Annotated in this window: 52 protein-coding genes and 1 pseudogene (1 of these 53 cut by a window edge); 24 read left to right on the top strand and 29 right to left on the bottom strand. The window is 69.9% G+C overall.

What is annotated here, in order from left to right; all coding sequences use genetic code 11:
• The first annotated feature begins 335 nt into the window (after positions 1-335).
• Entirely contained in the window at positions 336-1241 is a 906-nt protein-coding gene (locus ACGFSA_RS15855; protein WP_393304475.1) for a TIGR04222 domain-containing membrane protein, read from the top strand.
• Positions 1242-1288: 47 nt separating this feature from the next.
• Here the strand turns inward: ACGFSA_RS15855 and ACGFSA_RS15850 are convergent, their stop codons facing one another.
• From ACGFSA_RS15850 to ACGFSA_RS15820, 7 genes are all read right to left on the bottom strand, one after another.
• Positions 1289-2569, bottom strand: a complete 1281-nt coding sequence (locus ACGFSA_RS15850) for a hypothetical protein (protein WP_393304473.1) — start codon at positions 2567-2569, stop codon at positions 1289-1291.
• Positions 2566-2826, bottom strand: a complete 261-nt coding sequence (locus tag ACGFSA_RS15845; RefSeq protein WP_114246738.1) for a hypothetical protein — start codon at positions 2824-2826, stop codon at positions 2566-2568. The genes ACGFSA_RS15850 and ACGFSA_RS15845 overlap by 4 nt, the downstream gene beginning before the upstream one ends.
• Complete coding sequence (locus ACGFSA_RS15840) at positions 2823-3722, bottom strand: formylglycine-generating enzyme family protein (RefSeq protein WP_393304471.1); 900 nt, start codon at positions 3720-3722, stop codon at positions 2823-2825. Before ACGFSA_RS15840 ends, ACGFSA_RS15845 begins: the two co-directional genes overlap by 4 nt.
• Before the next feature lie 61 nt (positions 3723-3783).
• On the bottom strand, positions 3784-5475 hold the full coding sequence (locus ACGFSA_RS15835) for a hypothetical protein (RefSeq protein WP_393304469.1): 1692 nt from the start codon (positions 5473-5475) through the stop codon (positions 3784-3786).
• Positions 5472-6257, bottom strand: coding sequence for a class I SAM-dependent methyltransferase (locus ACGFSA_RS15830; RefSeq protein WP_393304467.1), 786 nt, complete (start codon positions 6255-6257; stop codon positions 5472-5474). Before ACGFSA_RS15830 ends, ACGFSA_RS15835 begins: the two co-directional genes overlap by 4 nt.
• Before the next feature lie 384 nt (positions 6258-6641).
• Entirely contained in the window at positions 6642-6872 is a 231-nt protein-coding gene (locus tag ACGFSA_RS15825; RefSeq protein WP_393304465.1) for a hypothetical protein, read from the bottom strand.
• 94 nt (positions 6873-6966) lie between these two features.
• Positions 6967-8199, bottom strand: coding sequence for a helix-turn-helix domain-containing protein (locus tag ACGFSA_RS15820; protein ID WP_393304463.1), 1233 nt, complete (start codon positions 8197-8199; stop codon positions 6967-6969).
• Between the two features lie 409 nt (positions 8200-8608).
• Here ACGFSA_RS15820 and ACGFSA_RS15815 point away from each other — a divergent pair, with 409 nt between their 5' ends.
• The gene (locus ACGFSA_RS15815) at positions 8609-9745 is read left to right on the top strand and encodes a MarR family transcriptional regulator (protein ID WP_393304461.1); all 1137 of its coding nucleotides are present in this window, start codon (positions 8609-8611) and stop codon (positions 9743-9745) included.
• A 120-nt stretch (positions 9746-9865) separates the two neighbouring features.
• Here ACGFSA_RS15815 and ACGFSA_RS15810 read toward each other — a convergent pair.
• The 4 genes and pseudogenes from ACGFSA_RS15810 to ACGFSA_RS15795 all read right to left on the bottom strand — a co-directional run.
• Positions 9866-10732 (bottom strand): annotated as a pseudogene (locus ACGFSA_RS15810) (DUF6119 family protein); the annotation flags it as partial.
• 90 nt (positions 10733-10822) lie between these two features.
• On the bottom strand, positions 10823-11167 hold the full coding sequence (gene trxA, locus ACGFSA_RS15805; RefSeq protein WP_393304459.1) for a thioredoxin: 345 nt from the start codon (positions 11165-11167) through the stop codon (positions 10823-10825).
• Between the two features lie 3 nt (positions 11168-11170).
• A complete protein-coding gene (locus tag ACGFSA_RS15800) occupies positions 11171-11575 on the bottom strand; it encodes a MerR family transcriptional regulator (protein ID WP_393304457.1) in 405 nt (134 codons plus the stop codon).
• A 100-nt stretch (positions 11576-11675) separates the two neighbouring features.
• Positions 11676-13046, bottom strand: a complete 1371-nt coding sequence (locus ACGFSA_RS15795) for a cation:dicarboxylate symporter family transporter (protein WP_393304455.1) — start codon at positions 13044-13046, stop codon at positions 11676-11678.
• A gap of 131 nt (positions 13047-13177) precedes the next feature.
• Here ACGFSA_RS15795 and ACGFSA_RS15790 point away from each other — a divergent pair, with 131 nt between their 5' ends.
• Both ACGFSA_RS15790 and ACGFSA_RS15785 read left to right on the top strand, forming a co-directional pair.
• Complete coding sequence (locus ACGFSA_RS15790; protein WP_393304452.1) at positions 13178-14872, top strand: ATP-binding protein; 1695 nt, start codon at positions 13178-13180, stop codon at positions 14870-14872.
• A complete protein-coding gene (locus ACGFSA_RS15785; protein ID WP_393304450.1) occupies positions 14869-15543 on the top strand; it encodes a response regulator in 675 nt (224 codons plus the stop codon). The genes ACGFSA_RS15790 and ACGFSA_RS15785 overlap by 4 nt, the downstream gene beginning before the upstream one ends.
• Positions 15544-15712: 169 nt before the next feature.
• Here the strand turns inward: ACGFSA_RS15785 and ACGFSA_RS15780 are convergent, their stop codons facing one another.
• Complete coding sequence (locus ACGFSA_RS15780; RefSeq protein WP_393304448.1) at positions 15713-16738, bottom strand: ATP-dependent 6-phosphofructokinase; 1026 nt, start codon at positions 16736-16738, stop codon at positions 15713-15715.
• Positions 16739-17010: 272 nt separating this feature from the next.
• Here ACGFSA_RS15780 and pta point away from each other — a divergent pair, with 272 nt between their 5' ends.
• The 3 genes from pta (at position 17011) to pyk (ending at position 21943) form a co-directional block, all read left to right on the top strand.
• Positions 17011-19083 carry a phosphate acetyltransferase gene (gene pta / locus ACGFSA_RS15775; protein ID WP_393304446.1) on the top strand — a complete coding sequence of 691 codons (2073 nt, stop codon included), beginning with the start codon at positions 17011-17013 and terminating at the stop codon, positions 19081-19083.
• Between the two features lie 5 nt (positions 19084-19088).
• Positions 19089-20438 (top strand): acetate kinase, encoded by a 1350-nt coding sequence (locus tag ACGFSA_RS15770; RefSeq protein ID WP_393304444.1) that lies wholly within the window; start codon positions 19089-19091, stop codon positions 20436-20438.
• 74 nt (positions 20439-20512) lie between these two features.
• Positions 20513-21943 (top strand): pyruvate kinase, encoded by a 1431-nt coding sequence (pyk, locus tag ACGFSA_RS15765; protein WP_266981363.1) that lies wholly within the window; start codon positions 20513-20515, stop codon positions 21941-21943.
• Positions 21944-22044: 101 nt separating this feature from the next.
• Here pyk and ACGFSA_RS15760 read toward each other — a convergent pair whose 3' ends face one another.
• The 4 genes from ACGFSA_RS15760 to ACGFSA_RS15745 all read right to left on the bottom strand — a co-directional run bounded on the left by ACGFSA_RS15760 (position 22045) and on the right by ACGFSA_RS15745 (position 26205).
• Positions 22045-23316 carry a hypothetical protein gene (locus ACGFSA_RS15760; protein ID WP_393304441.1) on the bottom strand — a complete coding sequence of 424 codons (1272 nt, stop codon included), beginning with the start codon at positions 23314-23316 and terminating at the stop codon, positions 22045-22047.
• Complete coding sequence (locus ACGFSA_RS15755; protein WP_393304439.1) at positions 23306-23872, bottom strand: DUF6114 domain-containing protein; 567 nt, start codon at positions 23870-23872, stop codon at positions 23306-23308. The genes ACGFSA_RS15760 and ACGFSA_RS15755 overlap by 11 nt, the downstream gene beginning before the upstream one ends.
• Positions 23873-23969: 97 nt before the next feature.
• Positions 23970-24623: a DUF6230 family protein gene (locus ACGFSA_RS15750; protein ID WP_393304437.1), complete on the bottom strand. Its 654-nt coding sequence runs from the start codon at positions 24621-24623 to the stop codon at positions 23970-23972.
• A 601-nt stretch (positions 24624-25224) separates the two neighbouring features.
• The gene (locus tag ACGFSA_RS15745) at positions 25225-26205 is read right to left on the bottom strand and encodes a tetratricopeptide repeat protein (RefSeq protein WP_393304435.1); all 981 of its coding nucleotides are present in this window, start codon (positions 26203-26205) and stop codon (positions 25225-25227) included.
• A gap of 318 nt (positions 26206-26523) precedes the next feature.
• On the opposite strand from ACGFSA_RS15745, the gene ACGFSA_RS15740 reads away from it, so the two are divergent.
• Positions 26524-27153 carry a TetR/AcrR family transcriptional regulator gene (locus ACGFSA_RS15740; protein WP_366689599.1) on the top strand — a complete coding sequence of 210 codons (630 nt, stop codon included), beginning with the start codon at positions 26524-26526 and terminating at the stop codon, positions 27151-27153.
• 50 nt (positions 27154-27203) lie between these two features.
• Here the strand turns inward: ACGFSA_RS15740 and ACGFSA_RS15735 are convergent, their stop codons facing one another.
• From ACGFSA_RS15735 to ACGFSA_RS15720, 4 genes are all read right to left on the bottom strand, one after another.
• The gene (locus ACGFSA_RS15735) at positions 27204-28904 is read right to left on the bottom strand and encodes a methylmalonyl-CoA mutase (RefSeq protein ID WP_376664614.1); all 1701 of its coding nucleotides are present in this window, start codon (positions 28902-28904) and stop codon (positions 27204-27206) included.
• A 75-nt stretch (positions 28905-28979) separates the two neighbouring features.
• A complete protein-coding gene (locus ACGFSA_RS15730) occupies positions 28980-29312 on the bottom strand; it encodes a DUF3817 domain-containing protein (protein WP_393304432.1) in 333 nt (110 codons plus the stop codon).
• Positions 29313-29372: 60 nt separating this feature from the next.
• Positions 29373-29882: a MarR family winged helix-turn-helix transcriptional regulator gene (locus ACGFSA_RS15725; protein ID WP_393304430.1), complete on the bottom strand. Its 510-nt coding sequence runs from the start codon at positions 29880-29882 to the stop codon at positions 29373-29375.
• A gap of 10 nt (positions 29883-29892) precedes the next feature.
• Positions 29893-31374, bottom strand: coding sequence for an MFS transporter (locus ACGFSA_RS15720; protein ID WP_393304428.1), 1482 nt, complete (start codon positions 31372-31374; stop codon positions 29893-29895).
• A 74-nt stretch (positions 31375-31448) separates the two neighbouring features.
• Between ACGFSA_RS15720 and ACGFSA_RS15715 the strand changes: the two genes are divergently transcribed.
• Positions 31449-32447 (top strand): DUF5937 family protein, encoded by a 999-nt coding sequence (locus ACGFSA_RS15715; RefSeq protein ID WP_393304426.1) that lies wholly within the window; start codon positions 31449-31451, stop codon positions 32445-32447.
• 55 nt (positions 32448-32502) lie between these two features.
• Here ACGFSA_RS15715 and ACGFSA_RS15710 read toward each other — a convergent pair whose 3' ends face one another.
• Together ACGFSA_RS15710 and ACGFSA_RS15705 are read right to left on the bottom strand one after the other, a co-directional pair.
• A complete protein-coding gene (locus tag ACGFSA_RS15710; RefSeq protein ID WP_393304424.1) occupies positions 32503-32796 on the bottom strand; it encodes an MTH1187 family thiamine-binding protein in 294 nt (97 codons plus the stop codon).
• Positions 32793-33143 carry a DUF3817 domain-containing protein gene (locus ACGFSA_RS15705; protein ID WP_266981381.1) on the bottom strand — a complete coding sequence of 117 codons (351 nt, stop codon included), beginning with the start codon at positions 33141-33143 and terminating at the stop codon, positions 32793-32795. The genes ACGFSA_RS15710 and ACGFSA_RS15705 overlap by 4 nt, the downstream gene beginning before the upstream one ends.
• Before the next feature lie 211 nt (positions 33144-33354).
• Between ACGFSA_RS15705 and ACGFSA_RS15700 the strand changes: the two genes are divergently transcribed.
• The 4 genes from ACGFSA_RS15700 to ACGFSA_RS15685 all read left to right on the top strand — a co-directional run bounded on the left by ACGFSA_RS15700 (position 33355) and on the right by ACGFSA_RS15685 (position 36028).
• Entirely contained in the window at positions 33355-33987 is a 633-nt protein-coding gene (locus tag ACGFSA_RS15700; RefSeq protein ID WP_393304525.1) for an AIM24 family protein, read from the top strand.
• On the top strand, positions 33987-34637 hold the full coding sequence (locus ACGFSA_RS15695; protein ID WP_359538055.1) for an AIM24 family protein: 651 nt from the start codon (positions 33987-33989) through the stop codon (positions 34635-34637). Before ACGFSA_RS15700 ends, ACGFSA_RS15695 begins: the two co-directional genes overlap by 1 nt.
• Positions 34634-35401: an AIM24 family protein gene (locus ACGFSA_RS15690; RefSeq protein ID WP_327244299.1), complete on the top strand. Its 768-nt coding sequence runs from the start codon at positions 34634-34636 to the stop codon at positions 35399-35401. Before ACGFSA_RS15695 ends, ACGFSA_RS15690 begins: the two co-directional genes overlap by 4 nt.
• A 150-nt stretch (positions 35402-35551) precedes the next feature.
• The gene (locus tag ACGFSA_RS15685; protein WP_037689349.1) at positions 35552-36028 is read left to right on the top strand and encodes a MarR family transcriptional regulator; all 477 of its coding nucleotides are present in this window, start codon (positions 35552-35554) and stop codon (positions 36026-36028) included.
• Here the strand turns inward: ACGFSA_RS15685 and ACGFSA_RS15680 are convergent.
• The 4 genes from ACGFSA_RS15680 to ACGFSA_RS15665 all read right to left on the bottom strand — a co-directional run bounded on the left by ACGFSA_RS15680 (position 35934) and on the right by ACGFSA_RS15665 (position 40351).
• The gene (locus ACGFSA_RS15680; RefSeq protein ID WP_393304523.1) at positions 35934-36809 is read right to left on the bottom strand and encodes a PQQ-binding-like beta-propeller repeat protein; all 876 of its coding nucleotides are present in this window, start codon (positions 36807-36809) and stop codon (positions 35934-35936) included. The genes ACGFSA_RS15685 and ACGFSA_RS15680 overlap by 95 nt on opposite strands.
• A gap of 122 nt (positions 36810-36931) precedes the next feature.
• Complete coding sequence (locus ACGFSA_RS15675) at positions 36932-37714, bottom strand: protein kinase (RefSeq protein WP_393304521.1); 783 nt, start codon at positions 37712-37714, stop codon at positions 36932-36934.
• Positions 37715-38147: 433 nt separating this feature from the next.
• Positions 38148-39107 carry a methylmalonyl Co-A mutase-associated GTPase MeaB gene (meaB, locus tag ACGFSA_RS15670; protein ID WP_393304420.1) on the bottom strand — a complete coding sequence of 320 codons (960 nt, stop codon included), beginning with the start codon at positions 39105-39107 and terminating at the stop codon, positions 38148-38150.
• A 41-nt stretch (positions 39108-39148) separates the two neighbouring features.
• Positions 39149-40351 carry an acetyl-CoA C-acetyltransferase gene (locus tag ACGFSA_RS15665; protein WP_393304418.1) on the bottom strand — a complete coding sequence of 401 codons (1203 nt, stop codon included), beginning with the start codon at positions 40349-40351 and terminating at the stop codon, positions 39149-39151.
• Between the two features lie 136 nt (positions 40352-40487).
• Between ACGFSA_RS15665 and mce the strand changes: the two genes are divergently transcribed.
• From mce to ACGFSA_RS15630, 7 genes are all read left to right on the top strand, one after another.
• Positions 40488-40916, top strand: coding sequence for a methylmalonyl-CoA epimerase (mce, locus tag ACGFSA_RS15660; protein WP_366133419.1), 429 nt, complete (start codon positions 40488-40490; stop codon positions 40914-40916).
• Positions 40917-41081: 165 nt separating this feature from the next.
• Positions 41082-44909: a polarized growth protein Scy gene (gene scy, locus ACGFSA_RS15655; protein ID WP_393304415.1), complete on the top strand. Its 3828-nt coding sequence runs from the start codon at positions 41082-41084 to the stop codon at positions 44907-44909.
• 185 nt (positions 44910-45094) lie between these two features.
• Complete coding sequence (locus ACGFSA_RS15650) at positions 45095-46033, top strand: cellulose-binding protein (RefSeq protein WP_345510284.1); 939 nt, start codon at positions 45095-45097, stop codon at positions 46031-46033.
• An 86-nt stretch (positions 46034-46119) separates the two neighbouring features.
• On the top strand, positions 46120-47133 hold the full coding sequence (locus tag ACGFSA_RS15645) for an ABC transporter ATP-binding protein (protein WP_393304412.1): 1014 nt from the start codon (positions 46120-46122) through the stop codon (positions 47131-47133).
• A 5-nt stretch (positions 47134-47138) separates the two neighbouring features.
• Positions 47139-47918 carry an ABC transporter permease subunit gene (locus tag ACGFSA_RS15640; protein ID WP_393304410.1) on the top strand — a complete coding sequence of 260 codons (780 nt, stop codon included), beginning with the start codon at positions 47139-47141 and terminating at the stop codon, positions 47916-47918.
• Between the two features lie 308 nt (positions 47919-48226).
• On the top strand, positions 48227-49375 hold the full coding sequence (locus ACGFSA_RS15635) for an ABC transporter ATP-binding protein (protein ID WP_393304408.1): 1149 nt from the start codon (positions 48227-48229) through the stop codon (positions 49373-49375).
• Positions 49372-50247, top strand: coding sequence for an ABC transporter permease subunit (locus ACGFSA_RS15630; protein WP_393304406.1), 876 nt, complete (start codon positions 49372-49374; stop codon positions 50245-50247). The genes ACGFSA_RS15635 and ACGFSA_RS15630 overlap by 4 nt, the downstream gene beginning before the upstream one ends.
• Before the next feature lie 15 nt (positions 50248-50262).
• Here the strand turns inward: ACGFSA_RS15630 and ACGFSA_RS15625 are convergent, their stop codons facing one another.
• A complete protein-coding gene (locus ACGFSA_RS15625; protein WP_393304404.1) occupies positions 50263-50592 on the bottom strand; it encodes an ATP/GTP-binding protein in 330 nt (109 codons plus the stop codon).
• A gap of 197 nt (positions 50593-50789) precedes the next feature.
• Between ACGFSA_RS15625 and ACGFSA_RS15620 the strand changes: the two genes are divergently transcribed.
• Positions 50790-51842, top strand: coding sequence for an LLM class flavin-dependent oxidoreductase (locus ACGFSA_RS15620; protein ID WP_393304402.1), 1053 nt, complete (start codon positions 50790-50792; stop codon positions 51840-51842).
• A gap of 77 nt (positions 51843-51919) precedes the next feature.
• Here the strand turns inward: ACGFSA_RS15620 and ACGFSA_RS15615 are convergent, their stop codons facing one another.
• Positions 51920-52312: an SCO5389 family protein gene (locus tag ACGFSA_RS15615; protein WP_358857428.1), complete on the bottom strand. Its 393-nt coding sequence runs from the start codon at positions 52310-52312 to the stop codon at positions 51920-51922.
• Positions 52313-52471: 159 nt separating this feature from the next.
• Here ACGFSA_RS15615 and ACGFSA_RS15610 point away from each other — a divergent pair, with 159 nt between their 5' ends.
• The 3 genes from ACGFSA_RS15610 to nucS all read left to right on the top strand — a co-directional run bounded on the left by ACGFSA_RS15610 (position 52472) and on the right by nucS (position 54324).
• A complete protein-coding gene (locus ACGFSA_RS15610) occupies positions 52472-52783 on the top strand; it encodes a recombinase family protein (protein WP_393304399.1) in 312 nt (103 codons plus the stop codon).
• A 553-nt stretch (positions 52784-53336) separates the two neighbouring features.
• Complete coding sequence (locus ACGFSA_RS15605) at positions 53337-53621, top strand: GntR family transcriptional regulator (protein ID WP_393304397.1); 285 nt, start codon at positions 53337-53339, stop codon at positions 53619-53621.
• A gap of 31 nt (positions 53622-53652) precedes the next feature.
• Entirely contained in the window at positions 53653-54324 is a 672-nt protein-coding gene (nucS, locus tag ACGFSA_RS15600; protein WP_393304395.1) for an endonuclease NucS, read from the top strand.
• A 76-nt stretch (positions 54325-54400) separates the two neighbouring features.
• On the opposite strand, the gene ACGFSA_RS15595 is transcribed toward nucS, so the two are convergent.
• A protein-coding gene (locus tag ACGFSA_RS15595; RefSeq protein WP_393304393.1) for an ATP-binding protein crosses the window boundary here: on the bottom strand, positions 54401-55687 show its 3' portion. Its footprint extends 1188 nt past the window's final position; 1287 of the gene's 2475 nt are visible here — the last part of the coding sequence; its start codon lies beyond the right edge, outside the window; the stop codon is at positions 54401-54403.

Raw genomic sequence — 55687 nt, 5'->3', positions numbered from 1 at the left:
ACCCCGGCCGTCAATTCGGACCGGGGCTTTTGTTTGCGTCCAGGAGACGCTTGGCAGAGGGTCGGCGCGCCCGTCGCATCGAGCACGGCGCGCAGCCGTACGAGGATGCCCCGCCACAAGTCGGCGTCACCGGAGTCGCCTTAGAGCCTGTCGGGTGACCTCTGATCGGTCGGGCGCGCGAGGATGTGATCGACGGCCCGCACCGCGAGCACGGCGTGAGCAAGCAGCTCAGAAAAAGCTCTGAAATCAGGCTTGTTCGGATTGGCCGCGCTTCACACGGAGATACCTCTCGCATACGCACATTCATCCGGAGCACGTCCGGATCGGGGACCGCCATGTGGACCACACTCACGCTCATCGACGCCGCGACCGCACTGGTCGCTGCCACCGCCTGCCTGACCCTCTCCGGTCGGCGACTGCTGCCGTGGCGGCGCCGGAAGTACGCTTCCGAGCTGGGTCCGTACGATGCGGCCTTCCTGGCGGGCGGGCCCGAGCGGGTGGTGGAGGCGGCGCTCCATACTCTGTGGGGCAGTGACAACAACGTGGTGATCGGGTCGGGTGGGCGGCTGCGGTTGCCCGAGCCCTGGACGGAGCCCGAGCATCCGGTGGAGCGGGCCGTGGTCGAAAAGTGGCGGACTGCGGGCTCCACGACGCCGACACTGCTGCGGGTACGGGCGGTGCGGGCCGGGGCCGTACGCGAGATCGGCGACCGGCTCGTCTCGTACGGTCTCCTCATGGCCCCGCCCCGCGCCCGGGCCCGGCTGTTCGCCGCGCGGGTCCTGGTCGCCGTGGTGTGCGGCACGGCGGTCCTGGCCGCCGTCGCCGTCCCGCAGGGGCTTCGGCAGACGGCACCGTTCATCGCGGTGGGAGCCTGCTGTCTGGCCCTGCGGTTGCTGTGCCCGGCGCGGGGTCCGCTGACCCCGGCGGGCCGTCGCCGCCTCGCAGCGATACGCACCGGCGAGCTGTGGGCATCGGCCGCGCTCGGGGCCGTGGTGTTCGACGGGCGCAGCGCGTTGCCGGGTGAGCCCCGGCGCTCTCGGCGGTGGGGCAGGGGCGGGGGCCGTCTGCCGTCGGTGGGCCGGATGCTGATCAAGTACGGAAAGGCACTGGATGCGGACGACGACCGGAGCCCGGACAGCAGCGACCACAGCTCCCACGACTCGTACGGCTCCTCGTACGACGGAGGAGGTCACCACCACAGCTGCAGCGGTGCCAGCAGCTGCGGTGGCGGCAACTACTGAGCGCCGGGGAAGCTGCATCGTTGCGCACAGGGCTGAGGAGCGCCCATCTACAGTTCGCTGCCCCTGCGTAGCGAGGACAGAACCAGTCGCCCGTAAGGCGTCGCGAGCGCAGCTGCCGTTGCGGCGACGGAGAGCCCGAGAGCCACGAGCAGGTGCGAGAGTGACTCGTCGCCGATGACCTGGAGTACGCCGAGCGCGGTGCCGAGCGGCAGGCCCAGAATCGTGAGGATCCCCAGGGCGCCGCTGATCTGCTGGCTCTCCTGAGTCTGCACCAGCCGGCTGTAGTCGGCTGCCTCGGCCAAGATTTCGCCGAAGCGGTCTGGTAGTCGGTGCTGCTGCTGGAAGGCGAGCAGTAGTTCGTTGGCCGGACCGTGGGCGGTCAAGTGCTGACGCCAGTAGGTGCTGCGGAAGACCGCGATGTTCCGCTCCAGCATTGCGACTCTTCGCGCCAGTTGCGTGGTATCGAAAACGTCTGAAAGTTCGTCGGTCAGCTCGTCGATGTGGTCGCGCTGGAGTGACCCGAGCAGCAGGGCGTCAAGGTAGACGGTGCGCGAGTGCAGGGCGCCGAACGCGTAGAAGTCACCGTCCCCCGCATCGGCACGGTGGCCGAGGAATGCGGTGCCCTGCCGGAGTACCAGGGCGCTCCAATCCGCCGAGATACGCACGGCGCCGCCGAGCTCTGCCGCGGCGGTCTCCGGGGCAAGCGGAAAGTCGGCCGGGTTCGAGCGTGACGCCAGCTGCCAAAGCCAGCGGTCGGCAGTGGCCGGCAGTGGTCCTTCGTGGCCTGCGCGCAGCGCTGGAGTGTGCTCGGCCTCGGGGGTCAGAAAGGCAATGGTGTAGGGACGAGCTATGGCGAATGTGCCTGTGCCGCTGGTGACTTCCGCGATACCTGCGAGAAGTTCGCCGGAATCCAGCGGGCCTGTGAGCGTCACGGCGTCGCCGTCGGTGATCACTCGTCCCGCTATCGCGCGCACCACAGGCAACAACGGTCTGTACACCGTGAAGTGGAGGACTGCGAGAGCGTGTTCGGGATTGCGGGCGGTGGCCGTACGGAGAAGCTCCATACCGATGAGATGCAGGCCGTTATGAACGACCGACGCCGACCGGTACCAGCGTCGGGGTCGGCCGGGCGCACCGTAAAGAACTCTCGCGGAGGCCGGAGCGAAATAGGTTGCCCGGGTCGCGGTATCCGTTCGACGGCTGCCCAGCTCGAAGGGAAACGGCCCCTCGGCCCAGTCGGGAGTCCGCAGCAGACGCACCGGGACGACGACTGTCAGCTCCTGACGCACACCGATGATGGTTTCGAGTGAGGGTGGCACGGCGGTCATCCGTAGTACTCGGACGGATCAGGCTGGTCGAGGCGGATGACGAACTCGGCCCGGTCGGGGCTCGCCGAGACATGGAAGCGGACACGCTCACCGGTGCGGATGGTACGGAAGCCTTCAGTCACGATCTGCCGGTAGTCGAATCCGTAATACCGCTGATCCTCGTCGTCTCGAACGATGTACGAACCAAGCGTGCCGTTCACTCCCCCGCCACTCGAACGCCTGTCGACAATCGTGCCGTGACGCGGCTCGCCACTCATACCACTGTCTCCTCGGTGTCGGTGATTTCCTCCACGCAGCGGAAGCCAACCGCGTTGCTTCCCCCGCGTTTCCGGTAGAGACCCTTACTGCTTGCCTGTACAGCACGCATCGGGTTGTCATAGCTGCCGCCGCAAATGACGGCCTCACCCGGATCACCGAGGCTGGTCGACGTCCATTCCCAGCAGTTGCCCACCATGTCACCGATGCCAAACGGAGAGCGGTTTCCGGGCCGTTCGTCCGATGGCGTCACCCAGGCCCGCCGGACTGCGTCGCCTGCGAAGTCCTCGTACCACGCCTGGTAGGTGACGACAGGGCGCCCGACCCATGAGTCCGCACAGTTGATGAGTCCGTCCCGGGGCTCGTCGCCCCAGGGAAACAGGCGGCCGTTCGTACCACGCGCAGCGGCTTCCCACTCCAGGGAGGTAGGCAGCCTCTTGCCCTCGAACCCGGCGAAGGCGTACGCGCTCCACCAGTTGACGCAGACGGCCGGGTACGAGTCGTAGCGCGTGTCGGCGTAGTAGTCGGATTCGCGCAACCTGTCGGTCCACGGATGGTGCGTAACGTTGGCCGGCTGGTCGGGATGGTCCCAGCGCGAGGTGCCATCGCGGTTGAGCGCTTGGAGGAAGCGCCGGTAGCGCTGCACCGTCACAGCGTGTCGGTCGAATCGTACGGATCGCGGGACTCGGCGGAGCAGTAGTCGTTCAGCCGGGCCGACCAGATACGTTCCTGCGGGCAGTACGCAGTCGTCGGTCGCGGGAGTGCTGGGAAGGCCGGCGAGGAAGGCGCGAACCTGCTCGGTGAGAAAGGCGCCGCCCGGCACGTCCACTGCCACGTCCTGGTTTCCGGCCTCGGCCAGATATCGCGCCGCAAGCAGTTCCTGGAACGCAGTGTGCACGAAGGCAACCTGATCGGGCCCTGCCGGGCGTAGCAAGGGTGAGAGCACACAGGCGTCGAGCTCAAGGCGCCCGTCGGTGAACGCGCCTGTCCCCAGCGACCGGTGCAGGTCGAGGAGGGAGAACACCGTCTGGTCGGTGAGGAAGGCGTGCCCGAAGCAGTTGGGCAGACGTTGCTCGATGCCGGCCTGTCCGCGATCGGCCAGGGTCCGGGTGATGTGCGTTCCGAGGATGTCGGCGAGGGAGCACCCCGGAGACAGCCCGAGCGACGCGGTGAGCCTCTTCTTCCAACGGTGTTGCGTCAGGTTCGGCGAGGCGTACGAGGTGGAAGTGCGGGACCCTGGCCGGGTCGACTCCATTGGCATACATCTGCTCGACGAGCTGTTCGGAACGGCCTGCGCCGCTGTCCAGCAGCTGGCGGACCTGCGGCGAGTCGGCAAGGAAGGACACGCGCGAGCTCATGACCACGGCGGACTCCGCCGAGAGCACGGCTGCCAGATCCACGAACAGGCGCAGGAATCCGGCGGGGCTCGCCTCATCGACGCCCTCGTCGACGGCGTCGAGCACGCAGAGTGCAGTGCCTGAGCGGATCAAATAGAGAAAGAGGTCGTAGGCGCGGGAGCGGTCCGAAGCCATGGACGGTGCCAGGAGTCGCGCGGCGTACTCCGAGAAGGGTTCGTCCTTGGGCTTGAGTCCGAGGTCGAAGTAGAAGCGGAAACGGCGGGTGTCCGGGTTGACGGCCAGAGAGCGTAGAAGCGTGCTCTTACCACTCCCGGGGCGACCGGTGACCAGTACGTTCGCGCTGCCCCGGCCAAGACGGGTGAGTAGCTCCGCAGCGTCCGCGGAATCCGTTTTCCGGGGCTCCCCGGTGTGCGGGTCGTTGGACAGCACGGCGGCGTTGATCGCCAGGCGGGGCTCTGCGGGTGCGGCCATGGAGGAGACGGCGCCGAGATGTGTTTCGAGGTTGACGAGAGTGTCGACGAAGCCGTCGTAGCGGACGATCCGAAAGTCCAGTCCAAGCATCTGGTGGAGCGCCCCGGATGCCGCACTGTCGTTGTCGTCCTCCAAGACGACGAACCTGGTGAGCTTGGGCAATCGGGTGCGCAACAACTCGCCGTCGCTGGAGGCGAGGACCGTGCTCAGATCGTCGGCGTCCCGGGAGAGCATGAGCTCCACGTACTCGAGCCGCATGCCCGATTCACGGCAGAACAGCTGGTAGACAGTGTCGGAGCTGAGAACGAAGCGTTTGGCCTGCCGATAGCCGAGGGTGACGTACAGACCTGCGAGGAACTCACAGCGGCGGGCCACCTCGGGAGCCAGGTCCGGCTCTCCGCCGAGGAGCGCGGGGCTCCCCGTGTTCGTGAACCAGACCAGCACATCGACGAGGCGGCGCACGGCCAGCAGCCCGTCCTCGTCGCTGATGTCGTAGCCGTCGTGCGTGGAACGATTACGAAGACGGCGGATGTCGTCCAGAGCGTCCATCACGGTGCTGCTTCGGATGTGTGGACGGCAGCGCTTGACGAGGTCGTTCAGCGCCTTGGTCGATGGATCACCTTCGATGTTGTGGTGGCGCCATAACTCCTTGAGCAGCTTCTCGGTCAGTTTGCCGACAAGTGCGACAGCGTTCTCGGGATAGCCGTCGTCGAGGGAACGCAGAGGGCGCTCGAGATCGAGCCCGAGGCGGTCCGCGATCCGTGCGTGATCGTCCAGTTCACCCCGGAGCCGACGCAGCCGCTCATCGACCACGGTACTCACTCGCCCTCACCTCGTTGATCCGGCAGTTCCCCGAGGACAAAGGCGAACCGGTCGGGAAACACAAGGACGGGCTCGGGGTGGGCGGCACGCATCTCCTCGATCCCCTTCTCGATCTCATGGTCGCCGAAGGTGGAGAGTAAGGACATGTAGCGAGCGCGCACCATGCCGAAGTACCTGTCCCGGTCGATGCGCAACTCGTGCTCGACGTGGGTGAGACCTGCCTCCATCCCAGCCGCTGTCAGGTGCTCCACGATGCCCAATGGGTCGGGTTGCAGCTCCTCGAAGCGCCTGAGAGCAGCGTCGAACAACGGGTACTGGATCGTGGCCGGGAGCATGACCACGAGAAGGCGCCCACCAGGCGCCAGCCGCCCCGTCAGGCCGCGCAACGTCCGCGCCGGATCCGAGAGGTGGTGCACCGATTCCTTCAGCCACATCGCATCGAGCCGGCCAGAGGGCAGGTCGACATTCCCCTCGGCAATGTCTTCGGCCGAGGCGAGAACCGGTGCCAGACCGGGTGGAGGCGGCATCCCGATCTGACGAAGCATCGCCTCTGAGGGATCGGCGCAGAGAACGGGGCGGCTCGGCCGGACGGACTTCGCCACTTCGCGCGCGAACAGCCCTGTACCGCAACCGATGTCGGCGATACGGTCGTTGGCATTGAGCCTCAGTGTTTCGGCGATGCGGGCCGACATCCAAGGGATGTAGTCCGGCCCGTACACCCAGTGCTCGTCGTACTCGGCGGCCAGCTCTTCATAATGCCCTTGTACATCGCGCCGCTCCACGATCCCCCTCGCGCGTCACAAGTCTTGATGTGCTGGACAACGACAGGCTATCGCGCCGTACTGGACCAGCAACACCGTGTAATGCGCCGCTGTTCCATCGCCGGTTCAGCGACGTCCGGCGGCGCAGCAAGCAGGACAGTGATCCTCGTCAGGAGTTTATCCACGTTCGCCAGGGCCTGGTGATCAGCTCTCGGTACGTGTGGTGGGAGGGGTTGCACCCCGAGTGCGAAAGAGCCCACCCCTGCGGGACGTCCCAGTCCTCCGCTGTAGCCGAGATCTCTCCGCAGACGACGCACAGCATTGCGTACGTCTGAGGTTCGGCATCCGGCTCCTGGTTCGGCGCGAGCGTCCACTGGACGTGCCTCACGATGGCCCGGGGCCCGCTCATACTCCGCGCCTGGATTCGGCGTTGAGGGCAGCGAGGCGAACGGTCAGCTCCTGGCGCACGGAGAGCACCTCGATGCCGTCCGGCTCGGCCTCCCACGACAGTCCGCCGCTGATCGGGCGGAGCTGGATGAGCCCGCCGATGGTGCCCATCACGACGCCGAAGCGGTCGGCCTTCGTGTCCCTGACTACCGTCCCGAAACGGGGTCCGGTCTGTTGGTTGTTCGCCATGCCGAAGACGCTATGCGGGCACAGTATGTCGAACCAGGCACGGTGCGTAGCACTCTCCCGGCCATCGAGGAGGAGGCACCACGCTCCGTAGTTACTACCCTGCGATGCCCAGGTGAACTGCCATGTCACGCATGTCCGCGGTGAGGGTACGCTTCCGGCCTGCCAGAATGTCACTCATGATGTAGCGGGCCATTTGCTGATGCCTGAGCCACTCGGGAGAAGCTCTCCTGATGGTGTTCAGCTCGTCCATGGCGTCCTGGTGGGAGCCGAGCATCGCGTGGGCCCTGGCGACGTCGAGACGGTGCCGGTCCCAGTTGTTCGCGCTCGGCCGGCCGAACTTCTTCAGCGCCTTGCGACTCAGAGTTCCCTCGTCGGCCCGGCTGAGCACTCCGCGGGCGTCCCCGACGAGGGAGAGGTCCTCGATCGCCTTCATCTCGGCCGTGACTGGGCCAAAGGTGGACCAGTGCTCCCGGAAGTCGATGTGCTCGGCATCCAGGGCCGAGGCTGCGGTCGCCGTCATGCGCCGGGCGTCCTTGGCAACCTCGGGGCGGTTATTCCGCATGGCCGCTGCGGCTACGCGCTGGCACAGCTCGCCCCAGACTGCGAGCTGGCCCGGCGAGGCGTTGGACATACGCGGCTCCACCTCAGCGGCCGTGACGGTGGCCAGGCGTTCAGCCTCGTCGAATCTGTCCTGCCGCAGAAGCAGCCAGCCCATACCGACGACCCCGGTGGCCGCAAGGAGGGTCCGACCGGTCGCCCTCGCATCACTGATGCCCTGCGAGAGGGCGTGGTAGGCCATGTCGTAGCGCCGGACCTGGGTGAGGTACTTGCCCGTCAGGAGGAAGGCACTGGCCCTGACGATGGCGGCTCTCTGCCGCGGCTCCTCCGTGTCGCTGAGCACGACGGCGGCCTCGGCGGCGCGAAGGATGCCAGGCAGGCGCTTCGCGACGGAGTCGTAACGGTCGGCCTGATAAAAGGCGTGGGAGTCGTCGATGTCCCGCTGGATGGAAGCAAGGCTGACTGCCCCCTCAGGCTCTACGAGGACCTCGGAGAGACCGATCGGCGGCATGAGCGCACGGCGTAGTTCCATGAGGCGGACGCTGTCGCCTTCGTCCCCACGGACAGGCTCGGGAGCTGCGGTCTCGAAGAGGCTGGACGTGGTGGTACCAAGTGCCCTGGCAAGTATGTGAAGTGTCTCGACCCGCACGCTTCCGCCTTGCTCGGCCTTTCGAACGACCCCCAGAGAAAGGCCCGCCTGCTCGGCGAGCTGTTCCTGGCTCAGGCCGGCGCGGCGCCGGAAGTTGCGAATGTTCTCGGACAGCGGCATGGGACCACCTCCCTGTCAGCGTACGCCCGTTGGGATCGAGGAGAGAACTCTGTCCGTCAATATCTGAGTTCCGGGCTTCGAGGGTCGAGGTTCGAGCTCCGGGACCGGCTGATTCACTCTTTCGTGGTTACGAGGAGGGGGCCGGTCCCGACGCTTGAGCTTCGGGATCCGGGCCCCGGGATCCGGGCCCCGGGATCCGAGCGCTCTTGGTCAACCGGTAGTTGAATGAAGTGGGTTGGGGAAACCTCCCCACCCTCCCAGACCCGTCATGGCCAGCAAGTACGACTAATCTTGACCAGCTTGCAGCGCGCCGTCTCTGCTGCTTACGGTGCCCCCAACGAAACGACCCCGACACGGTGTTAGAGCACCGGGCCGGGGTCTCACCCCGAGATCGAACGAGAGCGATCCTGTGGCTACCGAGAACCTTAGCCCCGCCCTGCGCACGCCCGCATCCTCACGCCCGTACGCGAAAGCCAACCGCGGCTACGGCAAGCGATCCGCACCGGCCCAACGCCCGCCGCGTCCCGATGACTTCATGCTGCTGCCCGAGCGTGAGCGCTACATCGCCGGGTACGTCGACCATCTGCCCGACGGTGCGGCCATGGACATCAAGTCGCTGGCCAGGAGCATCCCCCTGTACGGGCAGATGGCCGTCGGGAGCGCCCTCAGGGCACTGGGAGTGGCCGGTCACCTGCGGCACGCTCAGTGCCGGGTCGAAGAGCGCGGCCAGGTCCGCTGGGTCACCCGCACCTTCTGGTCCCGCACCGCCCGCGACAACGAATGGTGGGGCGCCTTCCTGGACGCCGAGAACGACCGGGCCACCCAGCAAGCTGCCGCAACAACCGCTCTCCAGCCGCCGCGCCGGGTACCCACGGAGGCGCCCGCGCCCCAAGCCGACGCAGAATCACCGGCCCCCATGACACCGGCCGAGCCCGCAGCGCAGCCCGCCCCGCCCGCTCCCGTACCCGCCATCCCGCAGCAGCGGACCCCCGAACCGGCCCCGACGCACCCCTCGCCCGCGTACCTCGCCCTGGCCCAACTGGGCCGCTTCGAACCGCGCCTGGCCCTCTCCGCCACCGACTGCACCACCCTGGAGCCACTGGCCGCCCAGTGGTTCGGCCGGGGCGTGTCCGCCGACTACCTCACCCACGCCCTCACCTCCGGCCTCCCCGCCCAGGTCGACTCCCCCATCGGCTTCGTACGCCGCCGCCTCCACGACAAGATCCCACCCCACCTGCCCACCACCCGGACACCGACCACGCCAGGTACTCCCCTCCGCCGCCTGATGATGGAATGCACCGAATGCGGCACACCCGGCCCATCCGAAGCACTCCCCGACGGCCTCTGCCGGCCCTGCCGCACCCCCGCCCCGCACCCCACAAGCGAGCAGGCCACCGGAGCCGGCGCCGAACGCGACGTCCGCGGCCTCGTCGCCGAACTCCGGGGCATGCTCAAGGCCCCCTGGCACTCCCGCGCGCTGGCAAACGGCCATGGCCAGCCTGAAGGGGCCGCCGCGCGGACGCCCCCTGTTGGGCATACGAAATGAGCTCCGCCCGAGGCATCGGGAGGGGGATTCCAGCGAGTCAGCACAGTGCACGGCTTCAGAGGGTGGGGTGTCCTCAGTCAGCCACTCACAACTGACTGACCGGGGACAGAGCCGGGCACATCAGGCGTAGATGGGAACGACCTCGACCTTGGCCCCCATGCCCTGCAGCGCCAATGCGGTCTGCAGGAGGGAGACCTGGGAGAAGGCGAACAACGAGTCCGCCGTGAGCGGGACGCCGCGCTTCAGGCGGATGGCGAGGACGATGGTCGGCGTGGCCAGGATGTCCTCAGGCGGATCGTTCGGGCGCAGCTCGGCGACCCGGGCGAGGAACTTCTCCCGCACCTCGGCGTCGTAGCGCAGCGCTTCGGTGGCCGTCCGCGCCTGGGCGAACAGGTGGCTGAGACCGGAGCTACCCTTGTCGGCCTTCTTGACCATGATGAGCTGGCCCTCGGGTCCGAGGACATCACAGATTTCGAGACCGCCGCCGCGGAAGGTCTCCGTATGGACGTTCTTCTTGTCGAAAAGGTCGTAGCCGGGCTGCTTGGCTGCTGCCTTGTTGAACCAGTCTTCGTCGGTCTTCTTGCCCACCGGCCACCTCGGAAGCACAACCCCGGACGGACGGTTCAGCAGTTCGGTGACGTCGTCACGCAGCGCCTGGACGAATTCAGCGCCGATCTCGTACCAACTTCCCTGCCAGTAGAAGTGGTGCGCCGCCCCGCTCCGCACTTCGGCGGTGATCCAGCGGTGTCCTGGAATCGGCGGGCTGAGGGATTCCGTGCACTCCTCGTCGGCGAACAGCTGGACGCGAACGTCCTTGAGCGTGGACAGCCGACATCCGTCAGGGCGGTCGCGGAGGAACTGCCGGATGTCATCGATGTCGAGGTCACCGACGTCGATCACGCGCGACCCACGCATGATGCGAATGGCGCGCGTCTCCGTCGCATGCGACGCGCACTCGCCCGGGAAGTTGAGGGCGAGGCCCGGGGCATCCGGATCGCCGAGGCGTAGCGGCCACCCGAAGGCGGCCGCTACAGTTGCACACTACTTGTCCCGGTTCGGACGTGCGTCGCCCCCGCCTCACACCGTCTCGAACACGTCCTCCAGCTCCTGGAGCAGCCTGCGCTTGGGGCGGGCGCCCACCATCGACTTCACCGGTTCGCCGGAGCGGAACACCATGAGGGTCGGCGTCGACAGCACCGCGTACCGGCTCGCGATCCCCGGGCTGGTGTCGACGTCGAGCTGGACGATCTTGATGCGCTCGGCCTCCTCGGCGGCGACGGCGCTGAGCACGGGGGCGAGCTGGCGGCACGGGCCGCACCAGTCGGCGGTGAACTCGACCAGTACGGGCAGGTCGGCCGCCAGCACCTCCCCGTCGAAGGTGGTGTCGGTGACCTCGGCCACGCCCTCTGCTGCATGAATCATCTGTCATCCTCCCAGTTCACAACGTGGTTCCGGACCGCCGGGAAACTCTGCCGCGGCCTCCAGTTCGGCCCTGGCGAGTTGTGCGCCCACTTGGGCGCGTACCGCCTGGAGCTGCTCGATGAGCGAGTCGAGCTCGCCGAGCTTGCGCCGGTAGACGGCGAGCGAGGCGGGGCAGGCGTCACCGGCCGGGTGGCCGGCGCGCAGGCACTCGACGAACGGCCGGGTCTCCTCCAGTTCGAACCCGAAGTCCTGGAGGGTCCGGATCTGCTGGACGAGACGCAGATCGTCCTCGTCGTACGCGCGGTAGCCGTTGCCGGCCCGTCGCGCGGGCAGCAGTCCGCGTGACTCGTAGTACCGCAGAGTCCGTGTGGTCGTTCCGGCCCGTTCGGCCAGCTCCCCGATGCGCATGCCTTCGACCGTAGACCTTTACGCGGACGTCAAGGCAAGCACGAAGGGCCGTCGCGGGAGTTCCCGCGACGGCCCTGCCGCTGTGCTGGGCTTTCGGTGCCTATGCCTTCGCCACGGCGGGCTCCTGGTCGCCGTCCCGCGGCTCGGGAACGTTGTCCGCGCCGTCGCCGTGCTCCGCGTCCTGGGTGAGCGTCGTCTCGTCGAACGGGATCGAGCCGGCCAGCACCTGGTCGACCCGTTCCCGGTCGATCTCCTTGGTCCAGGTGCCGATGAGCAGCGTGGCGACGGCGTTGCCCGCGAAGTTGGTGAGGGCGCGGGCCTCGCTCATGAAGCGGTCGATGCCGATGATCAGGCCGACGCCGTCGACCAGGGCGGGCTTGTGCGACTGGAGCCCGCTCGCCAGCACGGCGATGCCGGAACCGGAGACACCGGCCGCGCCCTTGGAGGCGATCATCATGAAGAGGAGGAGCGAGATCTGCTGGCCCAGCGCCAGCGGCTGGCCCATCGAGTCGGCGATGAACAGCGACGCCATGGTCAGGTAGATCATCGTGCCGTCGAGGTTGAACGAGTACCCGGTGGGCACGGTGATGCCGACGACCGGGCGGCTGACACCCAGGTGTTCCATCTTCGCGATGAGGCGCGGCAGCGCCGACTCGGAGGAGGACGTGGAGAGGATCAGCAGGAACTCGCGGCCCAGGTACTTGAAGAGCTGGAAGACGTTCACCCCGGTCACCAGGCGCAGCAGGGTGCCGAGCACCAGGACCACGAACAGGATGCAGGTGATGTAGAAGCCCAGCATGATCGTGGCGAGCGCCTTGAGCGCGTCCACGCCGGTCTCGCCGACGACGGCGGCCATCGCGCCGAACGCGCCCACCGGGGCCGCCCACATGATCATGGACAGGACGCGGAAGACCAGCTTCTGGATGTGCTCGATCCCGCGCAGCACCGGCTCGCCGGCCGTGCCCATGGCCTGCAGCGCGAAGCCGACGAGCAGCGCGACCAGCAGGGTCTGGAGCACCGAGCCACCGGTGAAGGCCGACACGAAGGTGGTCGGGATGATGCCGAGCAGGAAGTCGACCGGCCCTTCCGCGGCGCCGTTCGCCGCCGTGTGGCCGACATCCTTCACCGACTGCGTGAGGTGCATGCCGTCGCCGGGGTGCAGCACGTTGCCGACGACCAGGCCGATCGCCAGCGCGACCACCGACATGATCATGAAGTAGCCGAGCGCGAGACCGCCCACCTTGCCGATCTTGGCGGCCTTGCGGACCGAGCCGACGCCCAGCACGATCGTGCAGAAGATGATCGGCGAGATCATCATCTTGATGAGGTTCACGAAGCCGGTACCGATCGGCTTGAGCTCCACGGCGACCCCGGGGGCCACGAAGCCCACCAGGATACCGAGCGCCACAGCGCCGATCACGGCGAGATACAGATAATGCGTACGGTCCCGCCTGGCGGCTGGCACTCCCACGGGGTTCTCCTCGGCTCGTCCCGGTCGGTCCCCCGTCCCTGGGGGTCTCGGCGAATATCCCGCTCCCTGTGAGGGCGGTCACCCTTGCGTACATTTCGTTCATATGTTTTCGGCCAGGCACACTTGTGGCCATGCGTCTCCCCCGTACCCGTCCGCGCAGCCTGGCCGGTCAGCTCTTCGCCATGCAGGTGGTGCTGGTGGCGGTCGTGGTGGCCGGATGCGCCTTCTTCGCGTACGTCTCCGGCAGCGCACGGGCGGAGGAGACCGCGGCCCGGCAGGTCCGGGCGGCGGCGTTGGCGGTGGCCGATTCTCCGTCGGTGCGGGAGGCGATCCGCACCCCGGACCCGTCCGCCGTGCTGCAGCCGTACGCGGAGCAGGTCCGCAGGGACACCGGGATCGCCTTCGTCACGATCATGAGCCCGGACCGGGTCCGCTGGACGCACCCCGACACCGACCGGATCGGCGAGAAGTTCCTCGGGCACACCGCGCAGGCGCTGCGCGGCGAGACGTTCACGGAGACATACACCGGCACGCTCGGTCCGTCGATCCGGGTCGTCGCCCCGATCCGGGACGGCGGCAGGATCACCGGTCTGGTCAGCGCGGGCATCACGGTCGAGCGGGTCTCCTCGCAGGTGCGGGATCAGCTCGGTGCGCTGGGGCTGGCGGCGGGCGGGGCGCTCGCGCTCGGCGGCGTCGGTACGTATGTGATCAACGCCCGGCTGCGGCGCCACACGCACGGCATGAACGCCGCCGAGCTGAGCCGGATGCACGACTACCACCAGGCCACGCTGCACGCGGTGCGTGAGGGGCTGCTGATGCTCGACGGGCGGCGCAGGATCGCGCTGATCAACGACGCGGGCCGGGAGCTGCTCGGGCTGCCGCCGGGTGCGGTCGGGCGCCGGGTCGCCGATCTGGAGCTCCCGCCGCCGCTGACCGGGGCGCTGCTCGCCTCCGAGGAGCGGGTCGACGAGCTGCATCTGACGGCGGACCGGGTGATCGTGGTCAACACCCGTCCGGTGGTGGGCGGCGAGCAGCGCGGCACGGTCGTGACCTTGCGCGACCACACGGAACTTCAGGCGCTGTCCGGCGAGTTGGACTCGGAGCGGGGCTTCACCCAGGCACTGCGCTCGCAGGCGCACGAGGCGGCGAACCGGTTGCACACGGTCGTCTCGCTGATCGAGCTGGGCCGGGCGGAGGAGGCAGTCGGCTTCGCCACGGCGGAGCTGGAGCTGGCCCAGGCCCTCACCGACCAGGTCGTCGGCGCCGTCGCCGAGCCGGTGCTGGCGGCCCTGCTGCTGGGCAAGGCGGCGCAGGCGAACGAGCGGGGGGTGGAGCTGGTGCTCGCGGACGACAGCCTGATCGACGACGGGGCACTTCCCGAGATGTTGTCGCCGCGCGATCTGGTGACGATCCTCGGCAATCTGATCGACAACGCGGTGGATGCGGCGTCCGAGGCGGCGACGGACCCGTCCCCCTCCGGGGGCGTTCCCGGTCAGCGGGGTCCCGCGGCGGGCCGCCCGGCCCGTGCCCGGGTCACCGTGACCGCGCTCGCCGACGACCGCGAGCTGCTGCTGCGGGTCGCCGACACCGGCGCCGGGGTCGATCCCGGTGACGCCGCCCAGGTGTTCCACCGCGGCTGGTCGACACACGGCGCCGGTCGCGGGCTCGGTCTGGCGCTCGTGCAGCAGGCCGTGCACCGGGGCGGGGGGACGGTCACCCTGAGCGGGGGCCCGGACGGCGGTGCGGAGTTCACCGTACGACTGCCGCTGCCGCCCGCGCCCACGCCCTCCGAGCCCACGCACGCCCCCAAGGAGCCCACCCCATGATCCAGGTGCTGGTCGTCGAGGACGATCCCGTGGCCGCCGACGCCCATCAGCTGTACGTGGGCCGGGTCCCCGGCTTCACCGTGGCCGCGGTCGCTCATTCGCGTGCGGAGGCGGTACGGGCGCTGGACCGTACCCCCATCGACCTGCTGCTCCTGGACCTGTATCTGCCCGACGGGCACGGTCTGCAGCTGCTGCGTTCGCTGCGCGCCGCCGGGCACGCGGCGGATGTCATCGCCGTGACGTCGGCGCGAGATCTGGCGGTGGTCCGGGAGGGGGTGTCGCTCGGTGTCGTCCAGTACGTGCTGAAGCCGTTCACCTTCGCCACCCTGCGCGACCGCCTCGTCCGCTACGCCGAGTTCCGTGCGGCGGCCGGCGAGGCGAGCGGGCAGGACGAGGTGGACCGGGCGCTCGGCGCGCTGCGGGCGCCGCAGCCGGTGCGGCTGCCCAAGGGGCTGAGCGGCCCGACGCTGGAGGCGGTGACGCGTGCGCTGCGGGCCTACCCGGACGGGGTGACGGCAGCGGCCGCCGGGGTGGAGCTGGGCATCTCGCGGATCACCGCCCGCCGCTATCTGGAGCATCTGGTGTCGACGGGGCGCGCGGTTCGCAGCCCCCAGTACGGGCAGATCGGACGGCCGGAGCTGCACTACCGGTGGGTGGCCGAGACTCGCTGACGGTTCCTGCGCGGACACCGTCGCCGCCTGGGAACGCGGGCTCGCGGGGTCCGGCACGGACCCTGATCCGGCCCGGTCCGAAAGAAAGGCTGCCCCCAGTGGGCAGCCTCCGCGCCCTCGAACGCCGGACGGGCTGGGCGTCACGGGCCCGTCCGGTGCCCGGAACCGGTCAGAACACCGACTCGGCCTCGTACATCCGGTCCTTCGGTACCGTCTTCAGCTGCGTGATCGCGTCCGCGAGCGGGACCATCGTGATGGCGTTGCCGCGCAGCGCCGTCATCCGGCCGAAGTCGCCCCGGTGCGCCGCCTCGACCGCGTGCCAGCCGAAGCGGGTGGCGAGCACCCGGTCGTACGCGGTCGGCGTGCCGCCGCGCTGGACGTGGCCGAGAATGACCGGCCTGGCCTCCTTGCCGAGCCTGGTCTCCAGCTCGATCGCGAGCCGGTTGCCGATGCCCTGGAAGCGCTCGTGGCCGTACTGGTCGATCTCGCCCTTGGCGTACGGCATCGACCCCTCGGCCGGGTGCGCGCCCTCGGCCACGCAGATGACCGCGAACTTCTTGCCGCGTGCGAAGCGTTCTTCGACCATCTTGACCAGGTCAGCGACCTCGAACGGCCGCTCGGGCAGACAGATGCCGTGCGCACCGCCCGCCATGCCGGACTCCAGCGCGATCCAGCCCGCGTGCCGGCCCATCACCTCGACGACCATGACCCGCTGGTGCGATTCGGCCGTGGTCTTGAGACGGTCTATGGCTTCGGTGGCGACGCCCACGGCCGTGTCGAAGCCGAACGTGCGGTCGGTGGACGAGATGTCGTTGTCGATGGTCTTCGGGACGCCGACGACGGGCATTCCGGCGTCCGACAGCATCCGGGCCGCGGTGAGGGTGCCCTCGCCGCCGATCGGGATCAGCACGTCGATGCCGTAACGGCGGCTCAGCGCCTCACAGTTCTCGGCCGCTTCGCGGAGCCGGTCGCGCTCCAGCCGGGCCGAGCCGAGGATGGTGCCGCCGCGGGCGAGGATGCCGCTGACCGCGTTGAGGTCGAGGGGGCGGAAGTGACCGTCGAGGAGTCCCTTGAACCCGTCCTCGAAGCCGATGACTTCATCCCCATGACCCACCACGGCGCGGTGCACGACCGACCGGATCACTGCGTTCAGGCCCGGGCAATCGCCGCCTGCGGTGAGAACTCCGATGCGCATCGTGCCGTATCTCCTGCTCGCTAGTGCCGTGCATTCCGGGGGCGACTGCAGAATCCCCCGTACCGTGAGCCACAACGATTGTCCCACGTCAGGTCTGGACCTCGCGCTACCGACTCTTCCACCGGCACCGCACCGGACGGAGTGCCGGGCGCGACGGAGGTCTTCCCGCACCCGATCAGGGCCTTTCGCCCGGCGGGCGGCGTATCCGCCCGCGCAGGTATCGTCAACAGGGCGATATCGCTCCAACCGGACAGAACGACGGGAGAGCACGCGTGACGCGCAGCGTGTACGTGACAGGAATCGACCGGGGAGACGGCCGCCAGGTCGTCGATCTGGGAGTCATGGAGCTCCTGACGCGTCAGGTGGACCGGGTCGGGGTGTTCCGGCCGCTGGTCCACGACGGCCCCGACCGGCTGTTCGAGCTGCTGCGGGCCCGCTACCGGCTCTCCCAGGACCCGTCGACGGTCTACGGCCTGGACTACCCGGAGGCGTCCGCGCTGCAGGCGGAGAAGGGCACCGACGAACTGGTCTCGCGGCTCGTCGACCGCTTCCATCAGGTGGCCCGCTCGTACGAGGTGGTGCTGGTCCTCGGCACGGACTTCGCGGACACCCAGCTCCCCGACGAGCTGGCGCTCAACGCCCGGCTGGCCAATGAGTTCGGCGCCTCCGTGATCGCGGTGGTCGGCGGGAAGGGGCAGGACGCGGAGTCCGTACGGGCCGAGACGCGCAATGCCTACCGGGCCTACGCCGGGCTGGGCTGCGACGTCCTCGCGATGGTGGTGAACCGGGTGGCGGCCGAGGACCGCGAGGTCATCGCCGAGCGGCTGGCGGCGCGGCTGCCCGTCCCCTGTTCGGTGCTGCCGGACGACGCGGCGCTCTCCGCGCCCACCGTCGCCCAGATCACCACGGCGCTCGGCGGAACGGTTCTGCTCGGCGACGACGCGGGGCTGGCCAGGGACGCGCTGAACTTCGTCTTCGGCGGAGCGATGCTGCCGAATCTGCTGAACGCGCTGACGCCGGGCTGCCTCGTGGTCACGCCCGGGGACCGGGCGGACCTGGTGGTCGGCTCACTGGCGGCGCACAGCGCCGGGACCCCGCCGATCGCCGGCGTGCTGCTGACCCTGAACGAGCGCCCCGGCGAGGAGATACTCAAGCTGGCCGCACGCCTCGCACCGGGCACCCCGGTCGTGTCGGTGGCCGGCGGATCCTTCCCCACCGCGGGCGAACTCTTCGCACTGGAGGGCAAGTTGAACGCGGCGACGCCCCGCAAGGCGGAGACCGCACTCGGCCTCTTCGAGCGCCACGTCGACACCGCAGCCCTGCTGGAGCGGATCTCGGTGGCCCGCAGCGGCCGCGTCACGCCGATGATGTTCGAGCACGAGCTGCTGGAACAGGCCCGCTCGGACCGGCGCCGGGTGGTCCTGCCGGAGGGCACGGAGGAGCGGGTGCTGCGCGCCGCCGATGTGCTGCTGCGCCGCGACGTCTGCGAGCTCACCCTGCTCGGCGACCTCGACACCATCCGCAAGAAGGCCGCCGACCTCGGCATCGACCTCGCCGATACGCAGCTGATCGACCCGCAGACCTCGGAGCTGCGCCAGGCGTTCGCGGAGCGGTACGCACAGCTGCGCGCGCACCGCGGGGTCACGGTGGAGCTGGCGTACGACGTCGTCTCGGACGTGAACTACTTCGGCACGCTGATGGTCCAGGAGGGCCTGGCCGACGGCATGGTCTCCGGGACCGTGCACTCCACCGCGGCGACGATCCGCCCGGCCTTCGAGATCATCAAGACGAGGGCGGACGCGTCGATCGTCTCCTCGGTCTTCTTCATGTGCCTCTCCGACAAGGTGCTGGTGTACGGGGACTGTGCGGTCAACCCGGACCCGGACGCCGCACAGCTCGCGGACATCGCCGTCCAGTCCGCCGCCACCGCCGCCCGCTTCGGTGTCGAGCCGCGGATCGCGATGCTCTCGTACTCGACGGGCACCTCGGGCACGGGCGCCGATGTCGACAAGGTGCGGCAGGCGACGGACCGGGTGCGCGCGAACCGGCCGGATCTCAGGATCGAGGGTCCGATCCAGTACGACGCGGCGGTCGAGCCGAGCGTCGCCGCGACCAAGCTGCCCGGGTCGGAGGTGGCGGGGCAGGCGACCGTGCTGATCTTCCCGGACCTGAACACCGGCAACAACACGTACAAGGCCGTGCAGCGCTCGGCCGGCGCGGTCGCCGTCGGCCCGGTGCTCCAGGGGCTGCGCAAGCCCGTCAACGACCTCTCCCGCGGTGCGCTCGTCCAGGACATCGTCAATACCGTGGCGATCACGGCGATCCAGGCGCAGGGCGAGGAGTGATCCGGATGACCACCCCCACGAAGAAAGGTTCCGCCGCCGTGCAGGCCCGTCGCGTCCTCGTCCTCAACTCCGGCTCCTCATCGGTGAAGTACCAGCTCCTCGACATGGACGACCGCTCCCGGCTCGCGATCGGCCTGGTCGAGCGGATCGGCGAGGACACCTCCCGTCTGCTGCACACCCCGCTGACCGAATCAGAAGAGGTGGCCCGAAGGGCCTCCGTTGAGGGTGGTGGTGGGCGACGGGCGGGAGGCGCCGGGACACGCGAGCGCACGGGCAGGATCGCCGACCACGAGGCGGCGCTGAAGGCGGCGGCCGAGGAGCTGGCCGCGGACGGGCTGGGGCTGGACTCTCCCGAGCTGGCGGCGATCGGCCACCGGGTGGTGCACGGCGGCCTGCGTTTCACCGAGCCGACCGTGATCAACGACGAGGTGCTGGCGGAGATCGAGCGGCTCGTCCCGGTGGCGCCGCTGCACAACCCGGCGAATATCATCGGGATCCGTACCGCACAGGCGCTCCGCCCCGACCTGCCCCAGGTCGCCGTCTTCGACACCGCGTTCCACACGACGATGCCGGAGTACGCCGCGCGCTACGCGATCGACGTGGAGACCGCGGACGCCCACCGCATCCGGCGCTACGGCTTCCACGGCACCTCGCACGCGTACGTCTCCCGCAAGGCCGCCGAGCTGCTGGGACGTACCCCCGAGGAGGTCAACGTCATCGTGCTGCACCTGGGCAACGGCGCCTCGGCGTCGGCGGTGGCGGGCGGCCGGTGCGTGGAGACGTCGATGGGACTGACCCCGCTGGAGGGGCTGGTGATGGGGACCCGGTCCGGGGACATCGACCCGGCGGTCACCTTCCATCTGAAGCGGGTGGCGGGGATGTCAATCGACGAGATCGACGTCCTGCTCAACAAGAGGAGCGGTCTGGTCGGGCTCTGCGGGGACAACGACATGCGGGAGATCCGGCGCCGGATCGACGAGGGCGACGAGCGGGCGGCGCTGGCGTTCGACATCTATGTGCACCGGCTGAAGAAGTACATCGGCGCCTATTCGGCGGTCCTCGGGCGGGTGGATGCCGTGGTGTTCACGGCGGGGGTCGGGGAGAACTCGGCGCCCGTACGGGAGGCTGCGATCGCCGGTCTCGAAGGGTTCGGCCTCGCGGTGGACGCCGGTCTCAACGCCGTGCGGTCCGGTGAACCGAGGCTGATCTCGCCGGACTACGCGCGGGTCGCGGTCGCCGTGGTGCCGACGGACGAGGAGCTGGAGATCGCCGGCCAGACCTTCGCGCTGGTCGAACGGCTCGGACGGACCGCACAGCCCGGGCAGGCCGAACCGCTCGGACAGGTCGACAACTGAGCACCCCCGCGCCCCTTTGTATCTTCCACCAGCCGGAATATTCCGCAGCGAAACAAACCGATAGGATCCGCCTCATGCGCCGTTCCAAAATCGTCTGCACCCTCGGTCCCGCCGTCGACTCGCACGAGCAGCTCGTCGCTCTGATCGAGGCCGGCATGAGCGTGGCCCGATTCAACTTCAGCCACGGCTCCCACGAGGAACACCAGGGCCGTTACGACCGCGTCCGCCGGGCCGCCGCCGAGACCGGCCGGGCGGTCGGTGTACTCGCCGACCTCCAGGGCCCGAAGATCCGCCTGGCGAAGTTCGCCGAGGGCCCCGTCGAACTGGTCCGCGGGGACGAGTTCACCATCACCACCGAGGACGTCCCCGGTGACAAGTCGATCTGCGGTACGACCTACAAGGGACTGCCGGGCGACGTCGACAAGGGCGACCCGATCCTGATCAACGACGGCAACGTCGAGCTGAAGGTCGTCGAGGTCGAGGGTTCCCGGGTCAAGACCATCGTCATCGAGGGCGGGGTGATCTCCGACCACAAGGGGATCAACCTGCCGGGTGCGGCGGTCAACGTCCCGGCCCTGTCCGAGAAGGACGTCGAGGACCTCCGCTTCGCCCTGCGGATGGGCTGCGACCTGGTCGCCCTCTCCTTCGTACGCGACGCCGACGACGTCAAGGACGTCCACAAGATCATGGACGAGGAGGGCCGCCGGGTCCCCGTCATCGCCAAGGTCGAGAAGCCGCAGGCCGTCGAGCACATGGAGGGCGTCGTCATGGCGTTCGACGGTGTGATGGTCGCCCGCGGCGACCTGGCCGTCGAGTACCCCCTGGAGAAGGTCCCGATGGTGCAGAAGCGCCTCGTGGAGCTCTGCCGGCGGAACGCCAAGCCGGTGATCGTGGCGACCCAGATGATGGAGTCGATGATCACCAACTCGCGGCCGACCCGCGCCGAGGCGTCCGACGTCGCCAACGCGATCCTGGACGGGGCCGACGCGGTCATGCTGTCCGCCGAGTCCAGCGTGGGCGCGTACCCGATCGAGACGGTCAAGACGATGTCGAAGATCGTCGTCGCCGCCGAGGAGGAGCTGCTCTCCAAGGGCCTGCAGCCGCTGGTGCCGGGCAAGAAGCCCCGCACCCAGGGCGGTTCGGTGGCCCGCGCGGCCTGCGAGATCGCGGACTTCCTGAACGGCAAGGCGCTGGTCGCCTTCACCAAGTCCGGTGACACGGCCCGTCGGCTCTCCCGCTACCGCGCCGCGCAGCCCATCCTGGCCTTCACCACCGACGAGTCCACCCGCAACCAGCTCGCGCTGAGCTGGGGCGTCGAGGCCCACGTCGTGCCGCACGTGGACAACACCGACGCCATGGTGGACCTGGTCGACGCGGAACTGCTGAAGCTGAGCCGCTACAACGCCGGCGACACGATGGTCATCACGGCCGGTTCGCCCCCCGGCGTCCCCGGCACCACCAACATGGTCCGGGTGCACCACGTGGGCGGCAGCGACCGCGGCTGACGAGCCATCGCACCGGCATACGGCTGTGGCCCGCACCCCCTTCGACGGGGGTGCGGGCCACAGCCCTGTGCGGCTCCCTGACGGGTCCTTGAGTCACTTCATCAACTGTTGCCGCCGGTGAAGTAGTTGTGCAGCCCGGGCACCTTGAGCGTGCCGCCGAACTGGCCGGCCTGGGTGACCTTGACCTTGGTGAAGAAGGCGAAGGGTACGTTCAGCGGCGGCGGGGTCTGCGGGCTGAACGTGACCGGGATGAGGCCGAAGAGGTTGCCCTTCAGCTCCTCCGTATACATCGTCACCGTGCCGTTGCGGATGGTGGACGTCGAGCCCTTCCGCGCCTGGACGTGGCCGGTGGTGCCGACCGGACCCTCGGTCAGCTGGTGCAGGTCCTTGATGTCGACGGACGACGCGGTGAACTTCAGCACCTTCTTCGTGGTGCCGTCGCCCTTCTCCACCTCGACGATGCCCTTGTAGTCGAGCCCGTTCAGGGTGAGCAGCGAGCTCTCCAGGATCCACGGCTGGTTCGGAAGCCTGGGGATGCCCTGCTCCCGTTCCGCCGCGGCCAGCGCCTCGGGGTCGGCCGTGGGGCACGGGAACGGCTGCTTGGCACCGTCCGGGATGTCGTCGTCCTTCTTGGGGTCGAGTCCCTTGGCGCTCTCGTCGAGCTCCTTGACCGACGTGCCCGCCTTGTCGGCCGCGTCGCGGATGGCGTCGGCGGTCTTGCCGGCCGTGTCCTTCGCCGCGTCCGTCACCTTGACCACGGGCTTCTCGGTGGGCTCGCTCGTCGCGGAGGCCGACGGCTTCAGGGACGCGGTGGTGGCGCTCTCGGACGGGCTCGCCGTCGCCCGATCCGGTCCGTCGAGGAGGTCCCCCAGCGCGTCGCCGACGCCCAGCGGATCGAGCGGGTTGTTCGTCGCGCTGGGCGACGGCGAGGCGCTCGGCGTCGCGGCGGACGCCACGCTCTGCTGGTCCGCCGCTCCGTTCGCCGACGGGGTCGCCGACGGCTTCGGCGTCGCCTCGGGACTCTGGTCCGCACCGCTGCCGCCGGCACCGGTGGACGCACTGGCGGACGGGGACGGCGTCTTCGTCTCCGACGCGGACGCCGAGGGTTCCGGCGACTGGCTCGGCTCGTCGGAGCGGGTCACGCAGGGGCCCGGCGCGAAGGGGATGTCCGTCGCGTCGTCGGCGAGCGCAAGCCTGGGGGTGAGCCCCATCCCGACAAAGACGGCCGTCGGCATCGCGGCGAGAGCGAACGCCTTGCCCGCGGGTATGTGAAGCTTCGTCAGCAGCGACTTCCTGGGGGCCGCGTGACGCGGTCCGCTTCTTGTCGAGAGGTCCTCACCGGCCGAGTTCAGCTGCGTCTCGTCACTCCCCACGATGCCTCCCGCCCTCGACCTCTGCTGTCGCGTCGTACTGCTGCGGCTGCTGGGGCACCGATGCCGCGCTCTGGAACTCGGGCTCGGGCTCCTGCGTACCGGACCCGGCGTCCTTGAACACCGCGCCCTGAGCACCGCCATGTGCGGCGGTCGGCTTCGGCTCGCCCGGGGCCCAGGAGATGGAGAGCGCTCCACCGAGCAGGGAGAACAGAAAACCGATCAGGAATCCGCCGATGTTGGCGACCGGTATGGAGATCAGCGCCAGCAGGATCGCGGCGACTCCGGCGAACACTCTCACGATGTGGTGGAACCACATGGTGAGGCCCAGCGTGATCAGCAGGACCCCAATGATCAGCGATCCCGCACCGGCGGTCGTGGACATCGCCAGCGTGACGTTGCCGAGATGCATGTTGGCGTACGGGAAGTACGCGATGGGTAGACCACCCACCATGGTGAACAGGCCCGCCCAGAACGGCCGGTTACCCCGCCAGGTGCGGAATCCCCGCCGGAAGACGCGGAGGTAGTGCTCGTTCTGCCCTGTGGACTCGGGGCTCATGGAAAACAGCTCCCTGGAACCGGTACTGCTGTGAGAAGAGAAGGGGCGGGCGGCCGGAGGTCCGTGGCGGGTACCCCGGCCACCCTGGGCAAGTGCCCTAGTAGCAGGGCTTGTCGCCGGACTTCAGCCGCAGGCTCAGGTTGCTGAGCTTGAAGGTGCCGGCGGTGGTCGCCCACGCCGTCTGCTGCACGTTGGTCAGCTTGGCTTCCTCGGCGCGCTGCGCGAAACCGTTCGGGTTCGCCTGGGTGCGAGGCTGGATGCCTATCGAATCAGGGTTGTTCGGGTTCCTGAGGGAACCCGCAGCAACACCGATGTCGATGTTCTTGAACTCGGCGTCCGCGTTGAGCTCGGCGATGTCCAGGTACAGATTGGTCGCCTCGACCGGCTTCTGCGGGTTCGTACCCGCCGTCAGCCGCAGCGTGACGGTGCCGAGACCGAACGGAAGGTTCGGAGTGACCACCGACTGGCACATGTTGGTGATCGTGGCATCGCTGAAGCCGGACACGGCCACGGCGTGCGCCCCGTCCTTGCCCTGAGGATCCGTGCCGGTGGCCACGCTGCCGTACTGCACGAAGTTGTGGCCGACGAGACTGTCCGCGGTCACCTTGAAGCTCTGGCCGGACACGCTGAACGACGCCGCGAGGGCGCCCTGGGCGAGACCGATGCCCACCGCGGCGGTCGCCGCCACGCTCGGCACCATGACCAGAGCGAAACGCTTCCATCTGGTGCCGCCACGAACCTGGGAACTCATATTTTTCTTCCTCCTTCTCGGACGTACATCTCCGGTCCGGGCCTGGGCCCGTCCTGGGATGGGAGAAGTGCTACGTCCTCGGGAAGGAGAGCGCCCGCGCACGGAGGCAGGAACCGCGTCCGAATCACCGGCGATCACCCCCGAGCGACAACCACTGGCCACGCAATCGCGCAACCTGTTCGGACAGGCCCTGCCGGACGGCAGGAACCCCCCTGTCCGCGGTCGGCGCCACTGCCGCCGACCCACTCGGTGGGGACCCGAACGGCCGCCGCGCCGACTGGCGGTCGGGCTGGCGTCATCGGACCGAGCGTGGCCGATCGTGGTGCATTAGCGCCCGCGACACAAGGGGGTTCGTTACTCGCTAGTAACGGCCCGATAACCAAGGCGCGCCAGGGCGGCGCCACCCGGCCACACAGGGTGGCGTCTCTCGCGAGGAGGAAAGGGAGAATTGGGGTTCTTAAGCGGACAGAATCCCGCGCACGATTTACTGGTAGTAACAGTCCGCGCTTTTATCAAGATTTGGTAAAGCGAGGGTGGCTGTTGTCGCCGGATCGCGAAAACGGCCGCGACGCCCCGGGGACGCCACGGCCGCGTTGTCACATCAGAACAAGACGCGCGCCAGCGCCGTGCGGGCCGCGACGACACGTGGATCGTCGGGGCCGATGACCTCGAAAAGCTCCAGCAGCCGCAGCCGTGCCATGTCCCGGTCCTCACCGAAATTCCGGCGCACGGTCTCGACGAGGCGCCCGAAGGCGTCCTCGACATGGCCGCCGACCAGATCCAGATCGGCGGCGGCGATCTGCGCCGCCACATCGGTCGGCTTCTCGGCGGCGTCGTCGCGAACCTGCTGCGGGTCCATGTCCCGCACCCGGGCGAGCAGTTCGGCCTGGGCGAGGCCGAGCTTGGCCTCGGTGTTGGCCGGGTCGTCGGCGAGCACGTTCTTGTACGCCTGGACGGCGCCACCGAAGTCATTGGCGTCCAGCGCCCGCACGGCCGCTTCGAGCAGTGCATCGTACGGTCCCGCGGGCACCTCGGCCGGAGCCTGCCCGGCGCCCTCCGGGCCGGCGGCCTCCTGGTCGACCGCGATCCCGGTGAGCCCGAACCGCTCCTCGCCGACCTGGATCAGCTGGTCCAGCGTCTGCCGGATCTGGGTCTCGGGGGCCGCGCCCTGGAAGAGCGGGAGGGCCTGCCCGGCAACGACGGCGAAGACCGCCGGGATGCCCTGGATGCCGAACTGCTGCATCAGCATCTGGTTGGCGTCGACATCGACCTTGGCCAGCACGAAGCGGCCGTTGTACTCATGGGCCAGGCGCTCCAGGAGGGGGCCCAGCTGCTTGCACGGCTCGCACCACTCGGCCCAGAAGTCGATGACGACGGGGACCTCGGCGGAGCGCTGGAGGACATCGCTCTCGAAGCCCGCCTCATCGACATCGATCACCAGGGAGGACGGGGGGACGGCGCCGCCGCCACCTTGCCGGGCGGCCTCGGCACGGGCCTGCTCCGCCTTCACCTTGGCCTCGCCGGCCGCCTTCACCGCGGCGAGGTCGACGACGCCGCTCATGGACATGTTCCTAGGCTGCATACGTACATCCTCCCCCCTCGGCACGCTGTTCCGGAAAGCGATCCGGGAACCGCATCCGTCCGTGGTACCCGCCGGTGTGCGGGACGCGCGGACCTCCGCGGTCCAATGACCCTCGAAGGGCCTGTTCTCGGTGCCGGGTCCCCACCCGGCACATGTGGCTGTCGTTCGCTCGTGGCGTGACGACGGCCTGGCCGTCGTCCTTACGCTACGACCCGTAGCGTAACTGTCCCGCACCCCTCGCGCGCAGGAGCGTCCAGTGATCTGTCTCACGGTGAACGCGACCGACCGGTTCTCCTTACTGGCGGGTATGGTCACCGCATGCTGAGCCACGGCCACCCCAAACCTGGGCGAACGGGACGACCGCGCAGCGCCGCGGCCGATGAGGCGATCCTGGAGGCCTGCCGCGCGTCCCTGGTCGATCTCGGCTGGTCGAAGCTGACGATGGGCGATGTGGCGACGCGGGCCGGGGTCGCCAAGACGACGCTCTACCGGCGCTGGGCGGGCAAGAACGAACTGGTCGTGGACGCCGTCGCGGCCCTCTTCGACGAGCTGGAACTGCCGGACCTGGGCAGCCTGTCGGCCGATGTGCAGAACGTGGTGCTGCAGTTCGCGGCACTGCTGGACCGCCCGGAGACCAGGACGGCGCTGATGGCCGTGGTCGCCGAGTCGACCCGTGACGACGCGCTGAGGGCCCGGATCCGCGATTCGATCGTGGACCGGCAGAAGCGGCTCGTGCTGCTGGGACGGCAACGGGCGCAGCAGCGCGGCGAGCTGCCCGTCGAACCGGACGAGGCGTCGGCGGCCTCGACCGCCGACCTGATCTTCGATGTGATCGCCGGTGCGGTCGTGCACCGGACGCTGGTGAGCGCCGAGCCCGTCGACGAGGACTGGGCCCGGCGCTTCACCGTTCTGCTGCTTGCGGGGCTGGGCGCGGCAGCCGCCACGTAGCGGGCGGCCCCCACCGGCCTCCCCCTGTCGCGGGGGAGGCCGTAAGACCCTCAGAAGCCGGGCGGCTCGGTGTACGTGCCCCACTCGTCCCGCAGGACCCCGCAGATCTCACCGAGCGTCGCCTCGGCCCTGACGGCGTCCAGCATCGGTCCGATCATGTTCGAGCCGTCGCGGGCGGCGGCCAGCATCGCGTCCAGCGAGGCGCGGACCCGGGCGTCGTCGCGGGCGGCCTTGCGGACGGCGAGCTCGCGGACCTGCTCGCGCTCGACCTCGTGGCTGACCCGCAGGATCTCCAGATCGCCGGTGACCGAGCCGTGGTGGACGTTGACGCCGACGACGCGCTTGTCGCCCTTCTCCAGCGACTGCTGGTACCGGAACGCGGACTCGGCGATCTCGCCGGTGAACCAGCCGTCCTCGATGCCGCGCAGGATGCCGGAGGTCATGGGCCCGATGGGGTGCTGCCCGTCCGGGTGCGCCCTGGTGCCGCGCTCCTTGATCCGGTCGAAGATCTTCTCGGCGTCGGCCTCGATCCGGTCGGTCAGCTGCTCGACGTACCACGAGCCGCCCAGCGGGTCGGCGACGTTGGCGACGCCGGTCTCCTCCATCAGCACCTGCTGGGTGCGCAGGGCGATCTCCGCCGCCTGCTCGGACGGGAGCGCGAGGGTCTCGTCGAGGGCGTTGGTGTGCAGCGAGTTGGTGCCGCCGAGGACGGCGGAGAGCGCCTCGACCGCGGTCCGTACGACGTTGTTGTACGGCTGCTGGGCGGTCAGGGAGACCCCGGCGGTCTGGGTGTGGAAGCGGAGCCACTGCGCCTTGTCGGTCTTCGCCCCGTACACCTCCTTCATCCAGCGGGCCCAGATCCGGCGGGCGGCGCGGAACTTGGCGATCTCCTCGAAGAAGTCGAGGTGCGCGTCGAAGAAGAAGGACAGACCGGGGGCGAAGGTGTCGACGTCGAGCCCCCGGGAGAGGCCGAGCTCCACGTAGCCGAAGCCGTCGGCGAGGGTGTAGGCGAGCTCCTGCGCGGCCGTCGCCCCGGCCTCGCGGATGTGGTAGCCGGAGACCGAGAGCGGCTTGTACGCGGGGATGTCGCGCGCGCAGTGCTCCATCAGGTCGCCGATGAGACGCAGATGGGGCTCGGGCTGGAAGAGCCATTCCTTCTGTGCGATGTACTCCTTGAAGATGTCGGTCTGGAGCGTGCCGTTGAGCACGCCCGGGTCGACGCCCTGGCGCTCGGCGGCGACCAGGTACATGCAGAAGACGGGGACGGCGGGTCCGCTGATCGTCATGGATGTCGTGACGTCGCCGAGCGGGATGTCCTTGAAGAGGACCTCCATGTCGGCGGCGGAGTCGATGGCGACACCGCAGTGCCCGACCTCGCCGAGCGAGCGCGGTTCGTCGGAGTCGCGGCCCATCAGCGTCGGCATGTCGAAGGCGACGCTGAGCCCGCCGCCGCCCGCGGCGAGGATCATCTTGTACCGCTCGTTGGTCTGCTCGGCGTTGCCGAAGCCGGCGAACTGGCGGATGGTCCAGGTGCGGCCGCGGTAGCCGGTCGGGTAGAGACCCCGGGTGAAGGGGTACTCGCCGGGCCAGCCGATCCGCTCGAATCCCTCGTACGTGTCCCCGGGGCGGGGCCCGTACGCGGGCTCCACCGGGTCCCCGGAGAGCGTGGTGAAGTCCGCGTCACGCTTGCGGGCCTTGTCGTAACGGGCCTGCCAGCGTCGGCGGCCTTCCTCGATCGCGTCAGCGTCCATGGACCCCAATTTACTAGGACGTCCTAGTAAATGTCGATGACAAACCGCCCGGTGCTTCGCACGGGGCGGTTCGGGTCAGGCTTTGGCTGTCACCGGGGAGCCGTCCGCGATCAGCGGCTCGACCTCCTGGACGACCTTGCGCTCGACGAAGAACGCGGCCGTCGGGATCGTGCCGGAGGCCAGCACCCAGAGGAGCTTGCCGAGCGGCATCTTCGCCTTGGAGCCCAGGTCGAAGGCGAAGATCAGGTAGATGATGTACAGCACACCGTGGATCTGGGAGACGACGAGCGTCAGCCCCGCACCGGTGTCGAAGCCGTACTTGAAGACCATGCAGGTGCAGAGCACCAGCAACATGACGGCGGTGACGTAGGCCATCACCCGGTACCGGGTCAGCACACTGCGTTTCATGACGTCGAGCGTAACCGGGCGCCGGGGGCGATCTTGCAGCGGGCCGGGGGGCGCGCGGCGCTACTTCTCCTCGAAGTCCTTGGCCGCGATCCGCAGTGGGCGCAACAGTGCGAAGATCTCCTCGCACTCCTCGGCGTCGTACACCCCGAGCCCGAACTCCATGTCCACCAGGTCCCGGGTGGCCGCCTCGACGACCTCTCGGCCCTTGCCGGTGATCGAGGCGAGGGTGCCTCGGCCGTCGTTCGGGTTGGGGCGCTTGTCGACCAGACCCGACCTGACCAGCCGGTCCACGGTGTTCGTTACGGAGGTGGGATGGACCATCAGCCGCTCGCCGATCTTGGACATCGGCAGCTCACCGGCCTTGGAGAAGGTGAGCAGCACCAGTGCCTCGTACCGCGCGAAGGTCAGTCCGTACGGTTTGACGACCGCGTCGACCTCGGCGAGCAGGATCTGCTGCGCACGCATGATCGAGGTGATCGCCGCCATCGAGGGGACGGGACCCCAGCGCTGCTGCCAGAGTTCGTCGGCGCGGGCGATGGGGTCGAACGGGAGACTGAGCGGCTTCGGCACGGGATCGACCTTACCCACTGGTCATATGCTGGTCAGCCCCGTCTCGTACTTCGGTCCGAGGACCGTGCACGGGTTCCGTGCTCCTGACCTCGCGGACGAGGACGAGCGTGCACACCGTACCGATCACGGCGGCCCCGGCGACCACCTGATGTACGGGGACGAATTCGGCGGCGAGGCCGGCGAGGGCCATGCCGACGCCCTGGACCGTCATCAGCCCGGCGGTGAGCAGGGTCATGGCCCGGCCCCGCAGCTCCTCCGGGACGGCGTCGACGAACCACTGGTCGAGGCCGATGACGTACGCCGCCCCCACCCCGGCCAGCGCGAGCGCGACGACGCTCAGCACCATGCCGGGGCGGAACCCGTACAGCACGAGGGGCAGCAGCCCCGCGGCGGCGACCGGCAGCACGATCCTGGAGCGCAGGCGCGGGGCGAGCACCGCGCCCACGTACAGCTCAGCACCGATGTGACCGACCGGCATCGCGCACATGAGGAGTCCGAGCGCGGCCGGGCCGACACCGATCTCGTCCGCGTACGGTGCGGCGAGCGCCTCGGGTGCCACGACGAACATCGGCGGCAGCCAGAAGAGCAGCATCAGCGCGCGGATCCTGCGGTCGGCGAGGACGGTACGGGCTCCGGCGAGCGAGTCCTTGAGCAGGGCGCCGCCTGCGCCGCTGCCGCTCCGGGCGGGCCGGTCCCGGGTCCCGAAGCGGAGCAGCGCCGCCGAGCAGAGGAAGGTCCCGACGGTGATCGTGATCGCCCCGCGCGCGGAGACCGCGGCGAGCAGCACACCGCCCACCCCGAAGCCGATCAGCAGTGCGCTCTGCGAGACGATCCGCAGCAGCGAGCGGCCCAGTACATAGAGATCGCCCTCGCCGAGGATGTCGGTGAGCGCGGCCATACGCGTCCCGGTGAAGACGGGCGACACGGAGGCGACGAGACAGCGCAGCGCGAGGAGCCCGCCGACGGGGGTGCCGGGCAGCACCATGACGGCGACACAGCCCGCGCAGATCAGATCGCAGGTGACCAGGACCCGGCGGGCGGGGTAGCGGTCGGCGACCCCGGCGAAGAGCGTGCCGCCGACGAGGTACGGGAGGAGACCGAGCGCGAAGGTGAGGGCGCTGAGCAGGGGCGAGCCGGTGAGGTCGTAGACGAGGACGGTGAGCGCGATCTCGCTGACGACGACGCCGAGGAGGGAGAGCAGGTGTGCGGCGAAGACGGCACGGAACTCCCGTACGGCGATGACGGCGCGGTAGCCGCGGGGGGTGCCGGGGTCCGGGGCGGAAGCCGGAGCCCGGAGCGCGGGCGACGGGTTCGGGTCACTGGGGTCGGCGCGCTCCGGGGACGGGGCCGGGGACGGCGCCGCTCCTGCGGGGCGGACGTTCGCGGCGCGGCATGCGGCTGACGGGTCCTGGGGTGAGGGGCCCGTCGGGCCGCTCGGGGGATCCACCGCATCGCGGGGGCCGCCCGCCGGGGCGGGGCTGTTGCTCGGCATGGACGCAGCGTGGAGGAGCACGGCCCGCACTCCATAGACTTTCGGCTGACACCGAATCTTCGCGAGGTGCGCCGATGCCGTTCCATCTGCATTTCGACGAGAGCGATCTGCTGCGCTGCAGGTTCGCCCTCTCCCCGCTCTGGGAGACGCAACAGGCGGTCCGCACCCTCCTGCGCCCCGGGCGGCACGGATACCACGAGCCGTGGCTGCGGCGCATCCGGAGCGCCGCCGCGGGGCTGGACCTCGGGCCGCTGTGGTCGCTGATGCCGGAGAGCGGGCACAATCCGGACTTTCTTTCCCCGCCACCGCTCGGGCCCTACGCCTCGTTCGAGGAGGAGATCGCCGGGGTACGCGCCATCGGCCCCGAGCTCGTCCGTGAGGATCTGGCGCTGACGCTCGCGTGTGTGCCGGGGGCGCTGGACTCCCCCGCCGGACGGGCGATGCTCGGCGACCCCGCCCGCGCGCAGCGGGAGCTGTCCGCGCTTCTGGAACAGGCGTGGCGGGTCCTGGTCGAGCCGGACTGGCCGCGGCTGCGCGCGTTGCTGGAGGCGGACATCGCGTACCACTCGCGCCGGCTCGCCGCGGTCGGCTTCGCGCGGCTGCTCGGTGAGTTGAGTCCCCAGCTGAGCTGGGCGGACTCGACGCTCACGCTCGTCGGGATGCGGGGCCGGCACTCCCGGGTGCTCGGTGGGCAGGGCCTCGTCCTGATGCCGAGCGTCTTCGCCTGGCCGGATGTGGTCAGCGGGTACGAGCCGCCCTACCAGCCCGCGGTGATCTATCCGGCGCGCGGGATCGGTGGTCTGTGGACGGAACCCGCCGACCGTACGCCGCAGACGCTCGCGCGGCTGCTCGGGCGGGCGCGGGCCGATGTCCTGTGCATGCTCGACGAACCGGCGGGAACGACCGCCCTCGCCCACCGGCTCGGCCTCGCGCCGTCCTCCGTGTCGGAACATCTGTCGGTGCTGCGGGCGGCGGGGCTGCTGACCTCGCGGCGGTACGGGCACCAGGTGCTGTACGAGCGGACGCCGCTCGGGATCGCGCTGGCGGTGGAGCCCGAAACGCACCCCGGGTGACAGAGACCCCCCTCGCCGTGCGGCGCGGGGGGTCTCCGGGTGGCGCGGAGAGGCGTCAGCCGGCGAGGTACCGCTCGACCGCCTCGACCTTGGAAGTCAGACCGTCGGTGACACCGGGCCGGATATCGGCCTTCAGTACGAGGGAGACCCGTCCGGCTCGGGCCTCGACGGCCGCGACGGCGCGCTTGACGACATCCATGACCTCATCCCACTCACCCTCGATGCAGGTGAACATGGCGTCCGTGCGGTTGGGCAGCCCCGACTCGCGGACGACCCGGACGGCGTCGGCGACGTACTCGCCGACGTCCTCGCCAACCCCCAGCGGGCTGACGGAGAAGGCGACGATCATGCGCTGACCACGCCTTCCCGGCGGGCGCGGGCGGCGATGACCCCGTCGGCCTCGTAGCGCTTGAGGATCTTGTCGCCGTACAGCCCGCCGAACGGCAGCAGCGCCAGCAGGAAGAAGAACGCGACGCGCTTGAACGGCCACTTGGTCTTGGACCAGACGTCGAGCAGCAGGACGGCGTAGATCACGAAGAGCACGCCGTGCAGGATGCCGAGCGGCATCATCAGGAAGTCGATGTCCGAGACACGGCTGAGGATCGAGCCAAAGATGATCAGCGCCGGGAAGGAGAGCGCCTCGGGGATCGAGATGAGGCGCAGCCGGTGCAGGGCGGTAGCGGTCTTGATGTCCACGAGGGCACCTTCGGTGGGAGGGTCGTCACAGCTTGTGAATACAGGCACAAGCGCGTCCCATTGTGGCATCGGCACCCACCGGGCCCGGGGGCGGGGGCCGGTTGACACTCCGGGGAACGTATCGGCGCATATCAGGGTCGGCTCAGGGTCCGGATAGGTCCACGGACCCTGTCGGGCTGGGCCCCCTCCCGCTACCGTCACCCGGGTGGCAATGTTCCGACTCCAAGGCAGCAAGACGCTCGCCGTCGATCTGACCGGCGACGCCGTCAAGGCGAAGAACGGCTCGATGGTCGCGTACGACGGCCGGATGGCGTTCAAGAAGATGACCGGCGGCGGTGAGGGCATCCGCGGCATGGTGACCCGTCGGCTGACCGGCGAGCAGATGACCGTGATGGAGGTGAGGGGGCAGGGCACCTGCTACTTCGCCGACCGCGCGAGCGAGATCAACCTCGTCTCGCTGCGCGGCGAGAAGCTCTACGTGGAGGCGAGCAACCTGCTCTGCACCGATGCCGGGCTGCACACCGGCACCACCTTCACCGGGCTGCGCGGCGGGGCGACCGGCAACGGCCTGTTCACCACCACCGTCGAGGGCACCGGCCAGGCGGCGATCATGTCGGACGGTTCGGCCGTGGTGCTGCGGGTGACCGCCCAGTACCCGTTGTTCGTCGACCCCGGCGCGTACATCGCCCACCAGGGCAATCTGCAGCAGCACTTCCAGTCCGGGGTCAACTTCCGGACGCTGATGGGCGAGGGCTCGGGCGAGTCGTTCCAGATCAGATTCGAGGGCGAGGGACTCGTCTACGTGCAGCCGAGCGAGCGGAACACCATCGGGGGCGATGTCTGATGCCGTTCCGTGAGATCAACTCGAAGATGGTCGAGGCGACGGTGATCCCCGGCCAGAAGATGTTCAGCCAGCGCGGCGCGATGCTCGCGTACCGCGGCGAGGTGTCGTTCACCCCGAACATCCAGGGCGGCCAGGGCGGCGTGATGTCGATGATCGGCCGCCGGATGGCCAATGAGGCGACGCCGCTGATGACCGTCGAAGGCAGCGGCACGGTGATGTTCGGCCACGGCGGCCACCACATCCAGGTCATCAACCTGGCCGGCGACACCCTCTACGTGGAGGCCGACCGGCTGCTCGCCTTCGACGGGACGCTGCAGCAGGGCACGATGTTCATGGGGTCACAGGGCGGGGTCATGGGGATGGTGCGCGGCCAGGTGACCGGGCAGGGCCTGTTCACCACGACGCTGAAGGGGCATGGCGCGGTCGCGGTGATGGCTCACGGCGGGGTGATCGAGCTGCCCATCACGCCGGGCCGGGAGGTGCACGTGGACCCGCAGGCCTATGTCGCCCACCACGGCGACGTACGCAACAAGCTCTCCACCGCGCTCGGCTGGCGCGACATGGTGGGGCGCGGCTCCGGCGAGGCGTTCCAGCTGGAACTGAGCGGCAGTGGCGCGGTGTACGTCCAGGCGTCGGAGGAGAAGCTGTGAGCACGCCCGTGATCTTTGACCCGATGACGCTGCCGTCGGACGACAACGTCAATGCGTACACCTTCTGTGTGGAGCTCAAGGGGAGCCAGTGGTTCCTGCAGAAGGGCAAGATGATCGCCTACTACGGGCGGATCGAGTTCAACGGCATCGGCCACGGGCGCTTCGAACGGCTGATCCGGACGAGCTTCCACTCGCCGCTCCACGCGAGCGACTGGGTGGTGGCCGAGGGCAGCGGCAAGATGCTGCTCGCCGACCGGGCCTTCGACGTCAACTCGTACGACCTGGACGACGGGAACCTGACGATCCGGTCCGGCAACCTCCTCGCGTACCAGCCGACGCTGGCGCTCAAGCAGTCGATCGTGCCGGGCTTCCTGACCCTGATCGGCACGGGCAAGTTCGTGGCCGCGTCCAACGGCCCGGTGGTCTTCATGGAACCGCCGCTGCGGGTCGATCCGCAGGCCCTGGTGGGCTGGGCGGACTGCCCCTCGCCGTGCCACCACTACGACCACGGCTATATGACGGGCGTGATGGGCGGTCTCAGGTCGCTGACCGGGATCGGCGGGACCTCGGGCGAGGAGCACCAGTTCGAGTTCGTCGGCGCGGGTACGGTGCTGCTCCAGTCGACCGAGGTCCTGATGGCGGAGCAGCCGACGGGGGCGACGCCGCAGCAGGCTGGGGTCCCGGGTGGCGGCGCGGGTCAACCTGGCGCCAACCCCCGTCTGCCCGGCCAGCTGGGGGACCTCCAGCGTCGCTTCGGTCTGTGAACGGTAGTCTGCGGAGTGTGCCGTCGAACGCCTGCGCCCAGCGCTGGCGCCGGCTCCGGAGCCGCTTCCGGAACCGGCGCCCCGGGCCGGTTCCGGGTGTTGCAGCAATTCACTTCGTCCGGCTTTCAACTTCTTAGGTAGAATCCACATATGGAAACCGAGACGGCCACCCGGTGGCTGAGCGACGCGGAGCAGTGCGCCTGGCGCACCCACCTGGACGTCAGCAGGCTGCTGATGCACCAGCTGGAGAAGGACCTCCAGCCGTTCGGCCTGACCAACAACGACTACGAGATCCTGGTGAACCTCTCGGAGTCGGAGGACCAGCGCATGCGGATGAGCGACCTGGCCGCGGCCACATTGCAGTCCAAGAGCAGGCTCTCGCACCAGATCACCCGTATGGAGACGGCGGGGCTGGTCCGCCGGGAGAACTGCGAATCCGACCGGCGCGGTCTGTACGCGGTGCTCACGGAGACGGGCGCGGAGACGATGCAGAAGGTCGCGCCGCACCATGTCGCATCGGTGCGCAAGCACTTCATGGACCTTTTGACGCCGGAGGCACTGGCGGACCTGCACGCGGCGCTGACGCCGGTCGCGGAGCACTTGCGAGGGCGGCGGGGCAAGCCGTAGCGCGCGTGTGCGGGCGATCTCGTCGCGCGAGCCGCGCTCCGGCACCCGGCGGGACAGGTCCTCCGACGCCGTGATCGCGGCCATCTCCGCCCGGATGCCCTCGCCGCGGCCGGGGGTGTTCGCGTCGTCGTCGCGGTTGTCGTCGCCGCCGTGGCGGTCGCCGCCTCTGTCGTCGTCGGTGCCGCCGCCGCTGCCGGAACTTCCCGGCGCCTGAGACGCGTTGGGCGTGCCCCGGTCCGTGGCGGTCCCCGAGACCGCCTCCAGGTCCTTGGACGCGGCGACCAGCCGCCCGCCCTCGTCGGTCACCTGGACGGGGTGCTCCTCCCCGTCGGGCAGGTCCAGCCGGCCGTACGGCACATCGAGGGCCAGCTGACCGGGTGTGTGCTCCGCCCGCGCGCTGCTGCCAGCGGGTTTCACCGGTGGCCGCGTCCACCCCGAGAAGCCGGTCACCGCTCGCCATGAACACCATGTCCCCGTACACGGTCGGACGGCTGGAGTCGGACGGCATGAAGAACTGTCCGGTGGGACTCACTCCGGCCCCGCCCCCCTGCTCCTGGGTGTCGAGTCTCCACAGCTTCCGGCCGTCCACCGCGGACAGGGCCTGATAGGCACCGGCGGTGTCGCGGCAGACCACGACCGTGCTGTTGGCCGTGCAGCCGAAGGGCCCGTTGCTGCCGGTCGAGGACTTCCAGGGCTTCCAGTCCTTCGGGCGGACCTCCCGGCCGTACGGAACGGTTCCGGAACCGTCCGGGCCGCCCTGGTCGTCCACCCCGGCGACCATCACTGTGTTCCGCGCCGGACTGCCGCCCGGGGATGCGGTGTTGTTGTCGCCGTCGCGGTCCCGAAGCGCCAGGAGTCCGCCGGTCGCCGCGCCCCCGATGACGAGCAGGGCCAGGGACGCCATCAGGGCGCGGCGGCTGCGTCGGGGTGGTTCCGGCCGGGCAAGGCCGGGCCCTGGGTCTCCACCAGGTGCAGACCCGGCGCGAAGTCGGTTCCCTGCGTGGGCAGCTGAGCAACGGGGGCGCGGCTGCCGGTGGCCGCCTCGGTCGGCGTGTAACCGGGCAGCAGCGGTCCGTCGAGGGCGCGGACCCGGGCCAGTTCCCTGCCGTACTCGGCGATGTGCTGCCGCACCGGCTCGGGCCACTGCTGCGCTGCGCCGGGGGCGAGCCGCTCGGCGAGTCCGGCGGCGGTGGGGCGGTCGGCGGGGTCGGCGGCCAGGCAGTCGGCGAGTACGGCGCGCAGCGCGTCCGGTACGCCTTCGAGATCGGCCTCGACGTACTTGACCCGGTAGAGCACGGCGGCGACCGGCCCGTCGCCGAAGGGATCGCGGCCGGTGGCGGCGAAGCAGAGCACGGAAGCGAGACAGAAGACGTCGGAGGCGAAGGTGACGCGCCCGCTGCCCGCCACGTGTTCCGGGGACATGAAGGAGGGGCTGCCGACCATTCGGCCGGTGGTGGTCAGCGGGGTGGCGTTGCCGTCCCGCGCGATCCCGAAGTCGATGACCCGCGGACCGTCCTCGGCGAGCATCACATTGCCGGGCTTCACATCCCGGTGCACGACCCCGGCCGCATGGACGGCCGCGAGCGCGCGGGCGAGCCCGGCGCCGAGCATCCGCACCTCGCCCTCGTCCATCGCACCGGCCCGGCGGACAGGGTCGGCCCGGCCACGTATCCGGTGGCCAGCCAGGGCACTTCGGAGTCCGCGTCCCCGTCGAGCGGCGGGGCGAGGAAGGGGCTGGTGACGGAGCGGGCGACCGCGATCCCGCGGCGGAAACGGTGCCGGAAGCCGGGGTCCTGCGCCACATCGCGGCGCACCGTCTTGAGGGCGACGGGATCCCCGCCGTCGCCCGGGTCTCCGAGGAAGACCTCCCCCATGCCGCCCGCGCCGAGCCGGGCCCGTATCCCGTACGGTCCGATCCGTCTGGGCGAGTCCTCACGCAGCGGCCCCAGCATGTGTCGCTTCCCCCCGGTGTGCATGACACGTGTGGTACGTCATCCTGCCATGCGCCGGTCACGGCCCGCCTAGGACTGCGGTGCGGACGACTCACCCGAACGGCTGACGAGGGCGAGCGGGCGTGGGGCGGCCCGCATGCCGCCCCTCGCCCCTCGGTGCCTGCCTGTCAGGACTCGCTCGTGATCCCCGCCACCAGTTCGTCCGCTGCCGCGTACGGGTCCAGACGGCCCGCCACGATGCGTTCGGCGAGCGCGCCGATGTGGCGGTCGCCGTGCAGATCACCGATGCGCTCACGCAGCCGCGTGACGGCGATCGTCTCGACCTCGCGGGCCGCGCGGGCCATGCGCCGCTCGGCGAGCACTCCGTGCTCCTCCATCCACGCCCGGTGCTTCTCCAGGGCCTCGACGACCTCGTCGATACCCTCGCCCCGGGCGGCGACCGTCTTCACGATCGGCGGCCGCCAGTCGCCGGGGCCGCGGGACTCCCCGAGACCCAGCATGTGGTTGAGCTCGCGGGCGGTGGCGTCCGCGCCGTCCCGGTCGGCCTTGTTGACGACGTACACGTCGCCGATCTCCAGGATTCCGGCCTTCGCCGCCTGGATGCCGTCGCCCATGCCGGGCGCGAGGAGCACCACCGAGGTGTCGGCCTGGGAGGCGATCTCCACCTCCGACTGGCCGACCCCGACCGTCTCCACCAGGATCACGTCGCAGCCCGCCGCGTCCAGCACCCGGATCGCCTGCGGCGCCGCCCAGGCGAGGCCGCCCAGGTGGCCGCGGGTGGCCATGGAGCGGATGTAGACGCCGGGGTCGGAGGCGTGCTCCGACATCCGGACCCGGTCGCCGAGGAGCGCGCCGCCGGAGAACGGCGACGACGGGTCGACGGCGAGGACGCCGACCCGCTTTCCGGCCCGCCGGTACGCCGAGACGAGCCTCGAGGTCGAGGTCGACTTGCCGACACCCGGTGAACCGGTGAGCCCGACGACATACGCGTTCCCGGCCAGTGGCGCGAGGGCCGCCATCACCTCGCGCAGCTGCGGCGACGCCCCCTCCACGAGGGAGATGAGCCGGGCCACGGCTCGCGGCCGGCCTTCACGGGCCTGCTCGACCAGGGTGGGGACGTCCACCATCACCGCTCCGTTCGGTTCGCTCTGTGCGTACGTGACGAGGACTACTTGCCGGGGACGCGGATGATCAGCGCGTCGCCCTGACCGCCGCCACCGCACAGCGCCGCCGCACCCGTGCCGCCGCCGCGCCGCTTCAGCTCCAGCGCCAGGTGCAGCACCACGCGGGCGCCGGACATCCCGATCGGGTGGCCGAGCGCGATGGCGCCGCCGTTGACGTTCACCTTTTCCGGGGAGACGCCGAGGTCCTTCATCGACTGGAGGGCGACGGCCGCGAACGCCTCGTTGATCTCGATGAGGTCGAGGTCGTCGACGCTCAGCCCGTCCTTCTTCAGCGCGTGCTTGATCGCGTTGGACGGCTGCGACTGGAGCGAGTTGTCCGGGCCCGCCACGTTGCCGTGGGCGCCGATCTCGGCGATCCAGTCCAGGCCCAGCTCCTCGGCCTTGGCCTTGCTCATCACGACGACCGCGGCGGCGCCGTCGGAGATCTGCGAGGCGGTGCCCGCGGTGATCGTGCCGTCCTTGGCGAAAGCGGGCCGGAGCTTGCCGAGGGCCTCGACGGTCGTCTCGGCACGGATGCCCTCGTCCTTGGAGAAGAGGATCGGGTCGCCCTTGCGCTGCGGGATCTCGACCGGGGTGATCTCGGCCTCGAAGAGACCGTTCTTCTGGGCGGCGGCGGCGCGCTGGTGGGACAGGGCGCCGATCTCGTCCTGGTCGGCGCGGCTCAGACCGAGGCGGGTGTTGTGCTTCTCGGTGGACTCGCCCATCGGGATGTTCTCGTAGGCGTCGGTCAGACCGTCGTACGCCATCGAGTCGAGCATCTCGATCGCGCCGTACTTGTAGCCCTCGCGGGACTTCGGGAGCAGGTGCGGGGCGTTGGTCATGGACTCCTGGCCGCCGGCGACGACGACGTCGAATTCACCCGCGCGGATCAGCTGGTCGGCCAGGGCGATCGCGTCGAGGCCGGAGAGGCAGACCTTGTTGACGGTGAGCGCGGGAACGCTCATCGGGATACCGGCCTTGACCGCGGCCTGGCGTGCCGGGATCTGTCCCGCCCCGGCCTGGAGCACCTGGCCCATGATCACGTACTCGACCTGGTCGCCGCCGATACCGGCCCGGTCCAGCGCGGCCTTGATGGCGAAGCCGCCGAGATCGGCTCCGGAGAAGCTCTTCAGGGAGCCGAGGAGACGGCCCATGGGCGTACGGGCGCCCGCGACGATCACTGAGGTGGTACCGGTCGTTCCAGACATGAGGCACGGCCCCTTGGATTAGATGTGAACGAGGGTTTACTCGAATGTACTGAGCGGTGACGCCGCCCGTCATCCAGCAGCGGGTGTGATCGCGCGCACGTTGCGTAACCATCGGTGGAGCGCTCCACTGTTGTCCATGCTGACGCGAATCGACCACATCGGAATCGCCTGTTTCGACCTCGACAAAACCGTCGAGTTCTACCGGGCGACCTACGGCTTCGAAGTCTTCCACTCCGAGGTCAACGAGGAGCAGGGCGTACGCGAGGCCATGCTCAAGATCAACGAGACCTCGGACGGCGGTGCCTCGTACCTCCAGCTCCTGGAACCCACCCGCGAGGACTCGGCCGTCGGAAAATGGCTGGCCAAGAACGGCGAGGGGGTCCATCACATCGCCTTCGGCACCGCAGACGTCGACGAGGACGCCGCGGACATCCGTTCCAAGGGGGTCAGGGTGCTGTACGACGAGCCCAGGACCGGGTCGATGGGGTCGCGGATCACCTTCCTGCACCCCAAGGACTGCCACGGCGTTCTCACCGAACTGGTCACGTCCGCAGCGGAGCACTGACCTCCGGATACCCGGCCCGGTAGAGTGGGCGGTTCCGGGCCGGGGCCGGGTCGGGGCCGCGCCGCGTCCCCAGCCGTTGATCTGTCACCATTCCCCGGGGGACCGTTCGCCGGCGAGCGGTACTCATTTGGAGAGTTGCGACCAGGGGACGGATGGGACCGCGCAGTGCGGGGCTACGAACGCCAGGAGAGCCACCGAGCTGAAGACGACCATCTCTCGCGGTTCGAAGCCGAGATGGACCGGCTGAGGACCGACCGGGAGAAGGCCGTCCAGCACGCCGAGGACCTCGGTTACCAGGTCGAGGTCTTGCGCGCCAAGCTGCACGAGGCTCGGCGCAATCTCGCGACCCGTCCCGCATACGACAGCGCGGACATCGGTTACCAGGCCGAACAGCTGCTCCGTAATGCCCAGATCCAGGCCGAACAGCTGCGCACCGACGCCGAGCGCGAACTCCGTGACGCCCGGGCGCAGACGCAGCGGATCCTGCAGGAGCACGCCGAGCACCAGGCACGGCTGCAGGCCGAGCTGCACAACGAGGCCGTGCAGCGACGGCAGCGCCTCGACCAGGAGCTGGCGGAGCGCCGCCAGACCGTCGAGTCGCATGTCAACGAGAACGTCGCCTGGGCCGAACAGCTCCGGGCCAGAACCGAGTCCCAGGCCCGCCGGCTGCTCGACGAGTCCCGGGCCGAGGCCGAGCAGTCCCTGACGGCCGCCCGCGCCGAGGCCGCCCGGCTCGCCGACGAGACCCGGCACCGGCTCGGCTCCGAGGCGGAGTCCGCCCGATCCGAGGCCGAGGCGATCCTGCTGCGCGCCCGCAAGGACGCCGAGCGGCTGCTGGGCGCCGCCTCCAGCCAGGCGCAGGAGGCCACCAGCCACGCCGAACAGCTGCGTACGTCGACGACCGCGGAGACCGAGCAGACCCGGCAGCAGACCGCCGAGCTGAACCGGGCCGCCGAGCAGCGCATGCAGGAGGCCGAGACGCAGCTGCGCGAGGCCCGCCTGGAGGCGGAGAAGGTCCTCGCCGAGGCGAAGGACGCCGCGGTCAAGCGGTTGGCCGGCGCCGAGTCGCAGAACGAGCAGCGCACCCGTACGGCCAAGTCGGAGATCGCCCGGCTGGTCGGCGAGGCCACGAAGGGCGCCGAGGCACTGAAGGCGGAAGCCGAGCAGGCGCTCGCCGACGCCCGCGCCGAGGCGGACCGGATCAAGTCCGAGGCGACCGAGAAGGCCCGCACGGCGGCGGTCGAGGACACCGCGGCCCAGCTCGCCAAGGCGGCCAGGACCGCCGAGGAGGTGCTGACCAAGGCGTCCGAGGACGCACGGTCGACCACGAAGGCGGCGAGCGAGGAGGCCGACCGGATCCGCCGCGAGGCGGAGGCCGAGGCGGACCGGCTGCGCGGCGAGGCTGCCGAACAGGCCGACCAGCTCAAGGGCGCGGCCAAGGACGACACCGAGGAGTACCGGGCCAGGACCGTCGAGCTGCAGGAGGAGGCCCGCAGGCTGCGCGGCGAGGCCGAGCAGCTGCGCTCCGAGGCGGTCGCCGAGGGCGAGCGGATCAGGGGCGAGGCCCGCCGCGAGGCCGTCCAGCAGATCGAGGAGGGCGCGAAGACCGCCGAGGAGCTGCTGTCCAAGGCGAAGGCGGACGCCGAGGAACTGCGGACCGCCGCGGGCACCGAGAGCGACCGGGTCCGTACCGAGGCCGTCGAGCGCGCCACGGCCCTGCGCACCCAGGCCGAGGAAGCGCTGGAGCGGGCCCGTGCCGAGGCCGACCGGCTGCGTACGGAGTCCGAGGAGCAGGCGGAGTCCACCACGGCCGCGGCCGAGCAGGCGGCGGCCGGGCTCCGGGAGGAGACCGAGCGTACGGTCGCCGCCCGGCAGGCCGAGGCCGCCGACGAGCTGTCCCGGCTGCACACCGAGGCCGAGACCCGGGGCGCCGCCGCCGAGCAGACGCTGGCGGACGCGCGCGGCGAGGCGGAGCGGATCCGCCGCGAGACGAACGAGGAGTCCGAGCGACTGCGCGCGGAGGCCGCCGAGCGGCTGCGCGCCCTGCAGACACAGGCGGAGACCGAGGCCGAGCGGCTGCGCGACGAGGCCGCGGCGGATGCGTCGAAGTCGCGTGCCGAGGGCGAGTCCGTCGCCGTACGGTTGCGCAGCGAGGCGGCCGCCGAGGCGGAGCGGCTCAAGTCCGAGGCCCAGGACAGTGCCGACCGGGTACGGGCCGAGGCCGCGGCCGCCGCCGAACGCGTGGGCACCGAGGCCGCCGAGGCGCTGGCCGCCGCCCAGGAGGAGGCGAACCGGCGCCGCCGCGAGGCGGAGGAGACCCTCGACGCGGCGCGCACCGAGGCGAACCAGGAGCGCGAGCGCGCCCGCGAGCAGAGCGAGGAGCTGCTCGCCTCCGCCCGCAAGCGGGTCGAGGAGGCGCAGGCCGAGGCGCACCGCCTGGTCGAGGAGGCGGACGCGCGGGCGACCGAGATGGTCTCCGCGGCCGAGCAGACCGCCCAGCAGGTACGGGACTCGGTCTCCGGGCTCCAGGAGCAGGCCGAGGCGGAGATCGCAGGGCTGCGTTCCACCGCCGAGCACGTGGCGGAGCGGACGAGGGCCGAGGCGCAGGAGGAGGCGGACCGGGTCCGCGCCGATGCGTACGCGGAGCGGGAGCGGGCGAGCGAGGACGCGAGCCGGATCCGCCGGGAGGCGCAGGAGGAGTCCGAGGCCGCCAAGGCGATGGCCGAACGGACCGTCAGCGACGCGATCACCGAGTCGGAGCGGCTGCGCTCGGACACCGCGGAGTACAGCCAGCGGATGCGTACCGAGGCTTCGGACGCGCTGGCCTCGGCCGAGCAGGATGCCTCCCGCAGTCGTGCGGAGGCCCGCGAGGACGCCAACCGGATGCGTTCGGACGCCGCGGCGCAGGTCGACCGGCTCGTCGGCGAGGCAACGGGCGAGAGCGAGCGGATCCGTACCGAGGCGACAGAGCAGGCGACGACCCTCGTCAGCGACGCCACGGCCCGGGCCGACCGGCTCCTCGGCGAGACGACCGACGAGGCGGAGCGGCTGCGCGCGGAGGCGGCGGCCACTGTCGCCTCGGCGCAGGAGCACGCGGCACGCACCCGTGAGGACTCGGAGCGGGTGCGCACCGACGCGGAAGCGGCGGCCGAGCAGCTGCGCGGCGAGGCCCGCGCGGAGGCGGACCGGTTGCTCGACGAGGCGCGCGAGGCGGCGGCGAAGCGTCGTGCGGACGCCGCCGAGCAGGCCGACCAGCTCATGAACAAGGCTCAGGAGGAGGCGCTGCGCGCCGCCACCGAGGCCGAGGAGCAGGCCGACACGATGGTCGGCGCGGCCCGCAAGGAGGCCGTGCGGATCACCTCCGAGGCGACCGTCGAGGGCAACACCCTGGTGGAGCGGGCGCGTGCGGACGCGGACGAATTGTTGGTCGGCGCGCGGCGGGACTCCACGGCCATTCGGGAGCGGGCGGAGGAGCTCCGGGCGCGTCTGGAGACCGAGATCGAGGAGCTGCACGACCGGGCCCGGCGGGAGACCTCCGAGCAGATGAAGACGGCGGGCGAGCGCGTCGACAAGCTGATGAAGGCGGCGACCGAGCAGCGCGAGGAGGCCGCGGCGAAGGCGAAGGAGTTGCTGGCGGACGCGAATTCGGAGGCGAGCAAGGTCCGGATCGCCGCGGTGAAGCGGGCCGAGTCGCTGCTGAAGGAGGCCGAGCAGAAGAAGGCCAGCATGGTCCGCGAGGCCGAGAAGCTGCGGGGCGACGCCGAGCAGGAGGCGAAGCGGACGGTCGACGAGGGGCGGCGCGAGCTCGACATCTTGGTGCGCCGGCGCAAAGACATCAACACGGAGATCTCCCGCGTCCAGGACGTACTGGAGGCGTTGGAGTCCTTCGAGGCACCGTCGGGCGGCGGAAAGGGTGCGGGTGGCGGGTCCACCGGCGTCAAAGCCGGAGCCTCGGCAGGCACTCGATCGAGTGGCAAGTCGTCCGAGGGGTAGTCGGCCGACCATGTCACGTGCTTCGACAAGAACGTTCAACCCTCCGAGTGGCAAGGGTTCCGGGGGTCAGCCACCCAAAAGGGGTGTCATTCTCCAGATCAAACGGGCATCCACTCGATGACACGCCGCCCGGGCCCCTAGGATTCCCTCTATCACCTCACCGGTCTTACTTCGACAGGAACCCCATGAGTGACCCTTCCTCCCCCTTCGGCTTCGAGCTCGTACGGCGTGGTTACGACCGCGGTCAGGTGGATGACCGCATTACCAAGCTCGTCGCCGACCGTGACAGTGCTCTGACCCGCATCACGTCCCTGGAGAAGCGCATCGAGGAGCTCCACCTCGAAACGCAGAACGCCCAGGCCCAGGTGAACGACGCAGAGCCGTCGTACGCGGGTCTCGGTGCGCGTGTGGAGAAGATTCTCCGCCTCGCCGAGGAGGAGGCGAAGGACCTGCGCGAGGAGGCCCGTCGCGCCGCCGAGCAGCACCGCGAGCTCGCCGAGTCGGCCGCCCAGCAGGTGCGCAACGACGCCGAGTCGTTCGCCGCCGAGCGCAAGGCGAAGGCCGAGGACGAGGGCGTCCGCATCGTCGAGAAGTCCAAGGGTGAGGCCAACGCGCTGCGTACCGAGGCCCAGAAGGACGCGGCGCAGAAGCGCGAGGAGGCCGACGCCCTCTTCGAGGAGACCCGCGCCAAGGCCGCCCAGGCCGCCGCGGACTTCGAGACCAACCTGGCCAAGCGCCGCGACCAGTCGGAGCGCGACCTCGCGTCCCGTCAGGCCAAGGCCGAGAAGCGTCTCGCCGAGATCGAGCACCGCGCCGAGCAGCTCCGTCTGGAGGCCGAGAAGCTCCGTACGGACGCCGAGCGCCGGGCGCGTCAGACCGTGGAGACCGCGCAGCGCCAGTCCGAGGACATCGTGGCCGACGCGAACGCCAAGGCCGACCGGATCCGCAGCGAATCGGAGCGCGAGCTGGCGGCGCTCACCAACCGCCGCGACTCCATCAACGCGCAGCTGACCAACGTCCGCGAGATGCTGGCGACGCTGACCGGTGCCGCGGTGGCCGCCGCGGGTTCGCCGGTGGACGACGAGCCCGTCACCCGTGGTGTCCCGGCTCAGCAGACCCGCTGACGCCGCGGTACCTCAGCTGTACCCTTCGCGCGCCCGGTTCCACCGTTGTGGTGGCGCCGGGCGCGCGGCCGTTCTAGCGTGAACGCATGATCGAGCTTGATGGCCTCACCAAGCGCTTCGGCAACAAGGTTGCCGTCAACCACCTTTCATTCCAGGTCAGACCTGGAATGGTGACGGGTTTTCTGGGACCGAACGGGGCGGGCAAGTCCACCACGATGCGGATGATGCTCGATCTCGACAACCCGACCAGCGGATCGGTGCGGATCGACGGCAGGCACTACCGTGAGCTGTCGGAACCCCTGAAGCACATCGGTGCGCTGCTCGACGCCAAGTCGATGCACGGAGGACGCAGCGCGTACAACAATCTGCTCTGTCTCGCGCAGAGCAATCGCATCCCGGAGAGCCGCGTCCCGGAAGTCCTCGACACCGTCGGCCTGAGCGCGGTGGCGAAGAAGAAGTCCAAGTCGTTCTCCCTCGGAATGGGCCAGCGGCTCGGAATCGCGGCCGCGCTGCTCGGCGATCCCGAGATCCTGATGTTCGACGAACCCGTCAACGGTCTGGACCCCGAGGGAATTCACTGGATCCGCAATCTGATGAAGGCACTCGCGGCGGAAGGCCGGACGATCTTCGTCTCCTCGCATCTGATGAGCGAAATGGCACTCACCGCGGACCATTTGATCGTCATCGGCCAGGGCCGGCTGCTCGCCGACACCTCGATGGCCGACTTCATCCACCAGAACTCGCGCAGTTACGTACGGATGCGCTCCCCGCAGCAGGAACGGCTGCGCGATGTGCTGCACGAGGCGGGCATCGTCGCGGTCGAATCGGGGAGCGGCGTGCTGGAGATCGACGGCGCCACCAGCGAACAGCTCGGCGAGCTGGCCGCGCAGCACCAGATCGTGCTGCATGAGCTGAGCGCCCAGCGGGCCTCGCTGGAGGAGGCGTTCATGCAGATGACGGCGGACTCCGTGGAGTACCACGCCCATGCGGACCACGCCGGGTGGCCGCCACCGCCCGCGGGCCCCCAGTGGGGCGAGCAGTGGAACCAGCAGCGCGACAGCTTCACCTCCGGCACCTCCGGCCCCGGAAAGGGGGCGTGACGACGATGGCATCGGTACCCGCGGTCCTGACCTCCGAGTGGACCAAGATCCGTACGGTCTCCTCCACCACCTGGACCCTGATCTCCGCGTTCGCTGTCACCGTGGCGATGAGCGCGGCACTCTGCGCACTGATGAACTCCCAGTTCGACGAACTCCCCGCGTTGGAGCAGGCCACCTTCGACCCGACCTACCTCAGTTTCTCCGGGATGATCCTCGGTCAGCTCGCGATGGTCGTCTTCGGTGTCCTGGTGGTCAGCACGGAGTACAGCTCGGGCATGATCCGTACCTCGCTGTCCGCCGTGCCGCAGCGTGGTTCGTTCCTCTTCAGCAAGATCCTGGTCGCCGGTGTGCTGTCGCTGGTGGTCGGGCTGACCACCAGCTTCGTCACGTTCTTCCTCGGCCAGGCCCTACTCGGCGACCATCGCACGGACATCGGTGCGGACAATGTCCTGCGTGCGGTCTTCGGCGGCGGCGTCTACATGGGGCTGATCGCGATCTTCTCCATGGGTGTGGCGACGATGCTGCGCAGCTCGATGCTGTCGCTCGGCATCCTGATGCCGTTCTTCTTCCTCGTCTCGTCCATCCTGTCGGCGGTCCCGGGCGCCAAGAACGTGGCCCGCTACTTCCCCGACCAGGCGGGCTCCAAGATCATGCAGGTGGTTCCGGCCGCCATGAACAGCGAGCCGGCGCCGTACGGGCCGTGGGGCGGGCTCGGCATTCTGACCGCATGGGTGGCGGCCGCGCTGATCGGCGGGTACCTCGTGCTCAAGAAGCGGGACGCGTAGCCGGCAGGTCCGACTCGGACTCGGCCAGTACCGGGTCGACGTCCTCCCAGCCCTCCCACGGCCACAAGGCGGGCATCGATCCCGGCCTGCGCGAGGAGGGACGGGTGCTCCCGCAGACCGACTTCCTGCCGTACCTCGACGCCTCCGGCGACCTGCGATTTTACGACGACCTGCCGCCTCTCGGCGACTCGCTCCCCTGAACGGCTTGGCCGGAACCGTCAAAGCCTGGATATCCTCCTAACTCTTACGGGGGGCGTGCGGCCTGACGGCCTGGGCCCCGACGACAGATAAGTCGATGGGGCTGGAGCATGATCGAGGCAGTCGGCCTGACGAAGCGCTACGGCGCGAAGACAGCCGTGTACAACCTTTCCTTCCAGGTGCGGCCCGGCGCCGTCACCGGATTCCTCGGTCCCAACGGGTCGGGCAAGTCGACCACGATGCGCATGATGCTCGGCCTGGACCGGCCGACGTCCGGCCATGTGACGATCGGCGGGCATCCCTTCCGCAGCCTGCCGAACGCGCCGCGCCAGGTGGGTGCGCTGCTGGACGCCAAGGCGGTGCACGGAGGCCGCAGCGCCCGTAACCACCTGCTCTCGCTGGCGCAGCTCTCGGGTATCCCGGCCGCCCGGGTCGACGAGGTGCTCGGCGTCGTGGGCCTGCAGGACGTCGCCAGGAAGCGGTCCAAGGGCTTCTCGCTCGGCATGGGGCAGCGGCTCGGGATCGCGGCGGCGCTGCTGGGCGACCCGCAGGTGCTGCTCTTCGACGAGCCCGTCAACGGTCTCGACCCGGAGGGCATTCTCTGGGTCCGCAACCTGATGCGCTTGCTGGCGTCCGAGGGCCGTACGGTCTTCGTTTCCAGCCATCTCATGAGCGAGATGGCGCTCACCGCCGATCATCTGATCGTGATCGGGCGCGGGCAACTGCTCGCCGATATGAGCGTCAAGGACTTCATCTCCGCCAACTCGGCCGATTTCGCACGGGTACGGGTCCCGGATACGCAGCCCGAGCAGCGGGAGAAGCTGACCGCCGCGCTCACCGAGGCGGGCGGCCAGGTGATGCCCGAGCCGGGTGGGGCCCTGCGGGTCACCGGGCTGCAGCTGCCGCGGATCAGCGACCTGGCGCACGGGGCGGATGTGCGGCTGTGGGAGCTGTCACCGCACCAGGCCTCGCTGGAGGAGGCGTACATGCGGATGACACAGGGCGCCGTGGACTACCGCTCGACGGTGGACCAGAAGGCCGGGCTGCAGCAGCCCGTGCCGGGCGGCGGATACGCACCGCCGCTGCCGACCGTCCCTGAGGTGCCGCAGCAGGGCTGGTACGCCCCGCCGCCGCCCGGACAGAACCCGTACACGGCGCCCCCCGTGGCCGCCCCGGCCGTGCCCACGACCGCACCCGCCGCGCCCGCGGCCGGCCCCGCAGACCTGACCAAGAGCGACACCAGCGAGGACGCCCGATGACAACGCCGCCGACCCCGCAGGCGCCGTACCAGCAGCAGGCGCACCAGCACCCGCAGCAGAACTGGGCGCCCGCGCCCACCGATCTGTACACCTCGCCGATCCCGCAGCGCCGCGCCACCCTCGCCGACGCGCTCGCCTCCGAGTGGACCAAGATCCGCTCCGTGCGCTCCACGATGTGGACGCTCGGCATCATGATCGTGCTGCTGCTCGGCATCGGACTGCTGTCGGCTGTCGCCGTCAACATGTCCGGCCCCGAGCTCGGCTCCACCAAGGTGCTCAGCCTCGGCTTCTTCGGGGTACTCCTCGGTTCGATCTGTGTGATCACGCTCGGCGTGATGACCATCGCCACCGAGTACGGCACCGGCATGGTCCGTACGACGCTGACGGCCTGCCCCAGCCGCGCCCGGGTGCTGAGCGCGAAGGCGATCGTCTTCTTCCTGCTCACCTTCACCATCACGACCGTGATGACCACGCTCGTCGCCGCGCTGCAGACGGCCATGCTGGACGGCGGTAAGGCCAGCGGTGACGACTGGCTGCGCGCCACGGTCGGCGTCGGTCTCTACATCGCGACCCTGGGACTGCTGTCGCTCGCGGTCGGCGCCCTCATCCGGCACTCCGCCGGCGCGATCACGATCATGATCGCGGTGGTACTGCTGCCGCTGGTGCTGGCCATGTTCATGTTCGCGCCGTCGCTCGCCAGGGTGCAGCAGGCCCTCTTCGAGTACTCGATCCCCAGCCAGCTCGGCGGGCTGTACGACGCCTCGGTCTCCGCGTCGGGGCCGACCGGCTGGGAGCCGCTGTGGATCATGCTGGGCGTCACGGCCGTCGCCATGGCCGGCGCCTATGTGTCGCTGCACCGGCGCGACGTCTGACCGGTCACCGGCCTCTCAGTAGCGCGGCGCGTTCCTGGACCGCTGCACCCTTGTGGTGCGGCGGTCCTTCGCGTTCCAGCACGCCTTGTGCCAGTGCCTGCGGTCGTCGATCCCGCCGTACTCGGACCAGGCGACGAGGTGCGGTACGCCGGACGGGATCTCCTGGTCGCAGCCGGGGCAGCGGTACCGCTTGCCCGCCGCGCTCGCGCCGCTCACCGGGCGCACCGACCACTGCTCGCCCTGCCACTCCTCGGCGCGCCCGCCCCCGCCGTAGCGCTCCCCCGACAGACTCGCGCTGCCGGTGGGACTCTCGCCGCCTCGGGGACGGTTACGGCGCGGGGACACGTGACACCTCACGGGGCAGGCTGGGCAGTTCCTGTCAAGCGTAGGGCCATTCGGCCGGGCAGGCGTCCGGTACGGCCCGGGACAGGACGGGTTACCGGAAAATCGCAACAATTTCGTCGCGGACCGTGCCTTTGGCACGTGTCAGGCGTTGTTGCCAGTAGGGGGGAGCCGCGTCGGCCACAAGGAGGTAATTGGCGATGCGCGTGGGAACGTTCGTACTGGCAGCCCAGTTTCCGGGGCAGGGACCGGGAGAAGCGCTGCATCGCGCGATCCGGTCCGCCGAGGTCGCGGAGGAATCCGGGCTCGATTCGGTCTGGCTGGCAGAACATCATTTCGTGCCGTACGGGGTCTGCCCCTCCGCCGTCACGCTGGCCGCGCTGCTGCTCGGCCGCACCCGCAGGATCCGGGTCGGTACGGCGGTCAGCGTGCTGCCGAACCAGCATCCGGTGGCGCTCGGTGAACAGGCCGCGCTGCTCCAACTCACCAGCGGGGGCAGGTTCTCCCTCGGCGTGGGACGGGGCGGGCCCTGGGTGGACCTGGAGGTGTTCGGAGGGGGCCTGGAGGCGTACGAGAAGGGCTTCCCGGAGTCGTTGGACCTGCTGCTCGACTGGCTGCGCAAACCTCGCGTGGCGGGTAACGGGGAGCGATTCGGCTTCCGTGAGGTCGCGGTGGTTCCCCGGGCCGACGAGCTGCTCGACGAGAACGACGGGAATGGCCCGCAAGGGCCGGGCGGCCCCGAGGTGATCGTCGCGTGCACGTCGCCGAAGAGCGTGAAACTCGCCGCCGAGAACGGCCTGCCGATGCTCCTCGGAATGCACTGCGGCGACGAGGAGAAGGCCGAGATGGTCGCCCTGTGGGGTTCCACCGCGCTCGCCGCGGGCCGGTCGCCCGAGAGTATCCGGGAAGCGGGCCATGTCTCCGCGGGCGTCGCCCAGATCGCGGACCGGTCCGCGGAGGCCGTGGAGACACTCGTGAAGGCGATGCCGGGGTGGCTGCGACAGGGACTGGACGCCCATGTGACGGTCGACGGCAGACACCGCGTGATGCGCGACCCGGTCGCCTATACGGAGTTGCTCTGCGGCCTTCATCCGGTTGGCCCGCCCCGGCTCGCCGCCGACCGGCTCGCCGCGACCGCCGAGCGGACAGGCATCACCAGGTTCGCGCTCCTGGTGGAGGGTTCGGGAGATCTGGCGGCCACGGAGGAGAACGTAGCGCGGCTGGGCACCGAGGTGCTGCCACTACTGACATGAACACCCGTAGGAGTACGAGGAGCTGCCGCCCCGGAGCCAGTTGCACCTCCTGCGGCCCGGAGCGGCAGCAGAAGCGTTCAGCAGTCCCGTAGTTCGGGCGACTGGTTGAGCAATTGACCCCTCACCGAAGTGAATCGGGCCAGCCGCTCGTCGACCGAGGCGTCCAGCGGGAACACCGCGACGCGGTGGCAGTTCTGGAATGCCAGGCGCACCCCGAAGTGCCGCTGCAGCGCACCGCGTATCGCATCACTCGCGAGCGCACGCAGCAGCTGACCACGTGCCTGCTCGTCCGGCGGAGGCGTCTGGTTGTCGGCGAAATCTCCGCCGTCGACCTTCAGCTGGGCCACCAGAGAGCTGATCATCTCCCATGCGTAGGGCAGGGAGGTCCGGACGCAGTCGACGAAGTCGGCTTCGTCGACCTCGCCTCGCTCGGCCTGTTCCAACAGCGCCGGTGAGACGTCGAGCGACATGGGTTCTCCTCTCGCGACCCCGGCGGACGGCCGGGGCCTTACGGGCAGGGAAGAAGGACGGCGACGCAGCGTACACGTACGGCGACCTCATGCTTCCACGGTAAGGGCGCAGTCCGGGCCGCACCAGGAGATTGGGAACACAACCGGCCAATAACGAAGGTGCGCAAAGAGGGGCAAGCCCGAGGTCCTGAAGCGCTGTGGTGGGCGGTGGCGGTGGGGCGGCGGAGGGAAAATCGCGCCGGGCACCCGTCGTCGTCGGCGCTAGAGCGTCAAGGGCTCGAACTCTCGGAAGCCATCGTCAAGGGCAGTCACACGGTCGCGGGGTGGGTGGAGGACGCGACCGTGTCCGGGGCCGTGAACCTGGATCAGCGGCCGTCGCTCGGGAAGTGGTTGCGGGCGCCTTTGGTTCATGAGTGGGACGCTCTCATGGTGACCACGCAGGACCGGATTAGCCGGGACGACATGCACTGATGGCCCCACCGGCTGGGGAACCGGTGGGGCCGTGCCGACACGCTAGGCGAGATTCTCGCCGTCTCTAACGTGCCGGGGCTTTTCCGCCCGCTCCTCTTCAGTCTCCGGGCGGATGCTTTCCTCGCGGTGCGTACGGCGCCATTCAGCGGTCATGGTGATGGGCATAGCGGGCGTTGGGGTACTCAGCATTAGCGGTCACCCTTCCGGGCACGTGGTGTGCCGGTAGACAACAAGCGGCGAGCCCGACGGCCTTTCGAGGCCTCCCCGTTTCACTGGCTCCAGGCGCTTAATCGACTTGAGGCAGGCTGAACATGTCGCGCCCTTAGGCGCGTAGGTGGCGTACTCCCATTGGTTGGCGGACGTCGTGTCGAGCGTTGTCCGATCCCGGTAGTCTTCCAACTGTCTGTGCTCCTATCAGCGTCGACCGGCCCCGGGGCGTTACAGCGCCGCCGGGGCACCCTTTGCGGGTAGTCGCATCGTATCGACTTGTATCGCTACGTAGCTATACGTAGCTGCAGATGCCGACACGTAGCCCGACGCCTAGCGTCAAGGCATGGGCATTGATCCGGATGCAGAGATTGACCAGGGGGCACCGCTCACGCCGTACCGGCAGCTGGCGGAGATCATTAAGGCCCGCATCGAACGGGGCGACTGGGCCCCGGGGCGGGCCATTGCTAGCGAGACTCAGCTAGTGCAGCAATACGGCCTGGCGCGCACCACGGTCCGCCGGGCAATCGCCGTCCTGGTGGAAGAGGGCCGGGTGTTCACCGTGCCCCAGAGGGGGACGTTCGTATCCCAGGGTGGGGAGTCGGCCCCGGCCGACCGAGACGGGGCCTAGCGGGGCCCGTGCGCCCCGTAGGCTGACCCCCATGCGTCTCGTCATCGCTCGTTGCACCGTGGACTACGTCGGCCGACTGTCCGCCCACCTGCCCTCCGCTAAGCGTTTGGTCATCTTGAAGACCGACGGGAGCGTCTCCATCCATGCCGACGACAGGGCGTACAAACCCCTCAACTGGATGTCACCGCCCTGCACCCTGAAGGAGGGTGCCGACGGCACCGAAGGCGTCTGGACCGTGGTGAACAAAGCGGGCGAAAAACTGATCATCACGATGGAGGAGATCCTTCACGACTCCTCGCACGAACTGGGCGTCGATCCGGGCCTCATCAAGGACGGCGTGGAAGCGCACCTGCAGGAACTCCTCGCCGACCGGATCGAGATCCTCGGCGAGGGCTACACCCTGATCCGCCGCGAATACCCCACCGCCATCGGCCCGGTCGACATCCTGTGCCGGGACGCGGACGGGAAGACCGTGGCCGTGGAGCTGAAGCGCCGGGGTGACATCGACGGCGTGGAGCAGCTGACCCGCTATCTGGAGCTGCTCAACCGCGATCCCCACCTCGCCCCGGTGAAGGGCATCTTTGCGGCGCAGGAAATCAAGCCGCAGGCCCGGGTGCTGGCGACGGACCGCGGAATCGGCTGCGTGGTGCTCGACTACGACGCCATGCGCGGCATCGAGGACGACAAGCTCCGCCTGTTCTGACCACGACCTCCGCGCCACGGAAGGACCCGGACCCGCGCTGTGCGGTCCGGGGCCTTCCTCGTGCGCGGACGTGCGCTCAGGCCACGTCCGGTTCCGGAGAGCTGCCGGACGCGCTCGCCGTCGTGGACGGGCCGCTCGCCGAGTCGGAGGTGCCCGGGGATGTCGTGTCTGTCGGGGTCTCGGTCGGGGGGGTGGGGGAGTCGGTCGTCTCCGTCTCCGTCGGGGTCGGAGTGGCCGTCTTGGTCGGCGTCTTCGTGGGTGTCCCGGTCGGCGACGTGGTGGGCGTGCCCGGGGAGCTGGGCCTCCCGCTCGTCGGCCGGCCCGAACTCGGGCTGTCGCTCGGCCCGCTCGACTCGGAGGACGGTGCACCGCTGCCGCTCGGGGTGACCTGGCTGCCGGACGGTCCCGGCGCCCGGGGCGAGCCGCTCGACGAGACCCCGCCCGGTGTCGAGGCGTTCGTCGGCTCGTCGGCCGGGAGCCCGTTCTCGCTGTCGTCCGCGCCCGCCGACTGCTCGGTCGAGACGCTTCCGCCGTCCCGGGCGTCGCTGCTGGGCATCATGCCGAGCGTCACCACGGTGCCGAGCACCGCGGCCAGCACGACGCCCGCGCCCGCCGCGACCAGATTGCGCCGGGCGCCGCCCAGCACCGCCTTGCGGCCGCCGAATCCATCGGTGCCGGGTACCGGGACGGCCCGGGGTATCAGCGCGGTGACGTCCTCGGACATCCGCGACAGCACCATCGGCCCGGCCACGGGTATGCCGCCGGACGGTGACGCCGATTCGCCGTACCGCGCGGCCGGCACCTCCTCGCCCGCCGGTGTGCGGCCGCCGGGCAACGTGCCGGAGCGGTCCGCGACCAGGGCGAGTGCCCGGCGTCCGGCCACCGCTCCGGACTTGTCGGCGAGCGCACCGCGCATGCTGATCGAGGTCTCCAGTTCGGCCCTGGCCCGGTCCGGATTCCCGTTGCAGAGCGCGAGGACGCCCAACTCGTGATGGAAGTAGGCCTCCTCCGCGACCTCACCGGCGATCCTGGCGGCCTCCTGGCCCAGCCGCAGGGTCTTCTCCCAGCCGCTCCAGTGCAGCCCGGCCGCGAAGGCGGGGGCGGCACTGCGGGCCAGCAGCACGGCGGCGCTGGCCTGTCCGGCCCCGTCGCCGGGGACCAGCCGGGTCATGGCCGCGACGATCGCGTCGGCCTCGGCGACAGCGCGGGCGGCGGTGACCGAGGGGTGCCCGGCCCACCAGGCATAGTGCTGGGCGGCGGTGCGGGCCCGGTCGTCCGCGTCCTCGCCGTATCCGGCAGCCTCCAGCTGGGCGACGACTCCGGGTGCCAGCCGGTAGCGGGAACCGGCCGGGGAGAGCAGTCC

The organism is Streptomyces sp. NPDC048496 (assembly GCF_043200055.1).
Lineage (GTDB): Bacteria > Actinomycetota > Actinomycetes > Streptomycetales > Streptomycetaceae > Streptomyces.
This window is presented reverse-complemented; position numbering and strand designations above follow the sequence as displayed.

Excerpts from the sequence above, each read along its gene's own strand:
- ACGFSA_RS15855 (WP_393304475.1), top strand. The coding sequence starts at position 336 with ATGTGGACCACACTCACGCTCATCGACGCCGCGACCGCACTGGTCGCT.
- ACGFSA_RS15850 (WP_393304473.1), bottom strand. The coding sequence starts at position 2,569 with ATGACCGCCGTGCCACCCTCACTCGAAACCATCATCGGTGTGCGTCAG.
- ACGFSA_RS15845 (WP_114246738.1), bottom strand. The coding sequence starts at position 2,826 with ATGAGTGGCGAGCCGCGTCACGGCACGATTGTCGACAGGCGTTCGAGT.
- ACGFSA_RS15825 (WP_393304465.1), bottom strand. The coding sequence starts at position 6,872 with ATGGCGAACAACCAACAGACCGGACCCCGTTTCGGGACGGTAGTCAGG.
- ACGFSA_RS15820 (WP_393304463.1), bottom strand. The coding sequence starts at position 8,199 with ATGCCGCTGTCCGAGAACATTCGCAACTTCCGGCGCCGCGCCGGCCTG.
- trxA (WP_393304459.1), bottom strand. The coding sequence starts at position 11,167 with ATGATTCATGCAGCAGAGGGCGTGGCCGAGGTCACCGACACCACCTTC.
- ACGFSA_RS15800 (WP_393304457.1), bottom strand. The coding sequence starts at position 11,575 with ATGCGCATCGGGGAGCTGGCCGAACGGGCCGGAACGACCACACGGACT.
- ACGFSA_RS15790 (WP_393304452.1), top strand. The coding sequence starts at position 13,178 with ATGCGTCTCCCCCGTACCCGTCCGCGCAGCCTGGCCGGTCAGCTCTTC.
- ACGFSA_RS15785 (WP_393304450.1), top strand. The coding sequence starts at position 14,869 with ATGATCCAGGTGCTGGTCGTCGAGGACGATCCCGTGGCCGCCGACGCC.
- ACGFSA_RS15780 (WP_393304448.1), bottom strand. The coding sequence starts at position 16,738 with ATGCGCATCGGAGTTCTCACCGCAGGCGGCGATTGCCCGGGCCTGAAC.
- ACGFSA_RS15770 (WP_393304444.1), top strand. The coding sequence starts at position 19,089 with ATGACCACCCCCACGAAGAAAGGTTCCGCCGCCGTGCAGGCCCGTCGC.
- pyk (WP_266981363.1), top strand. The coding sequence starts at position 20,513 with ATGCGCCGTTCCAAAATCGTCTGCACCCTCGGTCCCGCCGTCGACTCG.
- ACGFSA_RS15755 (WP_393304439.1), bottom strand. The coding sequence starts at position 23,872 with ATGAGCCCCGAGTCCACAGGGCAGAACGAGCACTACCTCCGCGTCTTC.
- ACGFSA_RS15750 (WP_393304437.1), bottom strand. The coding sequence starts at position 24,623 with ATGAGTTCCCAGGTTCGTGGCGGCACCAGATGGAAGCGTTTCGCTCTG.
- ACGFSA_RS15745 (WP_393304435.1), bottom strand. The coding sequence starts at position 26,205 with ATGCAGCCTAGGAACATGTCCATGAGCGGCGTCGTCGACCTCGCCGCG.
- ACGFSA_RS15740 (WP_366689599.1), top strand. The coding sequence starts at position 26,524 with ATGCTGAGCCACGGCCACCCCAAACCTGGGCGAACGGGACGACCGCGC.
- ACGFSA_RS15735 (WP_376664614.1), bottom strand. The coding sequence starts at position 28,904 with ATGGACGCTGACGCGATCGAGGAAGGCCGCCGACGCTGGCAGGCCCGT.
- ACGFSA_RS15730 (WP_393304432.1), bottom strand. The coding sequence starts at position 29,312 with ATGAAACGCAGTGTGCTGACCCGGTACCGGGTGATGGCCTACGTCACC.
- ACGFSA_RS15720 (WP_393304428.1), bottom strand. The coding sequence starts at position 31,374 with ATGCCGAGCAACAGCCCCGCCCCGGCGGGCGGCCCCCGCGATGCGGTG.
- ACGFSA_RS15715 (WP_393304426.1), top strand. The coding sequence starts at position 31,449 with ATGCCGTTCCATCTGCATTTCGACGAGAGCGATCTGCTGCGCTGCAGG.
- ACGFSA_RS15710 (WP_393304424.1), bottom strand. The coding sequence starts at position 32,796 with ATGATCGTCGCCTTCTCCGTCAGCCCGCTGGGGGTTGGCGAGGACGTC.
- ACGFSA_RS15700 (WP_393304525.1), top strand. The coding sequence starts at position 33,355 with ATGTTCCGACTCCAAGGCAGCAAGACGCTCGCCGTCGATCTGACCGGC.
- ACGFSA_RS15695 (WP_359538055.1), top strand. The coding sequence starts at position 33,987 with ATGCCGTTCCGTGAGATCAACTCGAAGATGGTCGAGGCGACGGTGATC.
- ACGFSA_RS15685 (WP_037689349.1), top strand. The coding sequence starts at position 35,552 with ATGGAAACCGAGACGGCCACCCGGTGGCTGAGCGACGCGGAGCAGTGC.
- ACGFSA_RS15680 (WP_393304523.1), bottom strand. The coding sequence starts at position 36,809 with ATGGTCGCCGGGGTGGACGACCAGGGCGGCCCGGACGGTTCCGGAACC.
- meaB (WP_393304420.1), bottom strand. The coding sequence starts at position 39,107 with ATGGTGGACGTCCCCACCCTGGTCGAGCAGGCCCGTGAAGGCCGGCCG.
- ACGFSA_RS15665 (WP_393304418.1), bottom strand. The coding sequence starts at position 40,351 with ATGTCTGGAACGACCGGTACCACCTCAGTGATCGTCGCGGGCGCCCGT.
- mce (WP_366133419.1), top strand. The coding sequence starts at position 40,488 with ATGCTGACGCGAATCGACCACATCGGAATCGCCTGTTTCGACCTCGAC.
- ACGFSA_RS15650 (WP_345510284.1), top strand. The coding sequence starts at position 45,095 with ATGAGTGACCCTTCCTCCCCCTTCGGCTTCGAGCTCGTACGGCGTGGT.
- ACGFSA_RS15645 (WP_393304412.1), top strand. The coding sequence starts at position 46,120 with ATGATCGAGCTTGATGGCCTCACCAAGCGCTTCGGCAACAAGGTTGCC.
- ACGFSA_RS15640 (WP_393304410.1), top strand. The coding sequence starts at position 47,139 with ATGGCATCGGTACCCGCGGTCCTGACCTCCGAGTGGACCAAGATCCGT.
- ACGFSA_RS15635 (WP_393304408.1), top strand. The coding sequence starts at position 48,227 with ATGATCGAGGCAGTCGGCCTGACGAAGCGCTACGGCGCGAAGACAGCC.
- ACGFSA_RS15630 (WP_393304406.1), top strand. The coding sequence starts at position 49,372 with ATGACAACGCCGCCGACCCCGCAGGCGCCGTACCAGCAGCAGGCGCAC.
- ACGFSA_RS15620 (WP_393304402.1), top strand. The coding sequence starts at position 50,790 with ATGCGCGTGGGAACGTTCGTACTGGCAGCCCAGTTTCCGGGGCAGGGA.
- ACGFSA_RS15615 (WP_358857428.1), bottom strand. The coding sequence starts at position 52,312 with ATGTCGCTCGACGTCTCACCGGCGCTGTTGGAACAGGCCGAGCGAGGC.
- ACGFSA_RS15605 (WP_393304397.1), top strand. The coding sequence starts at position 53,337 with ATGGGCATTGATCCGGATGCAGAGATTGACCAGGGGGCACCGCTCACG.
- nucS (WP_393304395.1), top strand. The coding sequence starts at position 53,653 with ATGCGTCTCGTCATCGCTCGTTGCACCGTGGACTACGTCGGCCGACTG.